This window comes from Prosthecobacter sp., assembly GCF_049294395.1.
Classification (GTDB): domain Bacteria; phylum Verrucomicrobiota; class Verrucomicrobiia; order Verrucomicrobiales; family Verrucomicrobiaceae; genus Prosthecobacter.
In genome coordinates this window covers 1-57,671 of sequence record NZ_JBAQCR010000331.1, presented here as the reverse complement: position 1 = coordinate 57,671, position 57,671 = coordinate 1, and the positions used below count along the sequence as shown (strand labels likewise).

Below are 57,671 nucleotides of genomic sequence, written 5' to 3'. Positions count from 1 at the left end.
ACGTCGTCCTCATGGATCTGCAACTGCCGGGCATCAGCGGCATCGAGGCCACAGCAGCGCTGCTGCGCGATCACGCGAACGCCCGCGTCCTCATCTTCTCCACCTTTGCCCGCGACGATGAAATCCAGGCGGCGCTCAAGGCGGGAGCCCTCGGTTACTTGCAAAAATCTTCCTCTCGGGACAATCTCCTCGCCGCCATCCGCACCGTGGCCAAAGGCGAACGCAGCCTGCCTGAGGATATCGCCCAGCGGCTCAAGGACCGCCTCGCGGAGCCGGAGATAACACCACGTGAACGCGAGATCCTAACCCTCGTGACCCGGGGCAACGCCAACAAAGAAATCGCCGCCACCCTTGGCATTGGCGAAGACACGGTGAAGCAGCATGTCAGCCGCATTCTGATGAAGCTCAAAGTCAACGATCGTGCCCAAGCCACCGCCGAAGCGATCCGCCGGGGACTGGTGCAGGTGTGAAATGTCCCGGTAAGCGGCCGTGGAGATCCGCCCCCTCACGAAAGTGGGGTGCCCGAAATGCTGAAAGCGGCCGCAATCCGGCGTTGGTAGGTGCATGACGCGTTCAGTCTCTATTTTTGCTACACTTCTGCTTACCTCCCTCGCTTCCGCTCAAAATGACAGCGGCGGCAATGACACCACGGACAAACCGCTGGCGAAGCCGGTCATGCAGTGGCGGTTTGATGCCGCGAAAGATCCCGGCCCGCGTGCACCGACTTTCCCTGGCTTTGCGAAGGATAACACCGCACAACGCTTCACTGGCGACGGGAAAAAATCCGCCCTCACCATCAAGGACAGCGAAGAACTGCGCTTTGGTCTGAACGAAACCATCACGCTGGAGGCCTGGGTCAAAGCGGCGGATCTCAGCGGCAGTCCCTACATCCTGGGCAAAGGCCGCCTTGGCACCAAGGAATTTGGCACGGAGAATCAAAACTACGCGCTGCGTCTGCAAACGGCGAAAGGCGGCGCGCAGATCGGTTTCCTGTTTCACAGCGCCGATGTCCCCGGCAAGAAGGGCGCATGGCACCGCTGGTGGTCCAAAGATATGCTGCCGACCTCCGGCTGGCACCACGTCGCGGTCACTTATACTTTTGGCAAACTCAAGAGCATCAAAGGCTACATCGACGGACGCGAAACCGACGGCGTGTGGGACATGGGTGGCGAGACGGATCGTGCACCCGTCACTGACGGAGACTCGCTCATGGTCGGCAGTGGCTCCACGCTGGCAGCCTCCCACTCGCTGAATGGTTGGCTGGATGAGGTGGCGATCTATCGTGGTCCTGTGGATGTCGCTGCACTCAAGGCGAAGTATCTGTTTGTTCCACCGCCACCGCCCGTGGCGAAGAAGCAAGTTCCTGCCGGGCGCGTGCTGGTGCAACTGGCCGAGGAAGGCATGCCCGAAGCCAATGCATGGCCGAGTGAGCACCCCAAAGTGGGCGAAACCTACACGGAGGATGTGTTCGGCTTCTTCGATGTGCCGCAAAAGTATGTGGACACCGGAGTGCGTGGCGAGCGCCACGTCCCCTTTCTGCTGCGCGCTGCCGCCAGTGTGACTTTCCCCAAAGGCAAACACCGCCTGCTGCTGCGCGCACGTGGTGCCACGAATCTCTACATTGAGAACAAGACCATTCTCACCACACCCTTTCCTCCCAATGACAGCGATGGTCACCACCTGGTGACCGATCAACAAGGCTATCTCGACCTGGGTCCCGACTTCCGCTTTGTGCCGCCGGGCAATCGTGAATCATGGTGCGAGTTTGAAGGCACGGGCAAGCCGCAGTTCATCGTGCTGGAGACCCTGGTGGGCAGCTATGCCGGCAAGGCTGCGCGCCGTCCAGAACTCGGCGAAACCGTCGTCGCATGGTCTCAGCAAGGCACTGAAACCTGGAAACTGATCACCCCCGGCAAACGCGAAGTCGCTTACAACGATGCTGGCTGGACCGCTTACGAACAGGAGCGCAACGCCCACTACGCTGATATCAACGCCAAGAAACGCGCCGAGCTGCGCGCACAGTCCGCGTCCTACTGGGCCACGCGCCGTAAAGCAGCAGAAGCATGGCTGGCCAAGAACCCAGCGGGTGAAGGCAGCATTGATTCCTTCATCGCAGCGAAGATCGACAGCGTGAAATCACAGGACGCCCACAAAGGCAGCATCGATTATTTCAAGCACATCCAGCCCATCCTCGAAGCCAAATGCACCGAGTGCCATCGCGGCGCGAAGGCCAAAGGCGGATTGCATCTCGACTCACTCGCAGACGCGATGAAAGGCGGCAAGTCTGACGGTGCCGCAGTCGATCCCGGCAAGCCGGATCACAGTTCCATCATCGCCCGCATCACTTCTTCTGATGAAGACGAGATCATGCCGCCCAAGGGCAAGCCCTTGACCAAGGATGAGATCGCGCTGCTGACCACTTGGATCAAGGAAGGCGCGCACTGGCCGGAGATTCGTGCCGATCATCTCATGCTCACACCACTGACGGATGACCTCACTTTCCTGCGCCGCGTCTACATCGACACTGTGGGTGTGCCGCCATCGCTGGAGGAGATTGCCGCATTTGAGAAGAACCCCGACCGCAAGGCGGCCATCGACAAACTCCTCGCTGACCCACGCTGGGCAGACAACTGGATGGGCTACTGGCAGGATGTGCTGGCGGAGAACCCAAACATCCTCAACCCCACGCTAAACAACACCGGTCCCTTCCGCTGGTGGTTGTATGAGTCTTTGCAGGACAACAAGCCGATGGACTTCTTTGTCACCGAACTCCTTCGCATGCGCGGCAGCGAGCGCCTCGGCGGCCCCGCAGGATTTGGCACAGCCTCGCAGAATGATGTACCGATGGCTGCCAAGGGCACCATCGTCAGCACCGCCTTTCTCGGGGTGGAAATGAAATGCGCACGCTGCCATGATTCACCCACCGGCAAGTCGTTGCAGCAGGATCTCTTCGAACTCGCCGCCATGCTGGGCACCAAGGAAATCGAAGTGCCGAAGACGAGCAGTGTGCCGATGGACAAGATCCACGCCGGTGGCCGCAAGCCGCTAATTCAAGTGACGCTGCAGCCCGGCACCAAAGTGCAGCCCAAGTGGCCCTTTGCCGAGTTCTGCGATGAAGCCGCAGCGAAACTCGCCGAAGATCCCAAAGACAGCCGCGATGTGCTGGCCGCCATGATCACCGCCCCGCAGAACGAGCGCTTTGCCCAGGTCATCGCCAATCGTGTGTGGGCACGCTTCATGGGCCGCGGCATCGTGGAACCCATCGAAGACTGGGAGAAGGGCAAGCCCACGCATCCCGAGCTGCTCAAGTGGCTGGGTCGTGAATTCGTCAGCGGCGGCTACGACATGAAACACTTGGCGCGTCTCATCCTGAACAGTCAAGCCTACCAGCGCGCCACCGATCCAGCCTTGAAGCAGACCAGCCCGCTCTTCACCAGCCCAGCGCCACGGCGCCTGCAGGCCGAGCAGATTGTGGACTCGCTCTTCGCCGCCACCGGCAAGCCCTTCCACACCGAAGAAGTCTGCCTCGACATCGACAACACCCGCGATCTCAAAAACGCCATCCACCTCGGCAAGCCGCACCGCAGTTGGATGCTCACCAGCACCAGCAACGAACGCGACCGCCCCAGCCTCGCCCTGCCCCGCATCCAGGCTGTCACGGACGTGCTCAGCGCCTTTGGCTGGCGTGGTTCACGCCAGGATCCCATCAGCAAACGCGACGCCGATCCGAACGTGTTGCAGCCCGCCATCCTCAGCAACGGCACGCTTGGCATCTGGCTTACACGTTTGAGCAATGACCACGGCGTCACCACCCTAGCGTTGCAAAACGAAACCCTCGACCAGTTCATCGATCAGCTTTTCCTCAAACTCCTCACCCGCCATCCCTCGGCTGAAGAACGTGCTCTTTACACAAAGCACCTGAGTGCTGGCTTTGATGCTCGAGTTCGGTCCGCACCCAGCCAGCCACCAGCCACCACACGCACCCGCGAAAAATACGTGAGCTGGTCCAATCACCTCGACGGCGAAGCCACCACGGTGCGCATGGCCCAGGAAACCGCCGCCCGTGCAGGTGACCCGCCGACGGAGAAACTCGATCCTGCATGGCGCAGCCGCATGGAGGATGTGCTGTGGGCACTGCTGAACGCGCCTGAGTGGGAGTTTAGCCCTTAAAGAATGACACCACCGGCCACCGCCACCCCACGAAAGTGAGGGGCCAGAAAGAATGAAACCGACCCTTTGCTAACGTTTGATATCACATCATGAAACGCCGCTCCTTCCTCACCTCCGCCGCCGCCTTTGGCGCGGCACCGTTGTTTGCGAACAACACGCCCGTCCACATGCCAAAGGGCAAGGCGGAGCATTGCATTTTCATCTGGCTGGGCGGCGGCATGGCACAGATCGACACCTTTGACCCGAAGAAGCTCGGCAACAACACGGACAAAACCAAGGTGGCCGGTTCGCTCTACAAGGCCATCGACACGACCGTTCCCGGTGTGCAGGTGACGGAGCACCTCAGCCAGACGGCCAAAGTCATGGAGCACGTAACGGTGATGCGCACGGTGAACCATCACGTCATCGACGAGCACGCCTTCGCCACGAACATCGTCCACACCGGCCGCATGATCTCCGGCAACGTGGTGTATCCCAGCATCGGCTCCATCATCGCGCATGAGCGCGGTGCCGTGGGTGGCGAGGTGCCGCCGTACATCCTAATCGGTTATCCGAATGTCAGCCGCGGCCCGGGCTTCCTTGGTGCGAAGGCCGGTTACGTCTATCTCACCGACACCAACACCGGCCCTGCCGGCTTTTCGCGTCCAGATTTCGTCGACGAAAAGCGCGCACTGACCCGTGAGCAATTGCTCGCGCCTCTCATGGCCCGTGCACCGAAGGAATCCGCCATCGCCGACTACAAGACGGCCCAGGAGCAGGCGCTCAGCCTCTCCGGCCCGCAGTTCATGCGGCATTTCAATCTCAAGGAAGAACCCGCCGCACTGCGCAATGCCTACGGCGGTGAATTCGGCCAGCGCTGCCTGCTCTCCCGCCGCCTTGTTCAGGCGGGAGTGCGTTTCATCGAGGTTTCACACAACCTGAACTTCATGAACGGCACCGGCTGGGACATTCACAACGAAGGCTACAAAAATCAGCACCTGCTCATTCAGGAACTCGACACCGCCCTCGCCGCGCTGATCCGCGATCTGAAGGACAAGAAGCTCCTCGACAAGACCCTCATCGTCGTCGGCACCGAATTCGGTCGGCCACCGGAGTTTGATGGTCGTGGCGGTCGCGGCCACCAAGGCACCACCTTCTCCATGGTTCTCGCCGGTGGCGGATTGAACCACTGCGGCGCATACGGAGTCAGCGATGAACTGTCCAAAAAGCCCGTCGAGAACCCCGTTCCGCTCGTTGATTTCCACGCAACGATCCATGCCGCGATGGGCATTGATCCGAGCAAGGAACTGATGGATGGCACGCGTCCCGTGCCGATCACCGATGGTGGCAAACCTGTGGCGGCCTTGTTTGGCTGAGCCGAGGAATCAAGAGACTCCCGCCCCCAAGTTTCGGCTTTCCCTTGCGAAGCTTCGCCATCCATCGGCGTACTCTTTGCACATGAAATCCGCCTTACTGCTCTGCGCCCTCGCCCTCACCACCGCGCTCCTTTCCCACGCTGCCGATGACGACGGCTTTATGCCGATGTTCAACGGCAAAGACCTCAGCGGCTGGGTGAATGCGAACTGCGCACCTGAGACCTGGAGCATCAAAGACGGCGTCATTCGCTGCACCGGTATTCCCACTGGAGCCATGCGCACGGAAAAGCAGTACGAGAACTTCATCCTGGAGTGCGAGTGGCGGCACCTCACCAGCGGTGGCAACTCCGGTGTCTTCATCTGGGGCAGCCCCATCTCCGCGCCGGGCGTGCCTTTCCTCCGTGGCATCGAGGTTCAGGTGCTGGACCAAGGCTACATGAAGCACGCCGATCCCACAAAGCCACGCTGGTTCACCACGCATGGCGATGTCTTCCCCATCCACGGCGCCACCATGGAGCCGCATGGCGACCACAACGGTCAGCGCAGCTTTCCCAGCGAGGAACGCAGCAAGCCCTCGCCCGAATGGAACCACTACCGTATCACCGGCAACAACGGCACGCTCACTCTCGCCGTGAATGGCAAGGTCGTCAGCGGCGGTGACAAATGCTTCTGGCGCAAAGGCTACCTCGCTCTCGAATCTGAAGGCGCACCCGTTGAATTCCGCAATGTGCGCATCAAAGAACTTCCCTCCACCGGTGCCACTGATGCCGATTCCGCACCGCTGGATCAAAGCTGGAAACATCTCTACAACGGCCTGGATTTCCGTGGCTGGAAAGTGGCTGCAGGAACCGAAGCCCGCTGGAAACCCTCCAACTGGAATATCAAACTCGAAGCCACCGACGGCCAGGAATCCTCCCCGCTTTGGAGCGAAGCTGACATCACCAACGGCGAATTCATCGCCGACTTCCAGCTCCTCAAATCTGCCAACCTCAACACTCCCTGCACCGGCTTCTGCGTCCGGGGTCAAACCAGCCCCGCTGTCCTCATCGGCACCGGCAAGGCCCCCATCGTCTTCGGCCCGGATCAAGTGAAGCTCGGCAAATGGTACCGCCTGTGCCTCAAACTCGACGGCACGAAAGCCACCGCCACGCTGACTGAAACGCAGGAGGCCAATCCGCAAACGAAGGAGGCGAGCCTAGAGGGTCCAGCGAAAGGCCCCGTGGGCATTGCTGATTTCGGCACCCCGATGACGTTCGCGAATTTCTTTGTGCGGGAATGATTGAAAGTACGATGAACACTCCTGTCCGTCGATCAGCGTGCCCGCCACACCCGACGGCCAAGGATTATCCACCCCACCTCGTCGGAGTGCAGAAAGCGCCTCCCACTCACATCCCAAGCGCCCGCACCAAAAACGCCCACTCATCGGCCGTCTTTTCAATGGTCTTGTTCAGCGCCGTCCCTGCACCATGCCCCGCGCTGGTTTCAATGCGGATCAGCGTAGGCGGTCCATCCTTTGCCTGACACTCCTGCAAACGAGCACCAAACTTGAAACTGTGCGCAGGGACCACGCGGTCATCATGATCGCTCGTTAACACGAGCGTGGCCGGATACCTCGTGCCTGGCTTGAGATTGTGATAAGGCGAGTATTTGAGCAGCGCTCCGAACTCCGCAGGGTTTTCCACGCTGCCGTAATCGCTCTTCCAACCCCAGCCGATGGTGAATTTCTCGAAACGCAGCATGTCGAGCACTCCCACCGCAGGTAAAGCAGCAGCATAAAGTTCGGGACGCTGCGTCATGCATGCACCGACGAGCAAGCCGCCGTTGCTGCCGCCTTGAATCGCGAGCTTGGAGTTGGTGGTGTAGTTGTGCGCGATGAGCCATTCAGCAGCGGCGATGAAATCATTGAAGACATTCTGTTTGCCAAGCTTGATGCCGGCCTGATGCCAAGCGCGACCATACTCGCCCCCACCGCGCAGGTTGGGCATGGCAAAGACGCCGCCCATCTCCAGCCATACGGCGCGTGAGACAGAGAAGCCGGGTGTGAGGTTGATGTTGAAGCCGCCGTAGCCGTAAAGCAGCGTGGGATTCGAGCCGTCCAGTTTCAGGCCCTTTTTGTGAACGATGAACATTGGCACCTTGGTGCCGTCCTTGCTGTGGAAAAACACCTGCTGCGTCTCAAACGCAGTGCCATCGAAGTCCACTTTCGGTTTCCGCCAAAGCTTGCTCTCGCCGGTTTTCAAATCCATGCGGTAGATGGCACCCGGCTCGGTGAATCCGGTGAAAGTGTAGAAGGTGGTGGTGTCATGACGATGCCCGCCGAAGCCACCCGCACTGCCGATACCGGGCAGTTTCACGTCGCGGATGAGCTTGCCGTCGAGATCGAAGCACTTCACCTCGGTCTTCGCATCCCGCAGATATTCACAGAACATCTGCCCGCCCACCGTGCTGACACCTTCCAGCAGCACCTTCGGAACCTCGGGCACCACGATGCGCCAGTTGCCACGTTCCGGCTTGCGCACGTCGATGGCGATGACCTGGAAGCACGGTGCATTCAGATCTGTGCGGAAGTAAAAGACCGGGCCTTCATTGTCGATGAAGTCATAGCGTGCATCATTGTCCTTGAGCAGCTCCACCACAGGGCCACCACCGGAGATCTTCTGGTAGAACACGCGGTTCTTCGGCTCCGTGCCGAGCCATACCTGAATGACGAGATATTCTCCATCCTCCGTCACACCGCCACCAAAGCCCCATTTCGGCTCGTCTTTGCGCTCGTAGATGAGCAGGTCCTCGCTCTGCGGTTTGCCCAGCGGGTGGAAGAAGAGCTTGTGAAATTCGTTCTTTGCCGTGAGCGCCGCACCGGCCTTCGGCTCATCGTAGCGTGAGTAGTAGAAGCCGCTGCCGTCCTTCCGCCAGGACACGCCGCTGAACTTCACCCACTTCACCACATCGTCCAGATCGCGACCAGTGGCGATATCACGCACGCGGAGGGTCGTCCAGTCGCTCCCGGCTTCCGAGACACCGTAAGCGATGAGCTTGCCATCCTCTGTCGGCGCGTAATCAGACAACGACGTCGTGCCATCCTTGGACATCGCATTAGGATCGAGCAGCACTTTCGACTCCCCTTCCAGCGACTCCGCCGTCATCAGCACCGCCTGATTCTGTAGGCCCGTATTGTGTGTGAAAAACCACCTCCCACCGTGTTCAAACGGCTGCCCCATGCGCTCGTAGTTCCACAGCTTCTGTAGCCTCGTCTTGATCTCCTCGCGTCGCGGCAGTTTTTCCAGATACGAAAACGTCACCTGATTCTGCGCTTTCACCCAGGCTTTGGTTTCCTCCGAGTTATCATCCTCAAGCCAGCGATACGGGTCGGCGGTCTTCACGCCATGATGCGTGTCCACCACGTCCTCCTTGCGCGTCTGGGGATAGGTCAAAACTTCGGCGGTGAGAGTGGCGGTGGTCATGAGGAGCAGGTATGCGGCACGCATGGTGGCATCCTGCCTGTCATTTCAAACTTTGCATTTTCCAATTCTCATTTTGCAATCCCACCCGCCCCCGCCACGCTCATTGCACATCTTTCCAGCCACCATGCCCATCTCTCCTGACCAATACGAAAAGCTCGGCACTTTCTACCTCGGTCGTGAATACGATCTCGCCTCAAAGCAGGTCAAAGACGACCTCATCCTCTATGATTCGAAGGATCTTGTGACGCACGGCGTCGTGCTCGGCATGACCGGCAGCGGCAAGACCGGCCTGTGCCTCTCCCTGCTCGAAGAAGCGGCGATGGATGGAGTGCCTGTTATCGCGATCGATCCAAAAGGTGACATCGGCAATGCGTTGCTCACCTTCCCCAATCTTACGCCCGAGGAGTTTCGCCCGTGGATCAATGAAGATGAGGCACGACGCAAAGGACAATCGCCCGACGACTATGCAGCGGCACAATCCGCGCTATGGCAAAAGGGTCTAGGTGACTGGGGCCAGAGCGCGGACCGCATCAAAAAACTGCGCTCCACCGTGGACATGGCGATCTATACACCTGGCAGCAATGCAGGGCTGCCCGTATCCATTCTCAGCTCGCTGAACTGCCCGCCTGCCGAAGTGATGGACGACGCCGAAGCTCTCGGCGACCGCATCGAAAGCACCGTATCTTCCATGCTGGGCCTGTTGAACATTAATGCCGATCCCATCCAGTCGCCAGAGCACATCCTGCTGAGCAACATCGTCGCCTTCTGCTGGAAGAAGGGGCAGAACATCACGCTGGAAAATCTGGTGCGCCAGATCCAGCAGCCGCCGATTCGCAAAGTCGGAGTGGTGGATCTCGACAGTTTCATGCCTGAGGCCAAGCGCGCCGCACTGGCAATGAAGCTGAACAACCTGCTCGCCTCTCCCGGCTTCAGCACCTGGCTGGAAGGCGAGGCGCTCGACATCCAGCGCATGTACTACACGCCCGAGGGCAAGCCGCGCATCACCATCTTCTGCATTGCACATCTGAGCGACACAGAGCGCATGTTTTTCGTCTCGCTGCTGATGAACCAGCTTCTTGGCTGGATGCGCACGCAGCAGGGCACCACTTCCCTGCGCGCCATCTTCTACATGGATGAGATCTACGGCTACCTGCCACCGACGGCCATGCCGCCTTCAAAGAAGCCGCTCATGATTCTGCTCAAACAGGCACGTGCCTTTGGTCTCGGCATCCTGCTGGCCACGCAAAACCCCGCTGACCTCGACTACAAGGCGCTGGCGAACATCGGCACATGGTGGCTCGGACGTCTGCAAACGGAGCGCGACAAAATGCGCGTGCTCGAAGGCCTGGAAGGTGCTGCCAACACGGCGGGCGGCAAGTTTGACCGCCAGCTCATGGAGCAGACGCTCGCCGGACTTGGCAACCGCGTCTTCCTCATGAACAACGTGCATGAAGATCATCCCGTCGTCTTCAACGTGCGCTGGCTGATGAGCTACCTGAGCGGCCCGCTTTCACGTCCACAGATCAAAGCGCTCATGGACCCGATCCGCCCGCAGGCTGGAGCCAAGACTGCCGCAGCCGAAGATGACGGCTTCGCGCCTCCCGGCGGCAGCAGTCCCGCTGCCACCGACCGCAACACCCTGCGCCCAAAACTGCCGGACGGCGCAACCGAACTCTTCCAGCCGAGCGACGACGACGGCGAACGCATCACCTACACTCCTGCCATCCTGCGCAGCGCGACAGTCATGTTTGATGATGCAAAGCGGAAGATCAGCGGCCGCAGCATCATCACGCTTGTGAATGAAATCGACATCGAGAAGCAGAAGGTGCTGTGGGACAAGTTTGTCGATGTGCCGAAGGACGACGATCTCTCCAAGTATGAAAGCGAACCGAAGGAGAACGCCGCCTATGCCGACCTGCCCGGACCAGCTCTGAAGACAACGACCTACACCAGCATCAAGAAAGACTTCACCGAGTGGGTGTTTGCCAATCACAGTCTCGAACTCTTCTTCTCACCGCTGCTGGAAGTCTATTCTAACCCAGGCGAGAAGCAGGACGAGTTCAAGGTGCGCATCACGCAAACGACCCGTGAGCAACGTGACGCCGCCATCGAGGAACTGCGCGCAAAAACCGCGAAGACGATGAAGTCGCTGCAGGACAAGGCCGAGAAAGCCGCCAACAAGGTGGATGTGCAGCAGGCCCAATCCAGCGGTGCCAAACTGAGCGCTGCCGTTGAGATTGGCAGCAGCATTCTCGGTGCCATCTTCGGCCGCAAGACCAGCCTCGTGAAAGCCAGCACCATCGGCAGCGCCTCCCGCGCCTGGAAGGAAGGCGCGGATGTCAAAGCCGCCCAGAGTGAGTTGGATTCTCTCAAAGCCGACATGGCGGAACTGGAAAAGCAGATCGCCGATGACACTCAGAAAATCCGCGATCAATATGATCCAGCCACACTGGTGTTTGAAACCTTCAAGCTCAGCCCGATGAAGAAGAACATCCAGGTGACAGCGACGGGGATTCTGTGGCTGGTAAAATAGCGATATGTTGCCCGAAACTTTAAAGGCAATCGAAGGTCTTTATACGGCCTTCGGTGATGCCAAGCGGCCCAGTTTCATTAATATGTCTCCGGTGAAGGATCCGGCCAATTTTGCAGAGCTGCTGACAACCCCTTTGCGGCAGCTCACCGCAGAGCATCTCTGGCAGTATTCGTTTTCTGTCTTCTTTACGGTGGGCGACGTCTCGGATTTCGAATACTTCTTCCCGAGAATCATCGAGTTGGCCTCCGCTCCATACCCGGATTTGCAAATCGAGGTCGTATTTCAAAAACCTGCCATGGCAGGATGGCCAAACGAATGGCGAAAAGATCGTCGAAAGTCATTCCAGTCTTACCTTGAGGCGATGATCGCATCTTGGACTTCCACCGTTTGTGATATCAACAACTGGGTTTGCGCCTTGTCATTCTGCCTCCCGGACATTGATGCGCATCTGGATGTGCTGATCTCAGGCTCTGATGCCGCCAATGAAAACCTCCTCGCCTTTCACGAAGCAAACCGCGAGTCATTGATTAAAAACAAACTCTCCACTTCGTTCTGGGACCACTCCTCAGACACGCATGCGCGTATCGTTGCCTGGCTGGAACGAGCGGACGTTCAGCAAAGAGTCCACCACTTGAAAGAGGCAGGCTTGGGCAGCAGCGATACGTGACATGCTTGATGCGCAGAGAGAAATCTCCTCAATACACATCCCTCCGGTACCTCTTCCCCTCCTTCATCGCATGCACATAAGCAGCGGCTTCCTCAGCAGTCTTGCCACCCTCTTTTTCAATGATCGTGTGCAGCGCCTTGTCCACATCGCTGGCCATGCGTGATGCATCTCCACAGACATAGAAGATGGCACCTTGCTCCAGCCAGGCCCAAAGTTCGGCGCTGTTTTCCAGCATCTTGTGCTGCACGTAGATTTTTTCTGCTTGGTCACGGCTCCAGGCGGTGCTGAACTTGGTCAGCGTGCCGTCGGTGAGATAGCCTTCAAACTCCTCCTTGTAGAAGAAGCAGGACTTGGAGCTAACTTCTCCAAAGAAGAGCCAGGCTTTGCCCTGGGCGTTCGTCGCCTTGCGTTCTTCCAAAAAAGCACGAAACGGCGCGATGCCCGTGCCCGGCCCGCACATGATGATGGGTGTCTGCTCCTGCGGCTCCGGCAGGCGGAAGCCTTTGCCGTGATTCACGAAGCACGGGATGAGCGTTTCATTCGGCGTCACGCGTTCAGCGAGGAAGGTGGAGGCCACACCACCACGCGCACGGTTGTGACTGGTATAGCGCACCGTAGCGACAGTGAGATGAACCTCCGTCGGATGCGCCTTCTGGCTGCTGCTGATGGAGTAGAGGCGGATGTTCAGCTTCTTCTGCGTGGCCATGAACTCCTCAGGCGTGAACTTCGCGATGGGATTTTCCAGAAGCAGGTCCACGACAAAGCGGCCCCAGAGGTACTCTTTGAGCGCATCTTTCTTCTCCGGCACGCTGAGATCAGCCAGCAAGGTGTCACCTTCCGTCTTTTCGATGATGGCCTTGATGAGCTTGTTGTCGATCTCGGTGATGAGAGTGCCTTCGATCAAGGCCTGCCGAATCGACACCTCGGCCGCAGTCTTCGGGTGCTTGACGATTTCCGTGCCGGAGAAGCCGAGCGCGGCAAGCGTGTCATCCACCAGCGCAGGATCATTCGTGGGCTGCACAGCAAGCGAGTCGCCAGGCGTGTACTCCAAACCTGAAGCACCGAGGTCGATTTCATAATGCGCTGTGTGCTTGGGCGCATCCGGTCCGGAGAGGTTGAACATCCGCTTCACCTTGGCGATGCAGGGGTTCTTGACGTTGTAAACGGGCTTGCCGACTTCTGGTGTACTCATGGGCGGAGACTAGAAGGCCGACCGAAGTTGTCAAACCAGCCCTCCCTCAGCCAGGGAGAATCAACATGGCCTTGGCTCCCGCCGTGCCCTCACGATTCGTCAGTTCCACGCTGCCGCCGTGCAGTTGCGCGACTTCTTTGACAAAGCAGAGGCCGAGGCCGGTGCTCTTCTTTCCACTGTCGGGACGAGGCAGTGAGTAGAAGCGCTCAAAGACGCGGGTGCGGGCATAATCCGGGATGCCTGGGCCTGAATCTTCAATCTCGATCACCACCTGCGAGTCAAAGCGATAGCCGCGAACGGTGATGACACTCCCCTTCGGAGCGAAGTCGATGGCATTCTGCAGCAGATTTCCCACGGCGATTTCGAGCAGCCAGTGATCTCCTCTGACCACGAGTTCACTGCTGATATCACGCTCCAGTTGCACCTCTTTGGCCAGAGCGATGAGCGCCAGATGATCCCATGCACCATCAAGCACTTTCACAAGATCGACGCGCTCGCTGGTCTCAAGCTTCTTCTGCTTTTCGATGGCCGCGAGGTGCAGCAGACGCTCCAGCAGATCGCGCAGTCTGCCAGCTTCGGCGTGGATGTTTTGCAGAAAGCGTGCGCGCTTTGGTTCCGGCACATCGCCCTGGAGGATTTCACCTGCACCGAGGATCGCGGCTACGGGGCTCTTCAATTCATGCGTGAGGCTCTGCACGTAATGCTCCACGTATTCACGTCCTTCTAGTGCATCCCGCATGTCTTCGAGCGCCTTGGCGAGAGTCTTCATCTGATGCCCCGGCATGCGAGGCGAGGTGGAGCGCTCCCCACGGCTCACGGCCAGCGCATGCTGGGTCAGCACCTCCAGCGGGCGCGTGGCCCAGCGCGCTGCGAGATAGATGCCCAGCAGCATGAGCAGCACGGTGGTGATGATGGACCACTTCAGCCAGCGCTCCGTCTCCCACACAAAAGCCAGCACTCCACGCTGGGGCTTGGCCACGCTGAGCATGCCGATGGTCCTGCCCTCATGCAAGATGGGCGCCCCCACATACATCACGATGGAAAGCGGATCGTATTCATTCATGCGGGAGGAGCGTGCGCCATACTGCCCCATGAGGGTCAGATTCACATCACGGTGATTGGAGATCGTGCCCGGCTTCTCAATGCCAGCGGAGTCAAAAATCACACGCCCCTGCGCATCGGTCACATAGACCTGCATGTCCACCCTCGTCTTGCTGAGGTTGTAGATCTGCGCCTTGAGCTGGCGCTGCTGAGCAGCGTGCACCGCTTGCTCGACAGCCTGCGGTTTGAGCACACCGTTGTCCGCATCCGCGCCGATGACTTCGGCGAGAATGTTCGCTACATCGACCATCGGCTCTTCGATGGCTTCAAAGTACTGCCGCTCCACGCGATGGATGAGCTGCGTAAACAGCACAAACAAACCCACCGTCGCCACCACGGCGAAGCCCAGCAGAAAGCGCGCGGTGAGACTCATGCGTCGGGCCAGGTTTCGAGCAGTGAGTAGCCCATGCCGCGATGCGTGACGATGGGGTCGAGCCCCTCACGCACGCCGCGCATGCGGGCGCGCAACGTTTTGACGTGTGTATCCACCGTGCGCTCCATGGAGGCGTCAGGCTCTTCGGAGGCGTGATCCATAAGCTGCTCGCGGCTAAACACACGCCCCGGATGCGCAGCAAAGGCTTTGAGCATGCGGAATTCGTAGCGCGACAGATTCAGCGCAGTGCCGAAGTAAATGGCCTGGCAGCGGGTGTCGTCAATCACCAGCGGGATGGAGGTGTCCGAACCATGCGCAGGCAGCGGAATGGCGGAGACCCGCCGCAGGATGGCGCGCACACGGGCCACGAGCTCACGCGGACTGAAGGGCTTCACGACATAGTCGTCTCCGCCGATCTCAAGTCCCACCACACGGTCCACTTCGCTGGAGCGCGCGGTGAGAAAGAGAATCGGCAGCGACTGTGTCTTGCGGATCGTTTTGCAGACCTCAAAGCCGGTCATGTCAGGCAGTCCGACATCGAGTATGACGAGGCTGAAATCCTGCGATTTCATCTGCTCCAGAGCAGCGTGACCAGTGGCGGCACTCGTGACGGCAAAGCCGTCGGCTTCGAGCGCATACACGACATTTTCGCAGATGGATGGCTCGTCTTCGACAATGAGGATTTTAGCAGGCATTTCGGCTGAGGTGAATGTTTGAACCGCTGACGGGACGCTGACAAGACGCTTGTTCAGAATCTATCAGCGGTTCGAATCATGGGGATCATGCAAGACGAGGCGAAACGGCGCCGAGTTTTTGACTCCAGTCCACCTTCGCAGTCAACGCCATCAGAACGCCAAGCGTGACAATGCCACCTACCGTCAGGGTGAGACCCGTGAGCCCCTTGAAAAAGAAGCTGTAGCTGAAGAGCACCATGTAGGCGGTTTGTGCCACAACAGCCACGCGGAAGATAAAGCCTCCAGCGGCGGCACGAAGGTATCCGCAAACGAGCAGCAATGACGATGCTGCGGCGATGATAAAGCTGAGGTGCACGGGCACCACATCCAGCATGTAGGAAAACAGCAGAGGAAAGGCAAAGAAACCGGCGGCGAGGAAAAAGTAGTTCACCGGATGCAGCGAAACACCACGCGAAGTGGCGGTGATGATGATCACCACAAAGAACAGCAGCAGCGAGAGCGGCGCATAGAAGGAGATCTGCGCAGCCACAGGTCCAGCATTGAGCTCGCGTGGCATTTCCAAGCTGATGCCTGGAGCGGAAATGGCGTCTTCATATTTCCAGACGAGTTCCATCCCCTTGTCAGTCGGCTTGCGGTCGGTGGGTGAACTGACCGGGAAATTCACATCCGTAAAATCGGTGTTCATGGCGAGGTTAAAATCTCGAATGCGGCTGGCATCGGCAAAGGTGTAGCCCCAGAAATTCATACCCCGGCATTCATAGCTGACTGTGACCGGGATGCTCTCACCCGGAGCCAGCTGCACATTGTCAGAGATCATGCCATCCTGCGGTGCCGCCACTGAACGGCGAGCTGTGGCCCCTTCCCCGAGCGTGAAACGGATTTTATCGAGCAGTGTCTTTCCGGCAGGAAGATCAAAGCCCACGTTGAGCGTCTGCGTGATAGCCGTTGTGTTGGTGAAGGTGTAGGCACCTTCAAACTTCACACTGTAGGTGCGGTGCCACAGCAGCCCCATTTTGACGGGTTGATAGCCAAGCTGTACTTTCACATCACTCTTCGCCGGCTGGAGCAGCATGGTGGAACCACTGGAAGAAGTGTAGCGTGCGGCCGGATGCTTTTGCATCAACTGCGGCCCCCAGCGTCCGCTGACATCGTCTCCTGTTTGATAGCCAACATGAGCGGTGCGTTGCGTGATGATTCCACCCAGCAGCCACCAGGCAATGGTGGTGCAGATGAAGATGATGGCGATGCTGATGAGATGTGCAGGTTTCATGGCGATGAGATGAGGTGGATGTATGGAGGATCAGTTGGTGGTGCGTTTGCGGTAGGTGATGCGAGCCTGCGGTTGTTGATCACGGCAGAGAGATTTCCGAAGGTGAAGACCGGGAGGCGTGGCCTTTTCGGTGATTGGATCCACGTTGCCGCTGAAGCTGAGGTCATAGGCCGCTGGCAGCTGCACATTCCAGTCGATCTGCTTCACAAAGAACGGCGTCTGCGGCAGGGCGAGAGAAAGCTCCCCCTCGGCAGGCTGCAAGGGCTCCAGCACGGAAGTGAAGGAGAGTTTCACCTCCGACTCCGCACCATCGGCGGTGGGATCATCGAGTGGAATCTCCACGCGATTGACTTCCCCCACGGCAGCACGCACCGGATCGCCATTCACATGGCACTGAAGCAGCTTGGATGACTCAGGCAGTTGCAGGACAAGTTTGGTCGGCTGATCATGGCGGACAGTGATCGCGCCTTCGGTCAGCACGGAACCATCGCGCACGACCTGCGTGGTGTACACTGCTGTGGAGACAATGGCATCATCCGTGATACTGGCGATCACTGGCTGCGCAGCCTTGCGCGCATCCTCAAAGGAGAAAGTGACATCGGCCTCAGTGGCCGGAAGCGCGGCAAGTCCAGCGCTGGTGAGGGTTTGAGTCGTGTCTCCGTGCTGTAGGCACAGGATTCTGCCCTCGGGAAGTTCTTTGACCGCAAGTGAGGCGATGGGAGAGGCGGCGAGATGCAGCGTGGTCCCCTGCCCAGCTTTGGCGAGCGCAAAGGTAAGCTTCACACTCTGCGCGCCGGCTTTGTCGGTGATGAGACAGAGGTGATCGTCAGTGACGACAAGGCGCGCATCCTTGGGCTCCACAGTGAGCACGCCCGTGGCTGCTCCCGCGAGTGGCACAGCATGCCATTCGCCGTCGAAGTTTTCCACCTGCATCTCGGCGGTGATTGTGGATGCATGGGTATCGAGTTGGTACAACGCTGAAAGCAGCGCTGCAGCGACAGGAAGCGGCGGCTTGGCCATGGGTGGTGGCGGTTCCTTTGGCAGCGTGGCAGCAACGAGGCGCTTGAGTTCGCCATAGGTGATTCGCACCTCGCTCTCATCAAGCGTGGCACTGGTGATGGGCTGGGGCGATTGAGCCAAGAGCGAGGCGGCGGACAGCAGGAGGACGAGGAGTGGTTTCATCGACGTCCATGCTCAAAAGGGACGTGAAACCTTGATGAAGCCGGCATGAAATGGACGTGAAAACACAGTCCACAAATTCGACTTCCCCCAAAGGAAATCGGCTGGCAGCAGCGTTGGTTTACGCTCAACCCATCGTCATGCCAAGACTCATCCTTTCCCTCCTGATTTGCAGCAGCATTCTCAATGCCGTCGAGGTGCCGCCTGCCCTGCGCGACTATGCTCTGCCAGACGCCGCCAAACTCCAGGACGAGCAAGGCCGCGACAACGGCGTGCGGTTTGTGGATCTGAACGGCGACGGCCATGAGGACATCGTTTTTTCCAATGCGCGTGAATACGGCGTCTTTCTCTTCGTGCCGAAGGAGCGCGCCAAGAAGGGCCTGCAATGGAACGAAGGCTGGTCACAGGTCATGCGCGAAGGCAAGGCGGGAGATGCGAACAGCCTGCCACTGATCGTTCGCGCGGATGGCAGCGACAACGGCGTCTCCTTCCTTGATGGTGCGATGTGGAGTGGAACCAAGCAGCGCATTCCATTTGCCGAACTGCTCAAGGTGCCCGGCCCCGCGCCAAAGTCGCCACAGGATTCTCTGAAAGCGCTGCATGTGAAGCCGGGATTTGAGGCCATGCTGGTGGCCGCTGAGCCGCTGGTGCAGGATCCCGTCTTCATCGACTGGGATGCGAAAGGCCGCATGTGGGTGGTGGAGATGGGGGACTACCCCTTTGCCCCTGGCGAAAAAACCAAGGATGGCAGCGTGGGGCAGGAAAAGGTTTCAGACCTCCAAACGGGGCGGGTCAAAATCCTGGAGGACACGAATGGCGATGGTGTGTACGACAAGTCCACCCTCTTCCTCGACGGGCTGAAGCATCCCACGGGTCTCGCCCCATGGAAGAACGGCGTCTTCATCGCCAACATCCCGGACATCTTCTTTGCCGAAGACACGGATGGCGATGGCAAGTGCGACAAACGCGAGACCTGGTACACCGGCTTCACCGCCGGCAATCCGCAGCATTTGGTAAACGGCTTCTGCTGGGGGCTGGATGGCTGGTTCTACGGAGCGAATGGGGACAGCGGCGGCGACATCACCTGTGTGAAGACGGGCAAGAAAATTGCCCTTGGCACCAACGATTTCCGCTTTGATCCACGCAGCGGCGAGTTCGCCCTGGAAGGCGGACGCAGCCAGTATGGCAAGTGGCGCGATGATTTTGGCAACTGGTTCGGCAACAACAACAGCACCATCGGCTGGCACTACTGGCTGCCGTTTCGTTATCTCGAACGTCATCCTGAAGTGGTGGTGAAATCCATCCGCAGCGACATGCATGACGAAAAGCGCCTCTATCCCTCAAGCCCGCCTGTGCGACGCTTCAATCAGGGCAGTGCGGTCAACACCCTGACCTCCGGCTGCTCGCCGATGCCGTTTCGGGACATCACCTTCGGCACCGATGGCGCGCAGGTGATGTTCATCTGCGAACCGGCCAACAATCTGGTGCATCGCGAAGTGCTGAATTACGACGGCGGCACCATCACCTGCAGGCGCCATCCAGGCGATGTGAAAAGCGAGTTCATCGCCAGTGAGGACAACTGGTTCCGTCCCAGCATGGCACGCACTGGGCCGGATGGCGCGCTGTATGTGGTGGACATGTACCGGCTCGTTCTGGAGCACCCGGAATGGATACCGGCTGAGATTGCACGCGGTCTGGATCTGCGCGGTGGGGAGGATCGCGGAAGAATTTACCGCATCAGCAAGAGCGGCGCGGTAGACAGATCGCCTAAAGGCGGGACTGCCATGCACGATCCCATTGCAGCAATGGGTTCTGCAAATGGCTGGATGCGTGACACGGCGCAGCGTTTGTTGATTGAGCGGAATGAGACCTCTGCAGTGGCCGCGCTGAAGCCACTGCTCGGTGCCGCGCCGGCAGTGCGAATTCAGGCGGCATTCACGCTGATGCAGCTTGGTGGCATGACAGCAGATGAAGTGTTTGCCTTGATCCATCCGCTCAAACCGCAGGTGCGTGCAGGAGCCTTGACGGCCACGGGCACGCAGTCGGATGCAGTGTTCAGTGAATTTGAGAAGGTGTTGTTGAAGCAGGTGCCGCAGAAAGCCCCCAGCAAAGTCGTGATGCCAGTGATTACCAACCAGAATCCGAACCGACAGAAGGTCGTGACCAAATACGTGACGGAGGCAGCCAGCCTCAGTGGCGATGCAAAGCGCGGAGCGGCGGTGTTTCAGAAGGTCTGCATGGTGTGCCACAAGGTGCGTGAACTCGGTGTGGAAGTGGGACCCGATCTGACCACGGTGGCCACCAAACCGCGTGAGCAGCTCATCGAGGCCATCTTCGATCCGAACCGCGCCGTGGAGCAGCGCAATGCCGCCACGCAGGTGACGAAAAAGGATCAGTCGCTGCTCGTGGGCCAGCTGGCCTCCGAAACACCGGGCAACATTACCCTTCGACTCCCCGGCGGTGCTGATATCGTAGTGCTGCGCAGCGACATCCGCGAACTCAAAACGCTGACAACTTCGATCATGCCCGAAGGACTGGAGAGCGTGCTCACTGCGCAGGATGTGGCGGATGTGCTGACGTATATTGGCAGCAAGCCATGAGACTGTGGCCACCGGAGTCAGGAGATCCCTGCTCCTTCGTGAAATGTGCGTGTCATTGTGGCGGGTGACGCTGGAAAAGCACCTCATCACCACGCGGTGAGCGGAGGTTACTTCACATCACGCCACAGCCAGCGCAGAGCCTCGGGCAGGCTGGGGGCCATGCCTTTGCTGCCATGGAAGCATTGCGTCCAGTCGATGCGAAAGTCGTAGTTCATGTACTTCAGCGCCGCAGCCATCTGCTTGTTGGCGATGGGCCAGTTGCCGAATTTGTTGTCGAGATCGTTTTCGCCATCGAGCAGGTAGATGCGGATGGGTTTGCGCTCTGAGGCACGGATCAGCGAGGGATAAACATCCCCGCCTTTCAGATCCACGAAGGAGCCGACCCAGGAGAGAACTTTGCGAAATTTATCAGACCGCTCCCACGCGACGGTGAAGGAGCAGATGCCGCCGGAGGAACCGCCTGCGATGGCCCAGGCTTCAGGCTGCGGTCGAAACTTGGTTTGATAGCGCTTCTGAACCTCGGGCAGGATTTCATCGATCAAGAAACTCGCATAAGCAGGCCCAAGCGAGTCGTACTCAAAGCCACGATTGGCAGCCTTCTCACCGGGCTTTTGCTTTGTCATGCGCCCCGGATCAATGAAGACGCCCACCGTGCGTGGCATCTCTTTTTTGTGAATGAGATTGTCAAAGACCACCGAGGCACGCATGGAGCCGTTGGGATCGACATGGCGCGAGCCATCCTGCCAGACCATGAGGCAGGTTTCCTCGCCGGGCTTGAATCCTGCTGGCAGGAAGACGGTCACAGTGCGCACAGTGTCGGGAAAGACCTCGCTGGTGTTCCACTCAAACTTCTCCAGCCTGCCCTGAGGCACATCTTTGTGCGGCAGGCTGTCGGCAGTGTACTCGAAATGTTCGACGTGTACCGTGCCTGCGAGGTGGGGCATTCCCTCAGACTCCACGCGGTAACCGGTTTCGGTGAAGTTGGGCATGTCAGTCACGAGCACCTGCAGGCCGTCCTCTCCCAATGCTGTCATGTCGCCGATCAAGGTGCCATCCTGCTGCACGACTCGTGCGGGCTTGGGATCAATGATGGCCCAGGCGACAGTAGTCGCTTCAATCTTTGCAGCCGCTCTGCCTTGCGTCAGGTTTTGCCGACCAAAGAGGCGCACGACCTGATCATGCAGCATCTGCTGCGCTTCGGAAGTTGATGTCTTTCCCAAAGCCGCCGCAATCTGCCGCGGTGTGATGGAGGGCTGTCCACCCGGTTTGTTTTGAGCAGAACTGAAAGTGACTGCGAAGAGGAACAACGAAAGGAGGGCGAGACGCATGTGTGTGGTTTCTAACGCCACATACAGCGGTGGAATATCGCTGATTTCCCTGGATGCAGTTTTAGCGATCAGAGTAATGACTCATCACGAGGAGCGGGAACCTCAAGTCTCTGATTTAAAGCGCTGCCGTGAACGGCATCTTCCCATGTGGCAGTGCCGCCGTGCGCAGACGCGCCTCAATGCCTTCCATCATGGCGCGCACGTGGCGCCATTTGGTGCGGTCGCGCATGAGGTCCATGCTCTTTTCATACGATCCCCACTGAATGACTTCGATGTCCACATGGCGCACTCCCCAGTTGTCCATCATGGAGCGGTTCGGTTTGTACAAATCGATGGTGCCGGTGCCGACAAGGGCGCTGCCGTAATCATCCACCACATAGGTGACGCCGGGCTGGCCGGCGATGCGGAACAGCGTGCCGACTGGAAAACGAGACCAGTCTGCAGCCGCGCTGCGCACGTTGCCAAATCTCAAATTGGTGCCGATCGCATTCTTCACCCCATAGATGATGTGATCGCTTTCATCGTGCGTGTAGGCGGTCGTACGCACTCGCATCTGAGAATTGCGATACAAATTTGAAGCTGCCAGCAGCGGCGGCTTCGGATCATCAAGCACAAAGGTATAGCGCTTGATCGTGCTGGGTCGGAACGGAACATTGTTCGCCAAGGCCTTGCGCACCTCGTATTTGACGCCTGTTTGCAGAGGAGCGGACGATTTGTGCCGCATTTCTTTCCAGGTGGAGAGCAGCGATTGCTTAGGCAGAGCGCAGCTAGAAAGCGTGGCCATCAAGACACCACAGAGGCCAGAGGTCATCAAACGTGAGTTGTACATGGCTGGAAAGTTTTGGAATTACGAAAAAGATGCCGTAATTTTCATATATCTTCAATATAAAAAGGATAGTTTTCATATTGTTGAAGTTTGAATAAACTTAACTTCCATAGCCTCTGGATAATTGGACTTCTCGCATTTTAAGCCAGCCGAGCCGAATGTTTTACTTTCCCTTCCCCTCTTATTCTGCCTGCTCTTCCCAGAGCTTTCGCCAGTGATCGAGGCGCTCTTTGATACGGGCTTCCAGGCCGTTGGCAGTGGGGTCGTAGTACTGCTTCCCGCCTTCGAGGCAGCGTTGAGGGACGAAGCCGCCCTCATAGTTGTGCGGGTACAAGTAGCCTTCCCCGTGGCCAAACTCTTTGGCAGCCTTTTTGTGATGAGCATCCCGCAGATGCTTGGGCACCGGCAGAGTACGTCCGTTTTTCACATCCTCCAAAGCGGCATCGATGGCGGTGTAGGAGCGGTTGCTCTTCGGCGCGGTGGCATTGTAGATGGTGGCATGCGCCAGAATGATCCGAGCCTCCGGCATGCCGATGAATTCGACGGCCTGCTGCGCAGCCACTGCAACGCGCAGAGCGTTACTATCAGCCATGCCAATGTCCTCACTGGCGGCGATGACAATGCGCCGGGCGATAAAACGGATGTCCTCCCCGGCATAGAGCATCTTGGCCAGCCAGTAGAGCGCTGCGTCGGGATCTGAGGCGCGCATGCTTTTGATGAAGGCGCTGATGGTGTCGTAGTGCGCATCGCCGTCCCCGTCATACACCACGGTCTTTTGCTGCACGGATTCTTCCGCAGCCGCCAGCGTGATCACGATCTCGCCTGCGGCGTTCGGCTGCGTGGAGAGCACGGCAAGTTCCAGCGCATTGAGGCAGCGACGCGCATCCCCATCCGCCACGGTGGCGAGGTGCAGGCGCGCGTCCGGCTCGATGCGGGCGTGCATGCCACCCAGACCGCGTTCCTCATCGCTCAAGGCGCGGTCCATCAGCGCTTCGAGGTCGGGAATGCCCAGCGGCTCCAGCGTGAAAACCTGGGAGCGGCTGACCAGCGGGCTGTTCACATAGAAGAATGGATTGTGCGTCGTGGCGCCGATGAAGCGCAGCGTGCCACGCTCCAGATGCGGCAGCAGCACATCCTGCTGCGCTTTGTTAAAACGGTGAATCTCATCCACAAAGAGGATGGTCGTCTTGTTATAGAGCCGGATGTGATGCCCGGCATTCTCCGCCTCCTTGCGGATGTCTGCCACGCTGCTCTCCACGCCGCTGAGCGTCACGAAGCGCGATTTCGTCTCCTGGGAGATGATGTGCGCCAGCGTCGTCTTGCCCACGCCGGGCGGTCCATACAGGATGATCGAAGAAAAGCGGTCTGCCTGCACGGCACGGCGCAGCAGCTTGCCCTCGGCCAGAATATGCTGCTGGCCGGCATACTCCTCCAGCGTGCGCGGCCGCATGCGGGAGGCCAGCGGCGCGCCTGCATGGTGCACCGCTGCACCCGCTCGTGGCGGTTCAGGGGGCGGTGAGGCAAAAAAATCGTCGCTCATGCAGTGGAAGGGACGATGAATGACGCGGAAACGCGCCGGCAGCAAATCGCAGTTTGCACCGGCGGTCGTTTGATGTTCGATACCCCCCCCTGATGAAGCTCTCCAAAAAAGCCGAATACGCCCTCCGCGCCCTCGTGGCGATGGGACGTGAGCGCGAGGGCACCAATTTCTCCATCCAGGATCTCGCCAGTAAAGAGCACATCCCCCTGAAGTTTCTGGAGCAGATCCTGCTGGCCCTGAAAAACGGCGGCCTCCTGCGCAGCAAACGGGGCGTGGGCGGCGGCTACCAGCTCGTCACCCATCCAGCGCGAATCACGATTGGAGAGGTGGTGACGCTGTTCGACGGCCCGTTTGATCCCATCCCGGGAGCGGACCAAGATGCGCTGGGGCAGGTCTTCAGCGGCCTGCGCGACCAAGTGGCACAATGGTTCGCGGAGCACACCGTGGCGCAGATCATCGCCCAGGAACGCTCGCGCGAGACGGTGTCGTTTGATATTTGATCACTTGCCAAACAACCACATGGCCAGGATCAACGTCCATGCGATGTTGAACACCTGACCGCCCAGGAAAGCGAGCGCGGGCTTACCACCGCCGAGATTGAAGAGTTCACCCAATCGCGTCTCCAAGCCGATGCAGACGAACGCCGCGGCAAACCACACTTCACGCAGGCCTTTGAGGGGCTTGCTGGCGGCTTCTGCCACGCCGGCAGGCACGAAGTACGAAAACACCACGGAGGCGATCACGAAACCGATCACGAACTTGGGAAAGCGTTCCCAGATGATCCTGATGGAGGGCTTTTCTTTTTTGGACGCGCCATCCTTGCCGCCGCGCATCGTCCACCAGATGGACAAAACAAAAGCCGCTACGCCGATGAGCACATTCTGCGAAAGCTTGACGATGACACCCACCTTGGTGGCGTCCTTGCCCACCTGTTCGGTCGCAGCCGCCACCGAACCACTGGTATCGAGCGTACCTCCGATCCAGGCACCACCCACGGCCTCAGACAAGCCCATGGATTTGACCGCCCAAGGCATCATGATCATCATTGGCACAGCACAGAGAAGGACAATGGACGTGACGTAGGAGAGCTTTTTGCGGTCCCCCTGAATCGCGCCGCAGGCGGCAATGGCGGCGGACACCCCGCAGATGGAAACGGCGGTGGAGAGCATGACACCAAACTCATCGTCCACCTTGAGCTTCCGGGAGATGAAGTAACACACATACCACACCACCGGAATGACCAATGCGGCCTGCACCAGACCCGGGAGACCCGCCTTCATCATTTCCGGCAGCAGGATCGTCGCGCCGAGGAGCACGATGCCCACCTTGATGAAGAATTCCGTGCGCACCGCCTCGCGCAGCCACTCAGGCACGGGCAGCGTGTGACTCCAGAGCATGCCCAGACCGAGCGCGAACACCACGTATTCGAGCCCCCAGGCCTTGATGCCCGCATGGGCCGCGATCCACTGCGCCAGCCAGCCCAGTACAAACACCACCACAGCACCGCATAGAAATGACCCAACTTTTTTGCCAAGTGAAGCAGCCAGAGCGAGCGCCGAGATGCCGAGAAACAAGGCCAGCAAGACACCGCTGACGGCGAAATTGTCCGCAGAGAAGGCTTTGGCCGCATCTGCCGCACCGCTCCAGCCCAGAGCAGGCATTTTGGGGCTCCACCCTTTCGCCACCGCGATCAAGATGGGCAGTGCGGCCAGAACAGCGAGCCAGTCTTCATTTTGCCACCAGCGTGCGGTGGAGGGTCCAGGAGTGGGATACGCAGAGTCGGAGGCAGCGGAGTTGGCGGGCATGATGAATGGGTAAAAAAATCGCGGTGGAAAAACCACCGCGACTCAAACGCCCGCTGGGAGGGAGATTTTACTGCCAGTTGCCAAAGGCATAGGGATTGTTGCCGGGTTGCTGGCCATAGCCATTGCCTGGGTAATAACTGGACTGCTGGCCGTAGCCGTAGTTTGGCCGCTGGCCATAACCATAGCCATTCTGTGGCGGGCAGCTCTGCTGGCCATAAGGCTGGTTGTAATTCGGCTGGCCGTAACCTTGCTGGGGATACTGACGCTGGCTATTGCTCAGCATGCTGCCAGCCAGAGCACCGAGGACGCCGCCAATGGCGGCTCCTTCAAGCCCCCGATGGCGCTGATTGCCGATGATGCCGCCCGCGCCAGCACCGATGAGAGCGCCTGCGACGGTGCCGCCTGCCGAGGAGCGGCCATAGCCGCCGCCGCCATAGCCTTGATTGTATCCACCGTAGCCGCCACTGCCGTAACCATAACCGTAGGGATCAGCGCAGGAGGTCAGGGCGAATGTCAGCAGCAGGGTTCCAAAGGTCAGCGTGCGAACGAGGGAAGTCTTCATGAGGTGGTGATGTAAATCTTGTCCTGCACTCTGACGCGCCCTTTGGCGAACTATTCGATTATATTTCCGCTACATCTCAGATTGCATCCCGGCAGTTGCAAAAAACCCATGCTGCGGCTCGTTGCCAGCCCACCATGAAGCTCCTCCCTGCCCTTCTGCTTGCCACACTCGCCGCCGTTTCCCCGCTCGGGGCGGCAGATTCGTATGACATCGTCGTTTACGGCGGCTCCTCCGGAGGAATCACGGCGGCCATCCAGGCGGCACGCATGGGCAAAACCGCCGTCCTCATCGAACCCACGAAGTTTCTCGGCGGCCTGACCACCGGCGGGCTCGGCGCCACGGACATCGGCAACAAGAAGGCCATCGGCGGCATGTCGCGTGAATTTTACGCCAACGTCTTCAAGTACTACAACGACCCGGCCAAGTGGCAGCACCAGACCCGTGAGGAATACTTTGCCAAAAAGCAGCACGGCAACACCGGCAGCGAAGACACCATGTGGACCTTCGAGCCCCATGTGGCCACGGAGATCTACGACGCCATGCTCGCCACCGTGAAGGACAAGGTCACCGTGGTTTTCAGCGAGCGCCTGGATCTGAAAAAGGGCGTGCTCAAAGAGGGCGCACGCATCACCAAGATCATCATGGAGAGCGGCCGTGCCTTTGAGGGCAAGATGTTCATCGACGCCACCTATGAGGGCGATCTGATGGCCAAAGCCGGCGTGAGCTACGCCGTGGGCCGCGAGCCGAATGCGCAGTTTGGCGAAACGATCAACGGCGTGCAGAAGGTGAAAACCATCCACCATCAGTTCATCAAGAACGTCGATCCCTACGTTAAGCCAGGCGACCCCAAGAGCGGCGTGCTGCCCGGCATTGATCCCGGCGACATCGGCGAAGATGAAAGCGGCGACCGCAAGCTGCAGGCCTACAACTTCCGCATGTGCACCACCGACGTGCCGGAAAACCGCCGTGACTGGGAGAAGCCCGTCAACTACGACGAGAAGTGGTTCGAGCTTGCCCTGCGCAATGTCGAGGCCGGTGACGAACGCATCTCCTGGGCCCCCACCTGGATGCCCAACCGCAAGACGGACACGAACAACAACTTCGCCATCAGCACCGACTTCATCGGCCAGAATTTTGATTACCCGGACGCCGACTACGAAACCCGCGCGAAGATTTGGAAAGCCCACGAAGACTGGCAGAAGGGCCTCATGTGGACCTATGCACACCACCCCCGCGTGCCTGAAAAAATGCGCGCCGCCTTCCAAAAACTGGGTCTGGCCAAGGATGAATTCAAGGACAACAGCAACTGGCCGCGCCAGCTCTACGTTCGCGAAGCACGCCGCATGATCGGCGGCTACGTCATGAGCGAGAAGAACTGCAAGCGCCGCGAGATCGTGGAAGACAGCGTGGGCATGGGCGCCTACAACATGGACTCGCACAACGTGCAGCGTTACATCACCAAGGAAGGTTTTGTGCGCAATGAGGGAGACATCCAGATCGGCACCCGTCCCTACCCCATCAGCTACCGCAGCATCACGCCGAAGGCGGAGGAGTGCACCAATCTCCTCGTCCCCGTGTGCCTGAGCGCCACGCACATCGCCTACGGCAGCATCCGCATGGAGCCCGTCTTCATGGTCATGGGCCAGAGCTCCGCCACTGCCGCCGTGATTGCCATCGACTCCGGCAAGGACCTGCAGCAGATCGACATGGCCAAGCTCAAGGAAAAGCTCCTCGCCGACGGCCAGATGCTCGACTTTGAATCACCGCCGATGCCGGAACATGTCTCGATCAGCAAAGAAAAGCTCGGCGGCATCGTCGTCGATGACAGCGAGGCCGAACTCACCGGCTTCACGTCCGAAGGCCACACCACACCGGGCTTTGTCGGAGAAGGCTATCGTCACGATGGCGACACCGCCAAAGGCGAGCAGAAAGCCCGCTTCACCCCCAATCTGCCTGCCGCAGGTCAGTATCGCGTCGCCATCACCTACACCGCGCTTGCCAATCGTGCGGACAACGTTCCTGTCATCATCCACCATGCCGATGGCGAAGCCACAGTGGTCGTGAACCAAAAGAAGAAAGCCCCTGACAAAGACGTTCTGCTTCCCTTGGGCACCTACCGTTTTGAAAAAGGTAAAACCAGCTGGCTCGAAATCCGCAACGAAGGCACCAAGGGCCACGTCATCATTGACGCGGCGCAGTGGATGCCGGCGAAGTGAGTGGATCGATTTTATAAGGAAGGCAGGAACCAGCTTGGTTTCCTGCTTTCCTCATTCCTGGCTCTTACATGCGGCGGCGATGCAGAACTATCGCGAGGGTGGCGAAGAGAAGCAGCAATGCACGGGAGGGTTCGGGGACGGCAACGATGAGGACACCAGTGGTGAAGAGTTCGGACGTATCCCAGATCAGCCCTGCTGTCAGCGTGGGCAGATCATACTGAATGGTGGTGACGGACACAGGGCCGGTCAGGTCAGACCAGTCGAAGAGCCGCCATTGATCGCCTTCTGCCCAGCCGGTCATGTCGTTGGGATTCGAAACTCGCAGCAGTGTGTCCGCATCCAGACTCACGGCACCGGAAATGATGGCGCGGTCGGCCGCAGCGGCGTTGCCGGTGTTGTCCCCCTGCCCGGCTCCGGAGAAGAGATCAAAGTTCAGGATTGAGGCTGCTGAAAAACTAAGAACACCTGTGCCGGAGGTTTTAATGGTGAGCGTGCTGGCCGCCGACGGAATTCCCCCAGGCAGCTCCGTGCCGATCTGCAAGGTGCCGCCTGTCAGAGTCACGCTTTGATCCGCGCCCGGGGCAACGCGCCCGCTGCCGCCAAACACCGCGCCGGACTGGACTGAGACCGCCCCCTGCCCGGTGCCTGAGCCAGTGGCAGCGGTCACAAGCAGGGTGCCTTGAGTCACCGTCGTACCGCCGCTGTAAGTGCTGTTCCCGGTGATGATCCAGGTGCCCGTTCCGACTTTTTCGATCTTACTGGTGATGCTAACGTTGACGTCCGGCAGACTGACGATCTCATTGGCTCCGGTGTTGGTGCCCCCAAGGCGCAGCACGCGCTGCACAGGGTTGCTGCCTGCGGCAGTGAAGGGAGAGGTGAATTTGACCGTGCCTGTTCCGGTGTTTTCCAGAACTGCGGTCACTGAGATCACATCGGTGGCCACGTCGGCGTTGCTGATGTTGATCGGGCGGTTGGTCACGGAGTCGGTGTCTCCAATGTAGCGCAGTGTGGCCAGCACATTGTAATTCTGTGCGGAGGTGGTGGCCGTGGCCATGTCGATGATGCTGGTGGCGCTGTTGTAGTCGCCAGTGCCTAGCGAACTGGCCTGCCCCCGGTCCGCGAGCGAGGTGACTTCGATGGTGTTCTGCAGCAGGGTGGTCTTGCCCCTGTAGGTGTTCGCCGCGCCCAGCTGCAGGGTGCCGAGCGAGATGGTCAGATTGAGGTTGTTTTCGTTCGTGCCTGAGCCGCCGATGAAGCCACTGCGAAAATCGAAAGCACCTGAGACGTAGTGCAGGAAGGTGCTGAGGCTGGTGGTTCCGCCCACGACCGCATTGTTCGAGCCTGTGCCTTCCGTGCGCAGCCCGCCATACTGGGTGACGGCGTAGCCGGTCGAGGTGCTGCCGAGGATCAGCTTTCCGCTGGTGCTGCCGCTGCCCAGCGTGAAGGTGGTGCCGTAGTAAATGGCATAGCTGATGGAGGAACTGGTGGTTTTGACGAGTTGCAGCGCGCCATCCTGAATCCGCGTGGCACCGGAATAATCTCCGGTGGTGTAGCTGGTATCGTACTCGTAAATGACCGTGCCTGCGCCGGTCTTGGTCAGGGCTGTACCTACAACGGTGCCGCCTGAGTTGGTGGTGTTTAAAATGCGGCTGCGGATGGTCAGGGGGGCGTCCAGGTTGTTCTGAAAGATGGTCAGCTCTGTGGAGCCCACCGCCGCGCGTATGCCACCACCGGTGATCGTCGTGAGATTCGCGCCGACATTGGGCGTGACCAAAATGCCCCCGAGGGTGAGGACGACAGAGCTGGCGTCCTGCGTGAGGGTCGTGGCCTGGGATTGATTGAAACGCAGACTGCCGATGCTGGTGCTCGCGCTCAGTGTCGTGGCGGTAATGCCCGAGACTATGTCCGCATTGTCAGCCAGAGTGGTGGCGGTGCTCAGCGTATAACCGCTGATGCTGGAGAGCCCCACAAAAAAGCGCAGTCCGGAAACCGCCGCCGTGGTGGCCGCCCAGTCATCCAGCCCAACCGTGGCAAACGCGACGCCACCGGTGCCGGTGACCAGGGCATTGTCTGCGCCGCTTGTTGTTTTGATGGAGCCAAGAGTCGGCAGATCCAGACGCAGCGTGCCTCCCACCACCGTGCGGGAGATGGCGCCAAAGGTGATGTCCATGCTGCCAGTGCCAGATGATACCGCCGTGATGCGCGAAGAACCGCTGGCGATTGTCAGCGTGCCGAGAGCCTGACTGCTGGCACCGTCCACCTTGCCCGTGGTCTTGAGCGTGCCACCGCCCAAAGTCAGAGTACCTACGGTGCTGCTGAGGGTGACATTGGTGTAGAGCATGTTGGCCGCTGGTGCGTCCGCTGCGCTGAAGTCCAGATGCAGCACCCCGTTGTTCACGGTGGTGATGCCGGTGGCCGTGCTGGTGCCCATCAGTGTCAGTGTACCGCTGCCTTCCTTTGTGAGAATGCCCGAGGTGGCTGTGATGGCCCCATGCACCTCAAAGTTGCCGCTGCCTGAGAAGGTGTAACTGGTGGCACCGATCTGCGCGGTGATGCCGCCCGCAAGAATGAGCGTACCGCTGTCGGAGCCAAACCGTGTGGCGGACTGGATGCGCACCGTGGGCGTGATCGTATTGATGCCGCTGAGATTGCGGATGGCTCCGTCCAAGGCGATGCCATGGCCGTTGGCCTGGATCGTTTCGTTCAAGGTGATGCCACCAGAGAGGTTCAACGACGCGCCGGTCATGATTTTGGTAATGCCGGTCGAGCCCGTGGTGCCGAGAGCATTGCTGTCACGCACTTCCAACACGCCGCTGTCCACCGTCACCACACCGCTGAAGGTGTTCGCTGCGGCAAGCACCGTGCGTCCGACGCCATTGATCTCGAGGCTGACACTGCCGCTGCCATTGTTGGCGATGGAGGCATTGATGGTCAGTGCGTTCGAGGTGGACATGTTGGTCAGCAACAGCTGCCCGGCAGCATTGTCCACGCCACCGGCGGTGAGAAAACTGCCGTCTCCGAGCGATCCAACCGCCAGCGCCTGGGCACCCTGAATGATCTGCACGCCGCCACTGTCGGCGAGCCGCAGTGTTTTGCCCGCCAGATCAAGCTGACGCACGTTGCCGGTGTCGGTCATGGAAAGTGTGGCCAGATCCGTCACCCCGGCGGTGAACGATACGGCACCGGTGGAGGAACCTGAAATTTGCAGGTTGGCAGTTGTCGTGTAGCCCGGCAGCACACTGACGTTTGCACCTGTCTGATAGACAAGATCCCCGGCAAACACGCCGACCGCCCCGTCGGTCAGACCTGCCCATCCTCCGACACGACCATCCCCACTGCGATAGGTGGCCCAGGCGCCCACCAGACCCTGGGTGGCACCGCCGACGCTGCCGGTGATCTGCCCTGTCACTGGAGCCGTGATGGCAAGCACGGCACTGCCCGTGCGGGTGATGTCGCCCAGGTCCACGCTCATGCTGCCGCCAAAGCCTGACACGAGCGTGATCGCTGTGGCGCTCTGCTGCACGCTGAGGCTGCCGAACGTCTGGCTGTTTGCCTTGCCTGCGGCACCGACGAGCTGCAGCTCCGTGCGTGTGGTCAGGCCTCCCAGAAGCTGCAGCGCTCCTGCCGTTGTGCCATGATACAGCATGTCTTGAGTCGATGCCGTCGCGGCGGTGAAGTCCAGAATGTTCACCCCGCCTTCGGTGCCTGCGTTTTCGGAAGTACTGACGTAGCTGAGAGCACGCCCCAGGACGGTGGCTCCCGTGTAGGTGCTGGGAGCAGCGTAGGTCAGAGTCAGCGGCTGCAGTGTGTTGACGGGAGCATAGGCGGTGCGGCTGAAACTCCAGCTGCCGCCCGTCTCGCCGATGCCGCCGCTAATCGTGGTGTTGACCGTGTTGATGTGCGTATGAAAACGGGCGTCACCGCTGAGAGTGATGGCCCCGCTGAAGGTGGAGTTGGAGGCGTCCACGCGAACCGCGCCGTAATTGGCGGCCCCCACGCCGGCAATGGTGAGCGCCGTGGTGTAAGTGCCGGTGCCTGTGGGATTGAAGATGGAGTAGGTCTTCACATCAATGCTGCTGAGGCTGCTGATGTAGGTGGGGAGGCCAACGCTGAGATAGATGCCGCCGGTGGCTCCGGCTGCGCTGCTCAATGTGAGCGTGCCAGTGAGATCAGGATTCACCGAACTGATGCGCACAAAAGCGGTGGTGGAACCACCCGATTTCTGAAAGGTGAGATTGCTGCCTTTGAGCAGTGACGTGAAGGTGATCCACTGGCCGCCCGTGCTGCCGCCAGAGGCTGCATTGGCAATGCTCACCATCCCTCCCTCACCGAAATTGAGCGTGCCCCCTGTAAACGCATGAGCAGTGGTCCCAAGTGGAGTCCCCAGTGGATCGAAGATCATTCCTGCCAGCTTGATCTCACCGTCTAGAGTGAGTGTACCGCCCGAGGTGCTGGAGGTGTAGCCAAACTCGGCGATGGCCAGCCCGCTGTTGTCCCAGGCGCTGTAGGTGCTCGTGCTGCTTTTGTACCAGCGCAAATTGGTGCTGACACTTCCGTCCGTGCTCCAGTTGCCGCCGCCATTTTGAAGGCCCGCCGTGGCAAGGTCGCCGTCGAACTGATAGGTCTGCGCTCCAGCCAAAGACGTCATCAACAACAGGCTCAGGAATACTGGGAGTCGTTTCATGTGAGTGTGTGTGTGATCCCCCTCCCGACACTTGGCCGTGGACTTCCATGACCAGCATGGAGCTGTTCTTCGATTCAAGTTTCAGGGGGGACTTTATGCCTGAGCATCAGCCGTGCCCAGCACGTACCCCCTCCGCAATCTCGGCACAATAGTACCACCTTATGCGTCTGCTGTTTTGGTTATGGGTGAATGAATTTTTCACCCGCTAAAGGAGCGGCTTACCTCTGAGAAAAACAGTCCCCAAAATCACCTCTGCCACGATGCTTGCGTGCGAAAAAAGTCACTCGGCTGTTTCATTTCAAACAGGGCCTTACTTCGGCCTCTTCAGCTCAAACATATCCTGTGTCCGGCAGTACCAGTTGGGACTCTGCATGCGACCGATGGGATGATAGTTCCCGGGCTTCACCAGCCACGTTTCAGGATCCAGAATACCATCGCGCACATGCACGCGCAGCACTTCGCCAATGATCAGTCGGTTGTCGCCGATCTCGATGATGCTGTGGCTGCGGCATTCAAAGCTGGCGGGCGCTTCCGCAATTCGTGGCGGCTTCACCACGCTGCTCGGCAGGGCCGTGAGTCCGGCATGCAGCAATTCATTCTCACCCGGTGGCAGCGTGGCCGCACAGAGATTCATTTTCTCGGCGAGCGCTTCATCGACGAGGTTCACGACAAACTCGTGCGTCAGGCGGATGTTACGCGCGGTGTCCTTCGGCACGCCCGCAGAGCGATCTCCCGGACAAAAGCCGACGATCGGCGGAGAATCCCCCAGCACGTTGAAGAAACTGAACGGTGCCGCATTCACACGCCCTTCGAGATCCACAGTGGTCGTCAAGGCAATCGGACGCGGAGTGACAAGTCCGGCGAGAATCATGTAAGCGTCTTCGCTCAGGGGGCCAGTAAGATCGAGTTCCATGGGGATTGAGATTATCAAGGTGCCGGGGTCTCCTGACCCCGGTGGGAATCAAGAGCTTCCCACACCTTGTTACGAAGCAGATTCAGCAGCGGACTCGGCACGATACGCTTTCGCCAGCAAAGTCACCGGCTGCGTCACTTCGTGGCAGGGATGACTGCCACAAGCGCGCAGCCCATTGGCGATCTGCAAATGACATCCAGGATTGCTCGTGGCAACCACAGGCGCCCCAGCCTGGCGCAGGTTCGCGACTTTTCGGTCCAGCAGCTTCTGGCTCTGCTCAGGCTGGGTGATGTTGTAGATGCCCGCGCTGCCGCAGCACCAGTTCGACTCCGGCAGCTCCTTGAACACAAGCCCCGGAATGCTGTTCAGAATCTGCCGTGGCTGTGACACGACCTTTTGACCATGGCACAGGTGGCAGCTTTCATGATACGTCACCTCCCCCACACCGGCACCTGCGGTGGGTTTGCGGAAGCGAATCTGCACGAGCCATTCGTGGATGTCCTTCACCTTCTTGTCCCACTGCTTGGCTTTTTCCGCATAGAAAGGATCATCATGCAGCAGATGACCATAAGTCTTCAAATGCGATCCGCAGCCGCCAGCATTGGTGATGATGGCATCGATATGATCGAGATCAAAGCTGTCGATCTGCCTGCGGGCCAGCTCGCGCGCGAGTTCAAGCTCGCCATTGTGCGCGTGCAATGATCCGCAGCAGCTTTGCGAACGCGGAGTGATGACTTCGCAGCCGTTCGCCAGCAGGACATCCGCAGTGTCGCGATTGATGTTCGAAAACGCCAGATCCTGGATGCAACCCGTGAGCAAACCCACACGGTAGCCTTTGCTCTGCTGCGGCACTTCCTCCGGCCAGATCAGGTCATCAGAAAAATTCTCCGCGATCTTCGGCGTCTGCGGCTCCAGCTTTTTCAGCGAGGACGGCATGAGCCCGAAGAAGCGCACCTTTCGCATCAGCTTTTCCAAACCGGTGCTTTGGTAGATGCGCAGCACGCGTCCGATCAGACGCAGCAACCAGGGACGCATGAAGATGACATTCAGCGAGAGCCAGCGCCAGAAATCGCGCTGCATGCCGTCATTCACCTGCGCCTGCTCGACTTCAGCGCGCGCCGTTTCAAACAGCTCCGCATAGTTCACTCCCGCCGGACACGCCGTCTGGCAGGCGAGACATCCCAGGCAGTAGTACATTTCATCGGAGAGCGCCCTGGTAACCTCCAGGTTGCCGTCCGCCACCGCACGCATGAGCGAGATGCGTCCACGCGGGCTGTTGCGCTCCATTTTTGTCTCCACATAGGTGGGACACGTCGGCAGGCACATGCCGCAGTGCATGCACTGCTGCAGCACGGAATAGTCGATGGATTTGAGGAGATTGGCAGATGGCATGATCAGTTCCTCAATCAAAAATCTTCCCGGGGTTCAGCAGGCCCTGGGGATCGAGGGCTTGTTTGATGCTGCGCATGAGTTCGTAGCTGCCTTCACCGAGCTGGCGTCTGAGGAAGCCTTTTTTGGCGAGGCCGACACCGTGCTCACCAGTAACAGTGCCGCCGAGGCGGATGGTTTCATCCACAATTTCTTCGAGCGCGATTTCAATGCGGTGCATCTCTTCGTGATCGCGTTCATTCGTGAGGAAGGTGGGATGCAGGTTGCCATCGCCAAGATGGCCAAAGGTGCCGATCTGCAGTTTGTGCTTCTTCGCCACGCTGTCGATGAAGGCGACCATCGTGGCGAGCTCGCTACGCGGCACGGTCACATCTTCGAGGATCGTCGTGGGCCGCACACGGGCAAGCGCAGAGAATGCATTGCGGCGCGCGGCGGCGAGCTTGGCGCCTTCCGCCTCATCCGCAGCAGCGCGAACATCGCGAGCGCCGTTGGCTGTGGCGAGCGCCATCATCTGCGCAGCCTCTTCTTCGACGACGACTGGATGCCCGTCGGTCTCCATCAGCACCAGCGCCTCCACATCCGTGGGAAGGCCGATCTTGGCATAATCTTCGACGCACTGCACCGTGACGCGATCAAGGAACTCCAGCGTGCAGGGGATGATCTTGGCGGCGATAATGGCCGAGATCGTCTTGGCAGCAGCGTCCATCGAATCATACAGCGCCAGCATCGTTTTGCGTGCCTTGGGACGCGGCAGCACTTTCAGGATGACTTCCGTGATGATGCCGAGGGAGCCTTCGCTGCCGATGAAGAGGTCCTTCATGGAGTAACCCGCCACGTCTTTGACGCACTTGTTGCCAAGGAAGGTCAGAGTGCCGTCTGGCAGCACGACTTCCATGCCCATGACGTAATCACGCGTGACGCCATACTTCAGCCCGCGCAGACCGCCCGAGTTTTCGGCCACATTGCCGCCGATGGTGGAGATCTTCATCGAGCCGGGATCAGGCGGATAAAACAAACCGACCTTCGCTGCAGCATCGTCGATCTCCTTGGTGATGACGCCGCTCTGCGCCCGCACCGTGAGGTTTTTTTCATCAACCTCGATGAGCTTGTCCATCTTCACCAGACAGATCACCAGACAACCTGCCAGCGGCACGCTGCCACCGCTCAATCCGGTGCCTGAGCCACGGGTGACCACGGGGACGTCGTTTCTGCGAGCGAGTTTGACGCATTCGGACACTTCCTCGGTGGTCAGCGGAAAAACGACCGCACCGGGACGCTGCTTGAGGGCGGCGGTTCCATCGAAACTGTACGGCACAATGTCCTCCGCTGAGGTAAGTACTCTATCCGGAGCTAGGATTTCCTTCAGAGAGTGAATAAAGGGGGCTTCAATTTGGTTCACGGCGGGCATTCTGGCGAGTTCGAGGTAGAGCGTCAACGCGGGCTGTGGTTGATTATGATCACATGAAATTCAATCACCTCATTCGTTTCACTCCCATTTATCAAAGCCGCGTCTGGGGTGGCCGCCGCATGGAGACCCTCCTGGGGGCCGCGCTGCCGGATGCCACCACTCCTTTTGGTGAAGCCTGGACGGTGTGCGATCGCCCTGAGGCCCCGAGTGTGACGGCGGATGGCGTGACTCTGCATGAGCTGTGGACGAACCACCGCGAGGCTGTGTTTGGCAAAACCCTCCTAAAATCCACCAGCCCCACCTTCCCGCTGCTGATGAAGATTCTCGATGCCTGCGATGATCTCTCTATCCAGGTGCATCCGCCCGCAAGCATGGCCGAGGAACTGAAAGGCGAGCCGAAAACGGAGATGTGGTACATCGCCCATGCAGATCCGGGTGCGAAGATCTACGCCGGTCTGAAACCGGGAGCGACGCGCGCGGATTTCGAAACCGCGCTGCTAAACGGCACGGTGGCCGATGTCGTGCATGTGATCGAGGCACGCACGGGCGACTGCCTTTTCATCCCAAGCGGCCGCGTCCATGCCATCGGCGCAGGATTGCTGATCTATGAAATCCAGCAGAACAGCGACACAACGTATCGTGTCTTCGACTGGAACCGCGTGGGGCTGGATGGCAAGCCGCGCGCCCTGCATGTGCAGGAGTCCATGCAGAGCATCGATTTCACGGATTTCGAGCCAGGCGTGCAGCAGGTCCAGTCCAACGGCACACTTGTGAACTGCGAGTATTTCAACGTCAAAGTGCTCAGCGGCTCAAAGCTGGCAGGTATCCCAGGCGAAAGCCTCACCATCGCCGTCGTCAGCGGCAAGATCACCGTCGGCGGCACGACTCTCAAAGCAGGAGACTTCGCCCTCGTTCCCGCCACCCTCGCCTCCCCCTCACGTTTGGTGAAGCCCGCAGACGCGGAAAGTCAGTGGCTGGAGATCCGCGTGCCTGTGTGATTCAGCCGGGCATTCCCGCCCTACTGTTTGACCGCCGGCACTTCGGCTTTCTTGATCTCAGGCACAGGCTGCTCGGCAGGCTTGGTCGCAGCGGGTGCAGCCGCCTTCTTCGTTTCAGCCGCAGGCTTTTCGACCTTCTTGATCTCCGTTTTGGGCTTGTCCGTAAACTTTTCGCTCTTTTTGACCTCAGGGTCTGTTGGTGTGCTGGGCACGGCGATGAATTTGGCCTTCTCCGGATCCATCTTCGGCAGCTTCCCCTGCGGCACAGGCGGCAGTTTTTTCTCCGGAGCTGGCTTGGGAGCGGCCGCAGCAGACTTAGCCTTGGGCTCAGGTTGAGGAGCCTCCTTGTCACAGGCAACGAGCAGCAGAGCGATTAGGCACAAGCGGTGGTTCATGAGGCACGAATGGACACCGAACGCGCGTGCGCATCAAGCCCCTCAACTGCGCTGATCGCGCTGACAATGGGGTCGGACTTGGCACAGCTTTCGCGATCCAGACGAATAATGCTGGTTCGGCGCTGAAACATGTCCGCCGTGATGCCCGGGAAGGATTTGCCGGAGCCGCCGGTGGGCAGCGTGTGGCTGGGACCAGCGAGGAAATCGCCGACGGCGACCGGGGAATGATTGCCCAGGAAGATGGCCCCCGCCGTGCGAATAAGCGGCAGGATGGCGTCTTCACGCGAGGTGATGAGCGTCAGATGCTCAGGGGCGAAGTCGTTCGCCAGACGCGCGCCGTCCTCCAAACTGGGGACGAGCATGAGAAAGACGCCTTTCTCCAGCACGGGAGTTAGCTGAGCCTGACGGCTGAGCGTTTGAGACTGCTCCCCGACCTGCGCAACCACCGCATCAAGCAGTGCGGCATCGTCCGTGAGGAAACCCGCCATGCTGTCCTTGCCATGCTCAGCCTGCGCGAGGATGTCCGCAGCGATGAAGGCAGAATTGCCAGACTTGTCAGCGAGGATGAGCACTTCGCTCGGTCCAGGCAGCAGATCAATCGAGACGACACCAAAGCTCTGGCGCTTGGCCTCGACCACGTAGCTGTTTCCGGGACCAAAGATTTTGACCACCGGACGAATCGTGGCAGTGCCAAAAGCCAGCGCCGCAATGGCCTGCGACCCGCCGATTTTATAGACCTCGGTGGCACCCGCGAGCTTCAGCGCAGCCAGCAACCCCGGATTGACCGTGCCGTCGCGCCCGCAGGGGGTGCAGACGACGATCTCTGGCACACCGGCCGCAGTGGCAATCGCAACGGTCATGATGGAGGTGGAAACCAGCGGCGCGGTGCCTCCCGGCACGTAGCAGCCCACACGCTCGAAAGGGTGGAAAACTTCGCCGACTGTGGCGCCCTGCTCATTGGTGAATTCCCAGCCTTGGCGCATGCTGCGCTGAGCAAAGGCCGACACATTGCGATGGGCAGATTCGAGGGCACGCTTGAAGGTGGGATCAGCGGCCTCCCAGGCTGCATCCAGTTCTGCCTGCGGAACGCGCATTTGCTCAGCGGTGAGCTTGGCTCCGTCAAATTTCTCCGTGAGTTCCAGCACGGCGGCATCACCTCGCTCGCGCACGGCCTTGATGACACCGGCGACGACCTCACGTACGGCATCGCTGGCCTCAGCACGGCGGTTGAGGGCGGCGGCGGCAGTGGCGTAGTCGGGATCGGTGTGGCGGATGATCTTCATCGTATAAGTTTACGTGCCAAGAGAGGAGGCAGAGTCAAGGATTCAAGAGGGCAAGGGGAACCTGGCGCCAAACAACATGCACGACATCAGACCACCTCAAGGCGGGACTGCGAAATAATCGGGAGGCTTCGGTCAGTCCCCATCAGCTTCTGCGCCAAAGTCGTCTGGAGCCTCACCAGCATCATCCCAGTGCTCGTTCGGATAGTTGCTGCGGCTTGCCCGCGAAGTCCTATGCCGTTTCTCATGGAAATACGATGCGAGAGCAATGCCCGCCATGAGGCCGATGATGACAAGAAAAATCACCATCGGATCTGTCCTCCACAGGTTTACGGCACCACTTCACCGGAGCCGGTGTACACCCATTTCTCCACACGGCCGTTTTTAATGCGGGCCTGGGCTTCGGTCTCAAACTTGCCAAACATGGTCTGCGTTTCGTATTTCACGTTCACAGTCCAGTATTCGGCGCCGTCGATTTTTTCCTGCGTGGGATCGCTCCAGGACTTGATGTTGTCGGGCTTGATTTCAGTGACTTCGCCGGCCTTCATGCTGGCAAGGAGCAGCGGGTAGGAGCCGTCGGCATCTTTGGTAGGCTTGTCATTGCTGCTGCTTCCGCCACCTGTGGAGGCGGCAGGGGCGTTTTTGGCGCGCTCAGCAGCGGCAAGGCGGTAGGCGTGGGCTTTGCGGGCGTTCTCGGTCTGGACGACCTTCACCTGCTCATAGGCGGCGGTGAACACCTCCTTGAAGTCGGTTTCATCCATGGCGACGAGGCCGCGCATGGGCGAGCCTGCGGAGGCTCCCACCACCAGGTTTGGCCCTTCCTGGCCCATCACGAAGATTTTGGTGCCAGCCTTGAAGGTGGTGGCGGCAGTGGCCTTGCCCATCTGCATCTTCAGTTCGAGGTCTTTCTTCATGGTCACCTGCTTGGGTGTGTTGAAGAAGCCCTTCGGCACCACCGCCCAGTTCTGGGTCAGCTCATCCACAGGTGGAAACACGGGAGCGACGAAGGCATTCGGGTCCACCGGCGGCGGCTCGGGGACCTTGGGCATCTCAGGTTTCGGCTCCTCGGGCTTCATCTCCGGCTTCGGTGCAGGCGCCTCCATGACTATCTTCGGCTCCTTTTTGACCGGCTTCGGCGCGGGAGCCACGGCCACCTCTTTCTTGGGCTCCTCCTTTTTAGGAACGTGCTTGGTGAACTTCATGGCATCAGCAAAAGGCGGATACACATACTCGTAGGAGACGTAACCGACGGCGATGGCCAGGGCGATGACAATAAGAGGTTTCATGACAGTGGAGGAGTCTAGGAGAGAGGCCGGAAATAATCAACCGCCCTCATGCACCATTCTGGAAACGGGCCAGCCAGGGTTTTCTTGGGCTTGATCTCCCCTGCCCCACGCGGCTTGTGTAGGCCCATGCCTAAAGACGTGATCCGCGTGCGAGGTGCACGGCAGCACAACCTCCAAAACATCGACGTGGACATCCCGCGGCACCAACTCGTGGTCCTGACCGGCGTCAGCGGCAGCGGGAAGTCCTCGCTGGCGTTCGACACGCTCTTTGCCGAGGGACAGCGCCGCTACGTGCAGAGCCTCTCGGCCTACGCCCGACAGTTCCTCGGCCAGATGCAGAAGCCGGACGTCGATTTCATCGAGGGCCTGTCCCCGGCGGTGGCCATCGAGCAAGTGCACTCGAACCCGAATCCGCGCAGCACCATCGCCACCGTGACGGAGATCTACGACTACCTCCGCGTCCTCTACGCCGTGGCAGGCCAGCCCTACGATCCGAGCACCGGTGAAAAGCTGCACCGCAGCACCCCGCCGGAGATCGCCGACAAAGTGCTGGCTCTGGGTGAAGGCACCCGCATCATGGTCCTCTCCCCCCAGCCACCGGCCAGCGGCGCGGACACGCGCACCCTGTTTGAAAAGCTCAAGCGCCAGGGTTTCGTGCGCGTGCGGCTGAACGGTACCGTGGTGGAGCTGGAAGATTCCCTCAAGCTGGAGGACGCCGAAACGCAGCAGGTGCAGATCGTCATCGACCGCCTCGTGGTGCGCCCCGACTCCCGCCAGCGCCTCATGGAGGCCATCGAAAGCTCACTCCATTGGAACGAGCGCGAGGTGCAGTTTCTCGTGAACCTCGACGGCAGCGAAGAAATCCTCAGCTACACCACCGCCTTTGCGAATCCGCGCACCGGCTACGTGATCGAGCGCCTCACCCCGCAGCATTTCTCTTTCAACACCCACCTCGGCGCCTGCCCCGTCTGCGAAGGCACCGGCTCCACGCCCACGCCCGATCCCACGCTGCTCGTCCCCGACGAGTCCAAATCCCTCGCCGATGGCGCGATCAAAGCCTGGTGGGCACGCCACCCAAAGGTGAAGCAGATTTTCAATCAAAGCATCGAGGCCCTGGCCAGGCACTTCGGCGCCGCGATGGACGTCCCCTTTCAAGACCTCCCCCAGGACTTCAAACACGCGCTGTTCCATGGCACCGGCGCAGCCCCCATCTCCACCGGCTGGAAAAAGACCGAGAACAAACGCAGCGTCGCCAAGCCCTTCGAAGGCCTGCTGCCCGAAATCGCCCGCATGTATCAGAACGCCGAAAGCGATGTGCTGCGCGCCGCCCTCACGCGCCTGATGAATCCACAGCCCTGCGCGGTTTGCGGGGGCATGCGCTTGAAACCGGAATCGCTGGCGGTCAAGCTGCGAGCTCAGGCCAAAGAGCTGAACATCCACGACTTCACCGCCCTGCAAACACGCGATGCCCTGAAATGGATGCGTGAGCTGGAAGTCACCGAGCAGCAGCAAGCCTACGTCGGCGAGCTCCAGCGCGAGATCTCCAAGCGCATCGAGTTTCTGGAGCAAGTCGGCCTCGGCTACCTCGCGCTCAATCGCGAGAGCGGCACCCTCTCCGGCGGCGAGATGCAGCGCATTCGCCTCGCCTCGCAGATCGGAGCCGGACTCGCTGGCGTACTCTACGTGCTGGATGAGCCCAGCATCGGCCTGCATCCCAGCGACAACGAGCGCCTCATTCAAACCCTCCTGCGCCTGCGCGATCTAGGCAACACCGTGCTCGTAGTCGAGCATGACGAGGCCACCATGCGCGCCGCCGATTACATCATCGAACTCGGCCCAGGAGCCGGACAGCTCGGCGGCAAAATCACCGCTCAGGGCACGCCCGCGGAGATCGCCGCGAATCCAAATTCCATCAGCGGCGGCTACTTGAGCGGCAGAATTCGCATCGAGGCCAAGGCACTGCCCCAGACCCTGCTCACAGAGTCTTTGGGACCGCGCTCCAAGCACTCGCTCACCATCCACGGCGCCACCGAGCACAACCTACGCAACGTCACCGCCGCCTTCCCACTCAGCAGCTTCACCTGCGTCACCGGCCCCTCCGGCAGCGGTAAATCGACCCTCGTCGATGACATCCTCATGCGCGCGCTGCGCCGCCACTTTTACGATGCCAAGGACATCCCCGGCACGCACGAAAAAATCACCGGCCTGGAACACCTCGACAAAGTCGTCGTCATCGATCAGTCCCCCATCGGCCGCAGCCCGCGCTCCAATCCCGCAACCTACACCGGCGCGTTTGGTCCCATCCGCGAACTTTTCGCACAACTGCCGCTGGCCCGCATGCGCGGCTACGATGCCGGGCGCTTCAGCTTCAACACGCCCGGCGGCCGCTGTGAAAAATGCGAAGGCGATGGCGTCATCAAGATCGACATGCACTTCCTCGCCGATGTCTATGTCACCTGCGAATCCTGCAAAGGCCGCCGCTACGGCGCGGAGACGCTGGAGGTCACCTTCAAAGGCAAAAACATCGCCGACGTGCTCGACATGACCGTCAGCGAAGCCGTGCGTTTCTTTGACCGCAGCACCAGCATCGGCCCCAAACTGCGCACGCTGGAGGAAACCGGCCTCGGCTACATCCGCCTCGGCCAGAGCGGAGCCTCCCTCTCCGGCGGCGAGGCGCAGCGCATCAAGCTCAGTGCCGAACTCGCCAAACGCAGCACCGGCCGCACCCTCTACGTCCTCGACGAACCCACCACCGGCCTCCACAGCGCCGACATTCAAACGCTCCTCGGCGTCCTCCTCCGCCTCCGCGATGCCGGCAACACCCTAATCGTCATCGAGCACCACATCGACGTCATCCGCTGCGCCGACTGGATCATCGACCTCGGCCCCGGCGGCGGCACCGAAGGCGGCTACATTTTAGCCTCAGGGACTCCCAAGCAGGTGGCCGCAAATGAGAAGAGCGTGACGGGGAAGTTTTTGGATTCAGTCCCGTTGATGATCACCTAAAATTTATTCCCTGAACTGGATATCATTCTCGACAGAGTGACTTGAGCTCTTCACCATTCAATCAACCACCTTTTACGACAGCAATGGAATACGAAATTTCGATGACCAATGCAGGTTTCACCCGCAGGCAACGCGTTGATCGTGCAGTTCATACCTTGGAGGGCATACTCAAAGGTGTTGCAATTGACGGCATAATTACACCTGAAGAAGCCAAAGAGTTGAAATCTTGGTGTGATGACAACCGAGCACTTATTGGCAATCATCCATTCATCGAACTAATTCCAAAAATTGACACCGCATTGGCTGATGGGACGATTGATGGCGAGGAACAAGCTGACATTCTGTGGCTTTGCCAAAACCTGAGCTCAGAAAGCATCTATTATGACAGCGTAACGTCAGACATTCAGCGCTTACAAGGCATCCTTCATGGAATTCTCGCCGACGGACATGTTAGCGACGAAGAAATCAAGCATCTCAGCGATTGGATTGACTCCCACAACGATTTAAAAGGATGCTACCCATATGACGAAATCGATTCTCTTCTGACTCAAGTTTTACGTGACGGCAAGGTCACGGACGAAGAGCGCCACATGCTCGCAGATTTTTTTGAAGGATTCATTTCATACTCGCTGTCCAAAAAAATGCAGAATGCCCGTGCCAGCGACTCTGCGCCTCGTCGCACGCTGACAGGATTATGCGCAGTTTGTCCTGACCTAGTCTTTGAAGAACGCTGCTATTCACTGACGGGCGCTTCTACTCGTGCGCCACGAGCCCAAATTGCGAAAATGATCGAGGAAATGGGCGGTGCTTTCTCTTCTTCTGTCACCCAAAAAGTCCATTTTCTCGTTGTTGGGGCCAATGGCAATCCCGCATGGGCATATTCTTGCTATGGCCGCAAGGTTGAACAGGCCATGAAGCTGCGTGCGGAGGGTCATGCTTTGATGATCGTGCATGAAAATGATTTTTGGGATGCCGCACAAGACAGCGGAGCAAAAATTCCAACGAGGTAAATTGCCTTTCACGGCACTGGTCACTTCCAGCTTGATGATACTGCTCATCCTGCGGATAAGCACAGTCATCAAGCCAAGGGTGCCCGCATCACTTCAGCACCCTCACCAGCGGCTTGCCCATGCACGCCGGCGGCTCTTGAATCCCCAGCCCCGCTGAAAGCGTCGGCGCAAGGTCCGTGATGCTGAACTCATCCTCATAGCGCCCCGCCTTGAACGGCGCACCGTAGAAGATGATGGGAATGTGCGTGTCATACGAAAAAGGCGAACCATGCGTCGTCCCCGTCGCAGCCTTCCCTGTGCCCGCAATCAGCCAAGGCTTGAGAATCAGCACCGCATCACCGCTGCGCTCGCCATTGAACCCGTTGGCAATGCGCTGGCCGATCACGCCCGGGGCGCGGCCTTCCAGCAATTGCTCACGGCCATAAACGGCATGAAACACGCCTGTGGAAAGCGCCCACTCACGAATGAACGCGGTGAGTGTCTCGGGAGCCAGTTTCTTCTCGTCCAAGACAGAGTGGTCATAGTAGAGGTTTCCATCCACCAGGCGTGGCTTCAGACTGCCTTTGGCAGACAAAAAGTAACGTCCCGCTCCGAAGTGTTCCACCACCTTGGTCTGCAATTCTCCGAGCATGTCAGCGACGGGCGGACGGCCGCCATCCAGTCCCTGCTCCTTCGCATTTTCAGGATTCGGTGCCACGCCATGGTCCGCCGTCAGCACCATCACCACGTTCGCCAGCCCCACCTTTTTGTCGAGGTAGGCAAAGAGCTCCTTCAACTGCCGGTCCAGCCTCAAAGTGATGTCCTGCACCTCCTGTGAATAGGGTCCAAACTTGTGGCCGCAGTAGTCGATGGAGGAAAACGAAACACAAAGCAAATCGGGCTGGGTCCCCTGCCCCAGTTTCTCACCTTCAATGGCCGCTTTCGCGAACTCGGCCAAAAGCTGATTGCCAAACGGAGTGGAGAGGATCGGCTCATAACCTTCCGCCTCTTCCTTGATCACCTTGTGCGGAAAGGTGCTGGTCGCTTCACCGGCCAGATGGGATTCGCCCGCGGCCGCATCCGGCATGGGATACTGCTTCTCATCCAGCAGCCGGTCCCAGGTCTGTCCCACAAAGGCATCCGGCCTCTTGCTGTCGTTAAAAGCCTTCACCCAGGCCGGCAGCTCCTTCTCATAGTAGCTGCTGGTGATGAAATTCCCCGTGGCCGACTCAAACCAATACGCCCCCGTGGGCTTCTTCCCGGCGGGCAGGATGGCCCCGCGATCCTTCACTGACATGCTGACCACCTTGGAGCCCCAATGCAGCCGCATTTGATCCGCCACAGTCGCACCGATGAAATTGCGCGGCGACATCTTCCCCGCCTTCGCGTCTGGTTGAGTGCCCACGCCCGTCACGCTGGAATCCTCCACGCAGTACATCATGGCGCCGCTGCGCTTGTCAAACCAGTCATTGCCGATGACCCCGTGCATCATCGGCGAGCTGCCGCTGAAGAAGCTCGCATGCCCCGGTGCGGTGACAGTGGGATAATAATTGTACTGGGCGAAGGTCATGAAGGCACCTTTGTCCGTGAGCTCGCGGAACCCGCCTTCGACAAACTGATGATGAAAGCGGTCCAGGTAGTCGTAGCGCAACTGATCCACCAGAATCGCGACAACAAGCTTCGGGGCCTTGGGCGGCGCAGCCTGGACTCCAGCGGAGCAAGCGACGAGGGCGAGGAGAGAGATCAGAGTGCGATACTTCATAGGTGAAATGAGAGCGCAGTAAACAACCGGAAAGCAGCGAAAGTTTCAAGCGCTTCAGCTCATCATGAGTCTTGTGTGCACTCCTGACTTGAACTGAAAGGCAACCGCAGGCATCAAGACTGCGTAGAATCCCCACGAAATGACCTCCCCTGAAACCACCCAGCTCGCAGCACATGTGAAGGGCATTTCCAAAAGCTTTGGCGATGGCGGCTCCCGGCTGCAGGTTCTGAAGGAGATTGATCTGGAAGTGCGCCGTGGAGACATCACCATGCTGGTGGGGCCGTCGGGTTGCGGCAAGACAACGCTCATCAGCATCATCGCCGGCACCCTCAAGGCGGATGCAGGGAAGTTGACCGTATTCGGCCATGATCTGCGCAAGATGTCCACGGCGGCGATCACGCGTTTCCGCTCGCGGCACATCGGTTTCATTTTCCAGTCCTTCAATCTCATTCCTACCCTCACCTGCGCGGAAAACGTGAGCGTGCCGCTGCTGATTCAAGGCGTGGGAGCATCCAAGGCGGAAAAGCGGGCGAAGGAAGTTTTGGATCAGGTGGGTCTGGGAGACCGCTGCAAAAACCGCCCCTCACAACTTTCCGGCGGGCAGCAGCAGCGCGTGGCCATCGCCCGTGCGCTGGTGCATGAGCCGCAGCTCATCATCTGCGACGAGCCCACCGCCGCACTGGACGCGAAGAACGGCCACGTGGTCATGGAACTCTTCGAACACGTGGCGCGCGGCAAAGATCGCGCGGTGCTGATCGTGACACACGACAATCGCATCTTTCACCACGCCAACCGCATCGCCAACATGGACGACGGCCGCGTGGTGGAAATCCATGACGTGGATGCCAACCATCCGCCGCCAGAGCACTTGAAGCAGGTGGAGCGGCTGTGAAAAAGTAGTCCAGTTGCGCCGCAACTGGAATTCTTATCACTCCGGTTGCGGCGCAACCGGGCTACTTTCATCGCCTTCTACTTGCGGCAGGGCCTGCGGCTGCATATCCGGCAGTGAATCGATATAAAGAGCCTCCACCTTCTCACGCGCCCACGGTGTGCGGCGGAGGAAAACGAGGCTGGACTTGATGCTGGGCTGCCAGTTGAAACAGTTGATCGGAATCATCCGGCCGAGCATCTCCCAGCCGTAGTGTTCGACGAGCTGCGTGACGATCATTTGAAGGGTGATGCCATGGAGCGGATTTTTGGGGCCGGCGGCGTGCATGATGAGTTCGTGGTTTGAGTTTATTCTTCCGGCAGGTCGCCTGATTTCGCGGCTTTGACAATCTTCGCCTGCGCCTTCGCGTCCAGTGCTTTCACTTTGACATAGCTGCCATCAAAATAAGCGCGTGCACCATGATAGTAACCAGTATTCGCACCGATGACTTCGAGCTTCTTGTCGCGGAGGATGAAACTGAGATTCGTCTCATCGGTCTTCTCTTTGTCCCGCCCCTTGTCGCTGAACCAGCCAATTTTTGAATTCCATACCGCAATGCCCGAAAGCCCGCCCACATGCGAGGTGGGGCCGCGCACGCATTGGATGATGAAATGCAGATGCCCCTCGCGCTCCACGACCTCAATGCTGCCGCCGTAGCTGTCGGTCCATTCGCCGGTCAAAGTTTCGTCTTTCCAATCGTGAATCAAACCTTTGAGCCACTCTGTGCGCATGTCTTCGAGACCCGCAGCGGCCTCCAGATATTCCGGCGCATCCAACGCCAGCTCGCCCTGAGCATCCGCACCGGTGTACAAGGGCGATCGCGCGAGGTAATCACGGTATTCCACCCACGCCCGCTGGTCTTCCTTGAGCTTGTTAAACTCTTCTTCCGGCAGCGCCTGCTTGGCCGCAGCCCAGGCTGCGTTCAGGGCGCGATCCACCTTGTCGAACGCCGCTTTCGCCGCCTTGGCATCCAGTGGTTTGTCCTGCGCGCTGACCGTATTGAGGCAGACCGTCAGCATCAGAAGTGTGAAGAATGAAATCGCCTTTCGCATGTGGCATCACATTAGCTCCGGGCACCGTCATGTCCATGGTTTGCCGCCTGTTATTTCGATCTCTTGATCATCAATCCCTGGCAGGTTTTGAATGCATGTTCACGCCTTGCCAAACAATGTTTTAACTCTAGCCTCCGCCGTCTTCGCTCCCCTACGTCATCTACATGAATCTCTACGAACAATTCGTCCAATGGGCCGGCAGTTTGAATGCACAGCAGATGGCGGACTGGCTGCGTCATCTGGAATGGAACCGCGTGGTGCCGGAGATCACGGGCAAGTTCATCGGTTTCCTGCTCGGATTTGGTGCCAGCTGGTTCCTGCTCTTCCGCCGTCATTTGAAATCACTCGACCGACTGCGCCGTGGAGATTCGGATGACGTGCTGTTTCAGGCCCACTTTCTCGCGCCCGTGCCAGGCTCGGACAAATACGTCCTCCTCTTTCGCAATCTGATGCCGAGCACCACGGTGAACGATCTCTACGACAATCCCGCCGCGCGCAAAATCGTGCGAGAACTGGCCGACATCACCACCCTGCGCAAGCCGGTGCTGCGCACGGAAGGAGTGCTGGGCTTTGAATTGCTCAACGATGCCTTCAACCACATCGCCGGACATCTGGCCATCACACCGTTTCCTCGTGAAACCTGGCTCTTCGCCATGACCTGCGAAGACCGCCAGGTGGTGCGGCGCAAATGCGTCCGCTGCTTCCTCGTCCGTCCCGCCGAGCTCGAACGCTTCGCCAACTGGCGCTGGTGCCGCGACAACGTCGTCTGCGAACAACCCTGGCACTGGTACCGCATCGTCGCACTGCACCAGTTGGCCACCGTCTGGCAGGAAGAGGAGAAGGCCGCACAAAACCCCTCTCCAAAAACGCAGGGCATGCCGCTCGTTGACAAGCACGCCACCCACCGCCGCATCCGCGCACTGTCCGCCGGCATCTTCGCCAACGAAAAACCCGTGGGCACACCGGCAGAGATCGACTGGCCTGCGCAGGAGTGGGAGCTCAAGAAGCTGGGCCTCGACCTCAACGCGACGAACCCTTGAGCCACCCGAGCACGAGGATCAGAGCCAACAGCGCAAGCCCTATGCCCCAATACAACCGCGAGCGGTCAGGCTCAGGCTGGGGTGCAGACTGCCCCTCAATCTTAACCGTCTGCGGCAGCAGATCGGCGATCTGACTTAGCTCCGGCAGCTGCTGCCCAGGCTGCGCCTGCGCCTTCACCATCTGCTTCCAGTCCACCGCCATCACGAGATCCACGCCGGGATTTTGCTCTTTCACCTGGCAGGAGCAGGAGCCAATGAGGAACTGCGCCGCACGGTCCACCGTTTCCACCTTGATGCCTTTGCCCACCAGCGCATACAGCACCCGGCCCTGGCCAAAAATCGGAAACGCGATGGGTTCATTAAGGCTGCGCAAGTCCGGCTCGCTGGCCAGCAGCATCGCAATGAAGGCGCTCTCGGCAGCATCATCGCGTTTCAGCCTCAGCGTCGAAAAAGCCAGGCGCAATCCATCGCCAGGAATCGAAACGAGGCCGTTCTTCACATCCTGCTGGTCCAGCTTCGGCAGTTCCATCACGCTGCTCAAGTATTCGAGGCGTTCATCAAGAAATTTTGCCGCCGCAGCGTCCTTCGTCTTGTCACCACATTCCAGCAGCACCCACACGGCGCTTTCGCCATTGGCGAGTCTCTCCGCGATCTGCTGCCGCGCCGGTGAATCCACCAGCAGCTTGGCATTCGCCTCGGTATAATCCGCGGACCAGATCACCTCATCGTTCCGCATCATAAGCGGCTGCCGCAGTTCAATGCGTTGCGCAGCGCCGAACGTGACCTTGAAGTTGCCCTCCAATTTCACTCCATGCGGCACGCTGACCCGGTAGGGATCTGCAGCCCAATGCTCCAGTGCATAACGAAACACCGGGACGGAGCATGCGAACGCAGTGGTCGCGCACAAGAGGAGGATGAGGACAAGACGACGCAGCATGGGCACCGCACAATACGCAGCACTTTGGATGAATTCGCATCCCATGCGCGTTTTAGTTCGATCATGCGACCGCTCCTGCTCCTCCTGCTTGCTCTTTCCACCGCCAGCGCCGACTGGCCGACCTACCTGCACGACGCCTCACGCGTCGGAGCGACCACGGAAAACATCCGGCTCCCTCTGCAGTCCGCATGGACCTTTGAATCCGCCTCCGCACCGCAGATGGCCTGGGCCGGTGAGGATGGCAGAGTCTTTGAAAGTCACGTAACCCTGAACCGCATTCGCTTTGACGAGGTGTTTCAGGTCGCCATTAGCGCAGGGAAGATCTTTTTTGGCTCATCCGTGGATGGTCGCGTGATCTGCCGGGATCTCGCGACTGGCAAGGACCTGTGGTCCTTCTTCACCAATGGCCCGGTACGTCTGGCACCTGCCATCGCTGCGGGAAAAGTGTATGTGGGTTCCGATGACGGCTACGCCTACTGCCTCGATGCCCAGACCGGCAGCCTTGTGTGGAAGCTGCGCGCTGGACCGCACGACGAACGCATCCTCGCCCGTGGCCGCATGATCTCTCGCTGGCCGGTGCGCACGGGGTTGCTGGTCGATGACGGCATTGCTTATTTCGGCGCTGGCGTGTTTCCGCATGAGAAGGTCTTCATCTACGCCGTCGAGGCGGCCACCGGGAAGATCATCTGGAAAAACGATGCGATCAGCGAGAAGGACGCAGGCCGCAACGACCTCTCCCCCCAGGGCTACCTGCTTGCGACCAAGGACATTCTTTTCGTGCCGTCCGGCAGATCACTCGCGGTGTCGATTGATCGCAAAACAGGCGAACTCATCGCCAAACCCGAACCCGGCTGGCGTGGCGATGCAGGCGGCCCCATCGGCGGCACACAGGCATTCCTCGCCGACGATCAAATCTACGCCGTGGGAGAGCATCACATCCTTGCCTTGGATCAGGAGAAGCAGAAATCCGGCTATGCCTGGTTTGCAGGCACACAGATGACCCTGACCGGCGACATGGGCTACATGGCGAATGGCACCAAAATCATCGCCGTGGACCGCACCAAGCACGCCGAAGGCACACGCATTCGCCACGGCCATGAAGTGGCCATTTCCAAGCTCAGCGCCGATTTGAAAAAACATCCTGCGGTCGCCGCAGCAAAGAAGTTCCAGGCAGCCGAAGCCGCTGCGCGCAAGGTGAAGGACGATCCTGCGGCCTTTGCCACGGCCCAGGCGGATCTCGCCGCCATCGCCGAGAAATACGAACCGCTGCGCATTGCCTACAAAGCAAAGCAGGACGAGATCGCGAAACACAAGGCCGACCTGGCCGCATCCACGGATGCCGGTGTCAAATGGTCGCTCGATACACCTCATCAATCCGCACTGATCATCGCGGGCAAAACCGTCATAGCAGGCGGAAAAGGTGAAGTGATCGCGATTGATGCCGAAACCGGCAAGCAGGCATGGAAAGCAACCTTGGATGGCGAAGCGCGTGGTCTGGCTGCCTCAGACGGTCATCTCGTCGTCAGCACCACCACGGGCCGCATTTACGTCTTTGGCACCAAAGCAGCAGACATGATCGCTGAGAAGAAGCCGAATGATTTCCCTTCGGACAAAGCCCATGCAGAAGCAGCAGAAGCCATCTTGAAACAAACCGGTATCACCAAAGGCTTCTGCATCGTGCTAGGCAACGATCAAGGAAAGCTCGCCTATGAACTCGCCAAACGCAGCGAACTCGTGATCTTCGGTGTCGATGCCGATGAGAAAAAAGTCGCCGCCGCACGCCGGGAACTCCTCGCCACGGGCCTCTACGGCACCCGCATCACGGTGGATCACCTCGATCTCGCGGTGATGCCGTATTCAAGCTACTGCGCGAATTTGATCGTGAGCGACAGCTCAGAGCCGCTGGGTGTACCTGCAGATGTCGCACGGCACTTGAAGCCCATTGGCGGCAAGTTCTGCTTCAAGGCGACACCCCAAACCGCAACCTGGCTCGCCGCAACAAAACTGACGGATGAAAAAGCCACCGTTTCGAGCAACGATGGCTGGAGCGTGCTCACGCGTTCCTCCCTTCCTGGCGCGAGCTCCTGGTCTCACCAGTATGGCAATGCAGCGAACACTTCGAGCACCGACGACCACCGCATCAAAGGCGGCCTGAGCGTGCTCTGGTACGGCGATCCCGGCCCCGGCAAAGTGGTCAATCGTCACGACGGAGCCGTGGGGCCGCTCTCGGTGAACGGCCGCCTGTTTGTGCAGGGAGAAGACAGCGTGATGGCCTATGACGCCTACAACGGCCGGCTTCTCTGGGAGACCAAGAACCCAGGGGCCATGCGCATCGGCGTCTACAATGCCCGTGAACCCGGCAACATGGCCGCGAGCGACGACTACCTCTTCATGCTCATGGAGGATGAGTGTATTCAGTTTGATGCGGCCACGGGCAAGATCGTGCGCACCCTCAAAATCCCCGGCGCAGGCACCAAAAAGGATCTGCAGTGGGGCTACATTGCCTATCAGGATGGCTTGCTCTATGGCACCGAAACTGAACGCGTTGAAAAGGCGGCGGAAGTGGCACGCCGTGGCAAGAGCGGCTCGATTTCGACCGACCGCATCTTTGCCTTCGACGTGAAAACGGGTGCGCTCAAATGGACACATCAGGGCAAGCACATCTCCCACGTCAGCATCGCCATCGGAGATGGCCGCCTGTTCTTCATCGATGCCTCGCTCACACCCGAGCAGCGCGCCCTCATGCTGGCAGAGGACAAGACCGCCCTCGCCAAACTCACCGGCAAGGAGCGTGAACTGGCCGAGGACCGCGTGAAAAACAACGATCTGCGCATGGCCGTGGCGCTCGATGCCGCCACCGGCGTCCAGCAATGGGCCAAACCCGTCGATGTGACGGACTGCAGCGAGATCGGCATTGGCGGCGGTGCCCTGACCCTCATGTATCACAACGGCCATCTCGTGCTCGGCGGCGCCAACGCCAACGGCCACTACTGGGAGCAGTTCTTGAGCGGTGAGTTCAAACGCCGTCGCCTCGTTGTGCTGGATGCAAACAAAGGCGACAAAGTCTGGGCCAAGGACGCGAACTACCGCCACCGCCCGGTGGTGATCGACAACGAGATCATCGCCGAACCCTGGAGCTACGATCTTTACACCGGAACGCAGAAGACGCGCAAACATCCCATCACCGGCGAGGAGTCCGCATGGATGTTCGCCCGCCCCGGTCACCACTGCGGCGCGATTTCGGCCACCCCCAACATGATGTTCTTCCGCTCCAAGTTCACCGCCTTCTATGATCGCGACAGCGACAGCGGTACCGAGCATTTTGCCGGTCATCGTCTCGGCTGCTGGATCAACACCATCCCCGCCAACGGTCTCGTCATGATCCCCGAGGCCAGCGCGGGCTGCGTCTGCCTCTTCTCCATCGCCAGCACGGTGGTGTTTGAGCCACGTGAAGACCGCATGAACTGGGGCGTCTACAGCGCCGACGGCCCCTCTCTGCCTGTGCAGCACATGGCTTTGAATCTCGGAGCCCCCGGAGACCGCCGCGATGCACACGGCAAGCTCTGGCTCGGCTACCCACGCCCCAGCAGCCGTGCGGGCATCGATCTGCCGCTGGACTTCAAACCGCAATACACCAGCAAAACCGGCGGCGCGTATGCCTTCAACTCCGAAAGCCCTTCCATCTCCGGCCACGACACTCCCTGGATCTTCACGAGTGGTCTGCGCGAACTGACGAAGCTCGACATCCCGCTTCTCGCCAAAGGCCAGCCGTCCGCGACCTACACAGTGAAGCTCATGTTTGCACCGCTGCCAGACGATCAGCCCGGACAGCGTGTCTTCGACGTCAAGCTCGGTGACAAGGTCGTGCTAAAAGCCTTTGACCCCGCCACCCGCAAAGGAGCCATCGTGGAGCAATTTGAAAACATTCCGGTGACCGACAACCTCATGCTGGAGCTGATTCCCACATCTCCCACCAGCGCCCCCATCCTCAACGGCATCGAAATCCTGCGCACCAACGCCAAGGAAATCACCGCAGGAGTGGCGCAAAGGTAAGGCCTGTCCCCATGAAGCACTTCATCCTTCCTCTCATCCTCTGCGCCTCCTCCTTCGCCGCTGCCCCCCGTGACGCCCTCTTCCAAAAGAGCATCGAGGAAATGTTTCCGCATCTCGTGGAAATTCGTCGGGACATTCACATGCACCCCGAACTCCCGAACGAAGAAGTGCGCACATCGAAGCTGGTGGCGGATCGCTTGAAGGAGCTCGGCTTCACCGACATCAAGACCGGCGTGGCCAAGCATGGCGTGGTGGCGCTTCTCAAAGGCGCCAAGGACGGCCCTTGCGTGGCCGTGCGTGCGGACATGGATGCCCTGCCCATCAAGGAACTGCGCAGCGTGCCCTACCGCTCACAAAACCCCGGCGTCATGCATGCCTGCGGCCATGACGTGCACGTGACCTGCGCTCTCGGCGTGGCTGATCTCCTTTCCAAGCATCGCGATCAAATCAAAGGCAGCGTGAAGTTCCTCTTTCAGCCCGCTGAAGAAGCCATGCCCGCCACTTTCAAAGGCGACTGGGGTGCCAAGCTCATGGTGGCTGAAGGCGCGATGGAAAATCCAAAGCCTGCGGCGGTTTTCGGCCTCCACACCACAGCCGTGGTGCAGCCTGCGGGAGTCACGGATGATGCCGTGCATTTTCTGAAGGCCGGACAGATCGGCTACACACCCGGCATCGACAATGCGAACAGCGACCGCTTCCACATCACCATTCATGGCAAGATGGCGCACGGTTCCGCGCCGCACAAAGGCGTGGATGCCATCGCCGTGGCCGCAGAGGCCATCATGGCGCTGCAAATGATCAAAAGCCGCCAGACTAACACCCGCCAGCCGCTCGTCATCAGCATCGGCACCATCAGCGGTGGCGACCGCGAGAACATCGTCGCGGAGAAAGTCGAACTCGGCGGCACCGTGCGCACCTACGATGCCGCATTCCGTGACGGCATCATCGAGCAGATGGAGCGCATCCTCAAAGGCATCACTTCAGCCCACGGCGCCACCTACGAGATGGAGTACCGCAAAACCTACCCAAGCATTCTCAATGACCGCAAGCTCATCGAGGCCACGCTGCCTGCCTTCAAACGCATCGTCGGTGAGCAGAACGTCATTGAACTCATCCCCGGCATGGGTGGCGAAGACTTCAGCTTTTTCGCGCAGGTCGTGCCCGGCTTCTACTTCCGTCTCGGCGTGGCGAATGAGGAAAAAGGCATGACCTACGGCGGCCACACGCCCATGTACGACTGCGATGAAGAGAGTCTCAAAACCGGCGTCGCCGTGATGGCGGCGGCCGTGTGTGATTTTCTTGATGCAAGCAAATGACCATCGTGGCGTTTCTGCACGACCATGCAGGCCAGCCACCTCCACCGCCTCATAGTCTGTATCATCGCACTGTGCGGCTGATTAGAAATCACCCTACAAGGTCGAATTCACCTTCAAAGAGGAGGAGTTGATCGGCGATCTGCTCCAAGGACCACGCGGCGAATGGAAGGAAGAGGTTAGCGTGTCGTACCGCGACTGGCAGGACGCCGCAAATTAGAAGCGCATCGAGCTTCCTGCCCGCTACGTGGATTTTGAAACAACGCTCCTCACCGGCGACCTGCTGTTCGTGAAAAACAGCACAGGCACCGGAACCAAAGTCTGCAACGGCGTGGTCATCCCCAACGGCATCCAACTGCGCCCCTTCAAACGCGGCTGCTGGTGCGCCAGCAAAGCCAGCCATGTCCTGCGCATCATTCCAGAAGGAAAGTAAAGCTGGAGAGCGGTTAACAAGCCTGGGCCTTGATCGCACACAAGTGGTTGTTCCCAACCATCTCGCGAGCAGCAACCCTTTTCACTTCACCCTGCCTTTCAGGCTCGTGGTAATTGACGTGCCAGGCGCTGATTTCTGAGCACGGACGCATCAGCGACAAACGGAAGACAAGTAGGGTTTCACCCCATGGCACCGTGATCACGATTCACCTATGCAGCCCCGAACGTGCGGAAAGAAACCCGAACGCTCAACTCGAAACTAACCAAACAAACATCAAATACGTGATCATGAACACACTCACATTGAAAAAAAATAAATGGGGAAACAAGGGCTCCTGCTGGGGTCTTTCAGCCGTAGCTCTGCTGACCCTCAGCAGCCTTTGCCAGCAGGTAAAAGCGGACCAAGTCTGGGATGGTGGTGGCGGGAACGCCTTGTGGTCAAATAACGTAAACTGGGGCGCTGACACGGTGCCGAATTATGCCATTGGCCTTCAGTTTGGGGGGCTTGTGAACCTTACCCCGTCGAATGACGCCACGGCCACCGCTGCTGGCCTCACCTTCAATCTAGGTGCGGGCGCTTTCAATCTTATTGGGAATGCCATTACTCTCACGGGAAGCATCATCAACAATTCGGCCAACGTGCAGACAATTGGCTTTGGTGGTACGGGCATCACTCTGGGCGCAGGACAGGCGTGGGATTCAGGGGCTGTCCCATTGGGGGGGCTGAATGTGGGCTCTGCGGTCAATCTGTCAGGCCAGGCACTGACGGTCGATGGCACCAACAATACGACCATTTCGGGCGCGATCTCTGACACGGGTGTCGGCGGCTCACTGGTCAAAAATGGTGCAGGAACGCTTCTTTTGAGCGGCACGAACACTTTCACTGGTCCAACCACCGTCAATCTGGGCGTTCTGCAGCTTCAAAACGGCTCA

Annotated in this window: 41 protein-coding genes (1 of these 41 running past the window's edge); 18 read left to right on the top strand and 23 right to left on the bottom strand. The window is 59.4% G+C overall.

What is annotated here, in order from left to right:
• The 4 genes from WAW39_RS21800 to WAW39_RS21785 form a co-directional block, all read left to right on the top strand.
• Positions 1-470 carry the 3' portion of a response regulator gene (locus WAW39_RS21800; RefSeq protein ID WP_422321276.1) on the top strand. 157 nt of this gene lie to the left of the window's left edge, so 470 of the gene's 627 nt are visible here — the last part of the coding sequence; its start codon lies beyond the left edge, outside the window; it ends in the stop codon at positions 468-470.
• A gap of 94 nt (positions 471-564) precedes the next feature.
• Positions 565-4,170, top strand: a complete 3,606-nt coding sequence (locus WAW39_RS21795) for a DUF1553 domain-containing protein (protein ID WP_422321275.1) — start codon at positions 565-567, stop codon at positions 4,168-4,170.
• 89 nt (positions 4,171-4,259) lie between these two features.
• Entirely contained in the window at positions 4,260-5,525 is a 1,266-nt protein-coding gene (locus tag WAW39_RS21790; protein ID WP_422321274.1) for a DUF1501 domain-containing protein, read from the top strand.
• A gap of 82 nt (positions 5,526-5,607) precedes the next feature.
• Positions 5,608-6,804 (top strand): 3-keto-disaccharide hydrolase, encoded by a 1,197-nt coding sequence (locus WAW39_RS21785; protein WP_422321273.1) that lies wholly within the window; start codon positions 5,608-5,610, stop codon positions 6,802-6,804.
• A gap of 106 nt (positions 6,805-6,910) precedes the next feature.
• Here WAW39_RS21785 and WAW39_RS21780 read toward each other — a convergent pair whose 3' ends face one another.
• Positions 6,911-9,010 carry a prolyl oligopeptidase family serine peptidase gene (locus WAW39_RS21780; RefSeq protein ID WP_422321272.1) on the bottom strand — a complete coding sequence of 700 codons (2,100 nt, stop codon included), beginning with the start codon at positions 9,008-9,010 and terminating at the stop codon, positions 6,911-6,913.
• Between the two features lie 100 nt (positions 9,011-9,110).
• Between WAW39_RS21780 and WAW39_RS21775 the strand changes: the two genes are divergently transcribed.
• Together WAW39_RS21775 and WAW39_RS21770 are read left to right on the top strand one after the other, a co-directional pair.
• The gene (locus WAW39_RS21775) at positions 9,111-11,519 is read left to right on the top strand and encodes an ATP-binding protein (RefSeq protein ID WP_422321271.1); all 2,409 of its coding nucleotides are present in this window, start codon (positions 9,111-9,113) and stop codon (positions 11,517-11,519) included.
• Positions 11,520-11,523: 4 nt separating this feature from the next.
• Positions 11,524-12,186 (top strand): hypothetical protein, encoded by a 663-nt coding sequence (locus WAW39_RS21770; protein WP_422321270.1) that lies wholly within the window; start codon positions 11,524-11,526, stop codon positions 12,184-12,186.
• 28 nt (positions 12,187-12,214) lie between these two features.
• Here the strand turns inward: WAW39_RS21770 and WAW39_RS21765 are convergent, their stop codons facing one another.
• The 5 genes from WAW39_RS21765 to WAW39_RS21745 form a co-directional block, all read right to left on the bottom strand.
• Positions 12,215-13,378, bottom strand: coding sequence for a diflavin oxidoreductase (locus WAW39_RS21765; protein WP_422321269.1), 1,164 nt, complete (start codon positions 13,376-13,378; stop codon positions 12,215-12,217).
• A 46-nt stretch (positions 13,379-13,424) separates the two neighbouring features.
• Entirely contained in the window at positions 13,425-14,852 is a 1,428-nt protein-coding gene (creC, locus tag WAW39_RS21760) for a two-component system sensor histidine kinase CreC (protein ID WP_422321268.1), read from the bottom strand.
• Positions 14,849-15,547, bottom strand: coding sequence for a two-component system response regulator CreB (gene creB, locus WAW39_RS21755; RefSeq protein WP_422321267.1), 699 nt, complete (start codon positions 15,545-15,547; stop codon positions 14,849-14,851). Before creB ends, creC begins: the two co-directional genes overlap by 4 nt.
• Before the next feature lie 85 nt (positions 15,548-15,632).
• The gene (locus tag WAW39_RS21750) at positions 15,633-16,817 is read right to left on the bottom strand and encodes an inner membrane CreD family protein (protein WP_422321266.1); all 1,185 of its coding nucleotides are present in this window, start codon (positions 16,815-16,817) and stop codon (positions 15,633-15,635) included.
• Between the two features lie 30 nt (positions 16,818-16,847).
• Complete coding sequence (locus tag WAW39_RS21745) at positions 16,848-17,999, bottom strand: hypothetical protein (RefSeq protein ID WP_422321265.1); 1,152 nt, start codon at positions 17,997-17,999, stop codon at positions 16,848-16,850.
• A 137-nt stretch (positions 18,000-18,136) separates the two neighbouring features.
• Between WAW39_RS21745 and WAW39_RS21740 the strand changes: the two genes are divergently transcribed.
• Complete coding sequence (locus tag WAW39_RS21740; RefSeq protein WP_422321264.1) at positions 18,137-20,596, top strand: PVC-type heme-binding CxxCH protein; 2,460 nt, start codon at positions 18,137-18,139, stop codon at positions 20,594-20,596.
• A gap of 107 nt (positions 20,597-20,703) precedes the next feature.
• Here WAW39_RS21740 and WAW39_RS21735 read toward each other — a convergent pair whose 3' ends face one another.
• The 3 genes from WAW39_RS21735 to WAW39_RS21725 form a co-directional block, all read right to left on the bottom strand.
• Positions 20,704-21,924 carry an alpha/beta hydrolase gene (locus WAW39_RS21735; protein ID WP_422321263.1) on the bottom strand — a complete coding sequence of 407 codons (1,221 nt, stop codon included), beginning with the start codon at positions 21,922-21,924 and terminating at the stop codon, positions 20,704-20,706.
• Positions 21,925-22,039: 115 nt separating this feature from the next.
• On the bottom strand, positions 22,040-22,753 hold the full coding sequence (locus WAW39_RS21730) for a 3D domain-containing protein (RefSeq protein ID WP_422321262.1): 714 nt from the start codon (positions 22,751-22,753) through the stop codon (positions 22,040-22,042).
• A 178-nt stretch (positions 22,754-22,931) separates the two neighbouring features.
• Positions 22,932-24,290 (bottom strand): replication-associated recombination protein A, encoded by a 1,359-nt coding sequence (locus WAW39_RS21725; protein WP_422321261.1) that lies wholly within the window; start codon positions 24,288-24,290, stop codon positions 22,932-22,934.
• Between the two features lie 92 nt (positions 24,291-24,382).
• Between WAW39_RS21725 and WAW39_RS21720 the strand changes: the two genes are divergently transcribed.
• Positions 24,383-24,790: an RrF2 family transcriptional regulator gene (locus tag WAW39_RS21720; protein ID WP_422321260.1), complete on the top strand. Its 408-nt coding sequence runs from the start codon at positions 24,383-24,385 to the stop codon at positions 24,788-24,790.
• Here the strand turns inward: WAW39_RS21720 and WAW39_RS21715 are convergent, their stop codons facing one another.
• Together WAW39_RS21715 and WAW39_RS21710 are read right to left on the bottom strand one after the other, a co-directional pair.
• The gene (locus WAW39_RS21715; protein ID WP_422321259.1) at positions 24,791-26,095 is read right to left on the bottom strand and encodes a YeiH family protein; all 1,305 of its coding nucleotides are present in this window, start codon (positions 26,093-26,095) and stop codon (positions 24,791-24,793) included. It abuts the gene before it with no gap.
• Between the two features lie 67 nt (positions 26,096-26,162).
• Complete coding sequence (locus tag WAW39_RS21710) at positions 26,163-26,657, bottom strand: hypothetical protein (RefSeq protein WP_422321258.1); 495 nt, start codon at positions 26,655-26,657, stop codon at positions 26,163-26,165.
• Positions 26,658-26,791: 134 nt separating this feature from the next.
• Between WAW39_RS21710 and WAW39_RS21705 the strand changes: the two genes are divergently transcribed.
• Entirely contained in the window at positions 26,792-28,873 is a 2,082-nt protein-coding gene (locus tag WAW39_RS21705) for an FAD-dependent oxidoreductase (protein WP_422321257.1), read from the top strand.
• Positions 28,874-28,937: 64 nt separating this feature from the next.
• On the opposite strand, the gene WAW39_RS21700 is transcribed toward WAW39_RS21705, so the two are convergent.
• The 4 genes from WAW39_RS21700 to WAW39_RS21685 form a co-directional block, all read right to left on the bottom strand.
• A complete protein-coding gene (locus WAW39_RS21700; RefSeq protein WP_422321256.1) occupies positions 28,938-33,557 on the bottom strand; it encodes a beta strand repeat-containing protein in 4,620 nt (1,539 codons plus the stop codon).
• A gap of 310 nt (positions 33,558-33,867) precedes the next feature.
• Positions 33,868-34,470, bottom strand: a complete 603-nt coding sequence (locus WAW39_RS21695; RefSeq protein WP_422321255.1) for a flavin reductase family protein — start codon at positions 34,468-34,470, stop codon at positions 33,868-33,870.
• A gap of 69 nt (positions 34,471-34,539) precedes the next feature.
• Entirely contained in the window at positions 34,540-35,862 is a 1,323-nt protein-coding gene (locus tag WAW39_RS21690; RefSeq protein ID WP_422321254.1) for a (Fe-S)-binding protein, read from the bottom strand.
• 10 nt (positions 35,863-35,872) lie between these two features.
• The gene (locus WAW39_RS21685) at positions 35,873-37,267 is read right to left on the bottom strand and encodes an FAD-binding oxidoreductase (protein ID WP_422321289.1); all 1,395 of its coding nucleotides are present in this window, start codon (positions 37,265-37,267) and stop codon (positions 35,873-35,875) included.
• Between the two features lie 53 nt (positions 37,268-37,320).
• Between WAW39_RS21685 and WAW39_RS21680 the strand changes: the two genes are divergently transcribed.
• On the top strand, positions 37,321-38,265 hold the full coding sequence (locus WAW39_RS21680; protein WP_422321253.1) for a type I phosphomannose isomerase catalytic subunit: 945 nt from the start codon (positions 37,321-37,323) through the stop codon (positions 38,263-38,265).
• 20 nt (positions 38,266-38,285) lie between these two features.
• Here the strand turns inward: WAW39_RS21680 and WAW39_RS21675 are convergent, their stop codons facing one another.
• The 4 genes from WAW39_RS21675 to WAW39_RS21660 all read right to left on the bottom strand — a co-directional run bounded on the left by WAW39_RS21675 (position 38,286) and on the right by WAW39_RS21660 (position 41,226).
• Positions 38,286-38,660, bottom strand: coding sequence for a hypothetical protein (locus WAW39_RS21675; RefSeq protein ID WP_422321252.1), 375 nt, complete (start codon positions 38,658-38,660; stop codon positions 38,286-38,288).
• Complete coding sequence (hisD, locus tag WAW39_RS21670) at positions 38,657-39,943, bottom strand: histidinol dehydrogenase (RefSeq protein WP_422321251.1); 1,287 nt, start codon at positions 39,941-39,943, stop codon at positions 38,657-38,659. The genes WAW39_RS21675 and hisD overlap by 4 nt, the downstream gene beginning before the upstream one ends.
• A 132-nt stretch (positions 39,944-40,075) precedes the next feature.
• Positions 40,076-40,249: a hypothetical protein gene (locus WAW39_RS21665; RefSeq protein WP_422321250.1), complete on the bottom strand. Its 174-nt coding sequence runs from the start codon at positions 40,247-40,249 to the stop codon at positions 40,076-40,078.
• Positions 40,250-40,269: 20 nt separating this feature from the next.
• Positions 40,270-41,226 carry a hypothetical protein gene (locus WAW39_RS21660; protein WP_422321249.1) on the bottom strand — a complete coding sequence of 319 codons (957 nt, stop codon included), beginning with the start codon at positions 41,224-41,226 and terminating at the stop codon, positions 40,270-40,272.
• 126 nt (positions 41,227-41,352) lie between these two features.
• Between WAW39_RS21660 and uvrA the strand changes: the two genes are divergently transcribed.
• Positions 41,353-44,232, top strand: a complete 2,880-nt coding sequence (gene uvrA / locus WAW39_RS21655; protein ID WP_422321248.1) for an excinuclease ABC subunit UvrA — start codon at positions 41,353-41,355, stop codon at positions 44,230-44,232.
• A gap of 83 nt (positions 44,233-44,315) precedes the next feature.
• Positions 44,316-45,242 carry a BRCT domain-containing protein gene (locus WAW39_RS21650; protein WP_422321247.1) on the top strand — a complete coding sequence of 309 codons (927 nt, stop codon included), beginning with the start codon at positions 44,316-44,318 and terminating at the stop codon, positions 45,240-45,242.
• Between the two features lie 88 nt (positions 45,243-45,330).
• Here WAW39_RS21650 and WAW39_RS21645 read toward each other — a convergent pair whose 3' ends face one another.
• Positions 45,331-46,983, bottom strand: a complete 1,653-nt coding sequence (locus WAW39_RS21645; protein WP_422321246.1) for an alkaline phosphatase family protein — start codon at positions 46,981-46,983, stop codon at positions 45,331-45,333.
• A gap of 139 nt (positions 46,984-47,122) precedes the next feature.
• On the opposite strand from WAW39_RS21645, the gene WAW39_RS21640 reads away from it, so the two are divergent.
• Positions 47,123-47,875: an ABC transporter ATP-binding protein gene (locus WAW39_RS21640; RefSeq protein ID WP_422321245.1), complete on the top strand. Its 753-nt coding sequence runs from the start codon at positions 47,123-47,125 to the stop codon at positions 47,873-47,875.
• 36 nt (positions 47,876-47,911) lie between these two features.
• On the opposite strand, the gene WAW39_RS21635 is transcribed toward WAW39_RS21640, so the two are convergent.
• Together WAW39_RS21635 and WAW39_RS21630 are read right to left on the bottom strand one after the other, a co-directional pair.
• Positions 47,912-48,199 (bottom strand): VF530 family DNA-binding protein, encoded by a 288-nt coding sequence (locus tag WAW39_RS21635; protein WP_422321244.1) that lies wholly within the window; start codon positions 48,197-48,199, stop codon positions 47,912-47,914.
• A gap of 20 nt (positions 48,200-48,219) precedes the next feature.
• Positions 48,220-48,930 carry a lysozyme inhibitor LprI family protein gene (locus tag WAW39_RS21630; RefSeq protein WP_422321243.1) on the bottom strand — a complete coding sequence of 237 codons (711 nt, stop codon included), beginning with the start codon at positions 48,928-48,930 and terminating at the stop codon, positions 48,220-48,222.
• A gap of 197 nt (positions 48,931-49,127) precedes the next feature.
• On the opposite strand from WAW39_RS21630, the gene WAW39_RS21625 reads away from it, so the two are divergent.
• Positions 49,128-50,003 (top strand): hypothetical protein, encoded by an 876-nt coding sequence (locus tag WAW39_RS21625; RefSeq protein WP_422321242.1) that lies wholly within the window; start codon positions 49,128-49,130, stop codon positions 50,001-50,003.
• On the opposite strand, the gene WAW39_RS21620 is transcribed toward WAW39_RS21625, so the two are convergent.
• Positions 49,984-50,940, bottom strand: a complete 957-nt coding sequence (locus WAW39_RS21620; RefSeq protein WP_422321241.1) for a hypothetical protein — start codon at positions 50,938-50,940, stop codon at positions 49,984-49,986. The genes WAW39_RS21625 and WAW39_RS21620 overlap by 20 nt on opposite strands.
• A 63-nt stretch (positions 50,941-51,003) precedes the next feature.
• Between WAW39_RS21620 and WAW39_RS21615 the strand changes: the two genes are divergently transcribed.
• The 4 genes from WAW39_RS21615 to WAW39_RS21600 form a co-directional block, all read left to right on the top strand.
• Positions 51,004-54,993, top strand: coding sequence for a PQQ-binding-like beta-propeller repeat protein (locus WAW39_RS21615; RefSeq protein ID WP_422321240.1), 3,990 nt, complete (start codon positions 51,004-51,006; stop codon positions 54,991-54,993).
• An 11-nt stretch (positions 54,994-55,004) separates the two neighbouring features.
• Positions 55,005-56,309, top strand: coding sequence for a M20 metallopeptidase family protein (locus WAW39_RS21610; RefSeq protein ID WP_422321239.1), 1,305 nt, complete (start codon positions 55,005-55,007; stop codon positions 56,307-56,309).
• 244 nt (positions 56,310-56,553) lie between these two features.
• Positions 56,554-56,739: a hypothetical protein gene (locus tag WAW39_RS21605; protein ID WP_422321238.1), complete on the top strand. Its 186-nt coding sequence runs from the start codon at positions 56,554-56,556 to the stop codon at positions 56,737-56,739.
• 194 nt (positions 56,740-56,933) lie between these two features.
• The coding region (locus tag WAW39_RS21600; protein ID WP_422321237.1) for an autotransporter-associated beta strand repeat-containing protein at positions 56,934-57,671 on the top strand (738 nt) is incomplete at its 3' end.

Excerpts from the sequence above, each read along its gene's own strand:
- WAW39_RS21750 (WP_422321266.1), bottom strand. The coding sequence starts at position 16,817 with ATGAAACCTGCACATCTCATCAGCATCGCCATCATCTTCATCTGCACC.
- WAW39_RS21645 (WP_422321246.1), bottom strand. The coding sequence starts at position 46,983 with ATGAAGTATCGCACTCTGATCTCTCTCCTCGCCCTCGTCGCTTGCTCC.
- WAW39_RS21775 (WP_422321271.1), top strand. The coding sequence starts at position 9,111 with ATGCCCATCTCTCCTGACCAATACGAAAAGCTCGGCACTTTCTACCTC.
- WAW39_RS21730 (WP_422321262.1), bottom strand. The coding sequence starts at position 22,753 with ATGTACAACTCACGTTTGATGACCTCTGGCCTCTGTGGTGTCTTGATG.
- WAW39_RS21625 (WP_422321242.1), top strand. The coding sequence starts at position 49,128 with ATGAATCTCTACGAACAATTCGTCCAATGGGCCGGCAGTTTGAATGCA.
- creB (WP_422321267.1), bottom strand. The coding sequence starts at position 15,547 with ATGCCTGCTAAAATCCTCATTGTCGAAGACGAGCCATCCATCTGCGAA.
- WAW39_RS21715 (WP_422321259.1), bottom strand. The coding sequence starts at position 26,095 with ATGCCCGCCAACTCCGCTGCCTCCGACTCTGCGTATCCCACTCCTGGA.
- WAW39_RS21650 (WP_422321247.1), top strand. The coding sequence starts at position 44,316 with ATGGAATACGAAATTTCGATGACCAATGCAGGTTTCACCCGCAGGCAA.
- WAW39_RS21685 (WP_422321289.1), bottom strand. The coding sequence starts at position 37,267 with ATGCCCGCCGTGAACCAAATTGAAGCCCCCTTTATTCACTCTCTGAAG.
- WAW39_RS21660 (WP_422321249.1), bottom strand. The coding sequence starts at position 41,226 with ATGAAACCTCTTATTGTCATCGCCCTGGCCATCGCCGTCGGTTACGTC.
- WAW39_RS21690 (WP_422321254.1), bottom strand. The coding sequence starts at position 35,862 with ATGCCATCTGCCAATCTCCTCAAATCCATCGACTATTCCGTGCTGCAG.
- WAW39_RS21680 (WP_422321253.1), top strand. The coding sequence starts at position 37,321 with ATGAAATTCAATCACCTCATTCGTTTCACTCCCATTTATCAAAGCCGC.
- WAW39_RS21705 (WP_422321257.1), top strand. The coding sequence starts at position 26,792 with ATGAAGCTCCTCCCTGCCCTTCTGCTTGCCACACTCGCCGCCGTTTCC.
- WAW39_RS21635 (WP_422321244.1), bottom strand. The coding sequence starts at position 48,199 with ATGCACGCCGCCGGCCCCAAAAATCCGCTCCATGGCATCACCCTTCAA.
- WAW39_RS21770 (WP_422321270.1), top strand. The coding sequence starts at position 11,524 with ATGTTGCCCGAAACTTTAAAGGCAATCGAAGGTCTTTATACGGCCTTC.
- WAW39_RS21780 (WP_422321272.1), bottom strand. The coding sequence starts at position 9,010 with ATGCGTGCCGCATACCTGCTCCTCATGACCACCGCCACTCTCACCGCC.
- WAW39_RS21740 (WP_422321264.1), top strand. The coding sequence starts at position 18,137 with ATGCCAAGACTCATCCTTTCCCTCCTGATTTGCAGCAGCATTCTCAAT.
- uvrA (WP_422321248.1), top strand. The coding sequence starts at position 41,353 with ATGCCTAAAGACGTGATCCGCGTGCGAGGTGCACGGCAGCACAACCTC.
- creC (WP_422321268.1), bottom strand. The coding sequence starts at position 14,852 with ATGAGTCTCACCGCGCGCTTTCTGCTGGGCTTCGCCGTGGTGGCGACG.
- WAW39_RS21700 (WP_422321256.1), bottom strand. The coding sequence starts at position 33,557 with ATGAAACGACTCCCAGTATTCCTGAGCCTGTTGTTGATGACGTCTTTG.
- WAW39_RS21725 (WP_422321261.1), bottom strand. The coding sequence starts at position 24,290 with ATGAGCGACGATTTTTTTGCCTCACCGCCCCCTGAACCGCCACGAGCG.
- WAW39_RS21710 (WP_422321258.1), bottom strand. The coding sequence starts at position 26,657 with ATGAAGACTTCCCTCGTTCGCACGCTGACCTTTGGAACCCTGCTGCTG.
- WAW39_RS21695 (WP_422321255.1), bottom strand. The coding sequence starts at position 34,470 with ATGGAACTCGATCTTACTGGCCCCCTGAGCGAAGACGCTTACATGATT.
- WAW39_RS21640 (WP_422321245.1), top strand. The coding sequence starts at position 47,123 with ATGACCTCCCCTGAAACCACCCAGCTCGCAGCACATGTGAAGGGCATT.
- WAW39_RS21745 (WP_422321265.1), bottom strand. The coding sequence starts at position 17,999 with ATGAAACCACTCCTCGTCCTCCTGCTGTCCGCCGCCTCGCTCTTGGCT.
- WAW39_RS21785 (WP_422321273.1), top strand. The coding sequence starts at position 5,608 with ATGAAATCCGCCTTACTGCTCTGCGCCCTCGCCCTCACCACCGCGCTC.
- WAW39_RS21720 (WP_422321260.1), top strand. The coding sequence starts at position 24,383 with ATGAAGCTCTCCAAAAAAGCCGAATACGCCCTCCGCGCCCTCGTGGCG.
- WAW39_RS21630 (WP_422321243.1), bottom strand. The coding sequence starts at position 48,930 with ATGCTGACGGTCTGCCTCAATACGGTCAGCGCGCAGGACAAACCACTG.
- WAW39_RS21795 (WP_422321275.1), top strand. The coding sequence starts at position 565 with ATGACGCGTTCAGTCTCTATTTTTGCTACACTTCTGCTTACCTCCCTC.
- WAW39_RS21665 (WP_422321250.1), bottom strand. The coding sequence starts at position 40,249 with ATGGTGATTTTTCTTGTCATCATCGGCCTCATGGCGGGCATTGCTCTC.
- WAW39_RS21675 (WP_422321252.1), bottom strand. The coding sequence starts at position 38,660 with ATGAACCACCGCTTGTGCCTAATCGCTCTGCTGCTCGTTGCCTGTGAC.
- WAW39_RS21615 (WP_422321240.1), top strand. The coding sequence starts at position 51,004 with ATGCGACCGCTCCTGCTCCTCCTGCTTGCTCTTTCCACCGCCAGCGCC.
- WAW39_RS21790 (WP_422321274.1), top strand. The coding sequence starts at position 4,260 with ATGAAACGCCGCTCCTTCCTCACCTCCGCCGCCGCCTTTGGCGCGGCA.
- hisD (WP_422321251.1), bottom strand. The coding sequence starts at position 39,943 with ATGAAGATCATCCGCCACACCGATCCCGACTACGCCACTGCCGCCGCC.
- WAW39_RS21610 (WP_422321239.1), top strand. The coding sequence starts at position 55,005 with ATGAAGCACTTCATCCTTCCTCTCATCCTCTGCGCCTCCTCCTTCGCC.
- WAW39_RS21765 (WP_422321269.1), bottom strand. The coding sequence starts at position 13,378 with ATGAGTACACCAGAAGTCGGCAAGCCCGTTTACAACGTCAAGAACCCC.
- WAW39_RS21620 (WP_422321241.1), bottom strand. The coding sequence starts at position 50,940 with ATGCTGCGTCGTCTTGTCCTCATCCTCCTCTTGTGCGCGACCACTGCG.
- WAW39_RS21735 (WP_422321263.1), bottom strand. The coding sequence starts at position 21,924 with ATGCGTCTCGCCCTCCTTTCGTTGTTCCTCTTCGCAGTCACTTTCAGT.